The sequence below is a fragment of the Sabulicella rubraurantiaca genome (assembly GCF_017355885.1).
GTDB lineage: Bacteria > Pseudomonadota > Alphaproteobacteria > Acetobacterales > Acetobacteraceae > Roseococcus > Roseococcus rubraurantiacus.
Genome location: NZ_JAFEUU010000021.1, coordinates 1 through 56,064, shown reverse-complemented (window position 1 = coordinate 56,064; position 56,064 = coordinate 1). Strand labels below are relative to the sequence as shown.

Sequence of the window (56,064 nt, the reverse complement as noted above, 5' to 3'; positions counted from 1 at the left end):
CCAGCACCTCGCGCCGGATCGGCAGCCCCTTCTCGAACAGCGCGTCGTCCTCGCCTTGCATCGCTCTCTCCCTCTTTCCTGACCGCAGTGCCGCACGGTCGCCCGCACACATCATCGGGTCAAGGCAAGCAGAGGGGCAAAGCGTCCTAAGCCGCGTGCAGCTCCCGCAACTCCTCCTGCCTGAAGATGCGGCCCGCGACGCCGTTCCGTCCCGCCTTTTTGGCGATGTAAAGCTGCTCGTCGGCGGCCTTGACCCAGCTCATGGGATCGGCGCCGTTGAAGCAGGTTGCCGTCGCCACGCCGACGCTGACGGTCACATGCGGCGCGGCATCCGACTCGCTGTGCGGAATTCCGAGGGCCCGCACCCGCTCGCGGATGTTGCTCGCAATCTCCATGGCTTCGTCATGGCTCGTCTCGGGCAGAAGGCAGGCGAATTCCTCGCCGCCATAGCGGACCGCCAGATCGGCGGCCCGACGAACGGCGCGGGCCAGCGCGGCACCGACCATCGCGATGCAACGGTCGCCGGCCGTGTGGCCATAGCTGTCGTTGAAGCGCTTGAAGAAATCAATGTCGAGGATGAGGACCGACAGATTTGCCCCGGTGCGCGCCAGGCGCATGACCTCCTGGTTCAGGATGGTCTCCAGCTTGCGCCGGTTACCCAGCCCGGTGAGCGCATCGGTGACCGCGAGGGCCGCCAGCTGGTCGCGCATCTGCTTCATCTCGAGATGATTGCGGACCCGGGCCTGGACGATGACCGGTGAGATGGGCTTGGTGACGTAGTCGATCGCCCCGATCTCCAGCCCCCTTACCTCGGCGTCCTGGTCGCCCAGCGCCGTCGTGAAGATGACCGGAATGTCCGCCAGCAGCGGGTCGGACTTGATTCGCCGGCAGACCTCATAGCCGTCCATGTCGGGCATCATCACGTCGAGCAGCACCAGATCGGGGGAGATGCTGCGCGCGACCTCCAGCGCCTCCTGCCCCGACGTGGCGAAGCAGATCTCATGCTGCTCCTCCAGCGCCGCGCTCAGGATCTCGATGTTCGAGACCTCGTCGTCAACGATCAGTACCACCGCACGCTTGTTCATTGAGCGAGCTCCCCTTGGACCGTCGACACGGCCATCGTTTCATCCAGCAACATCGCAGCCCCGGCGAAATCGAGCGCGGCCACCGCCGCTTCCACCGGAATGAGCTGATGCGCCTCGGCCGTCTCGCCGAGCGCCGCCTTCAGCGCGGCCAGGGTGGCGCGCGCCCGCAGGCTGCGCCGCGTCAGCTGCTCCCGGAGCTCGGCGAGCTGCGGGCCCACGGAGGTATAGTCCAGCTGCTCCCGCTCCTTCTGGGACAGGGCCTTGCGGCTCCCCGCAGACTTCGCCGAGAGGGACCGCGCGGCGGCGACGGCAGGCGTCATCGCCGCTTCGACACGGCCAAGCAGCCTGTCCAGCTCCCCATGCTCCTGCCGGACGAGCGCATCCTCGAGCTGTCGCGCGGTCTCGAAGACCTCGCGCGCTTCCAGGGAGCCCGCCACGCCCTTGAGCGTGTGGGCGAGCCGCCGCGCATCCTCCGACGCGCCCTCGGAAAGCTGCCGGCGAAGCTCCGCGGCGACGTCGGCGAACTTCTCACCGAAATCGACGATAAGCTTGCGCAGCAGCTTGCGCTTCCCATTCACCCTGGCCAGCGCCCGATGAAGGTCGAAGGGCGGCAGGGTCTCGGGCAGTTCCTCCGCCGGAATGGCGATCTCCGCTGCAGCAGGCACTTCCCCTGATTTGAGCGGGTTGGCAGGCGGCTTCAGCCAGCGGTTCAGCGCTGCCACCAGCAGCCCGGGGTCGATCGGCTTGGCGAGATGGTCGTTCATGCCGGCTTCGAAGCAGCGCTGCCGCTCCTGCTCATAGGCATGGGCCGTCATGGCGAGGATGGGGAGGCGGTCGGCCGCCCAGAACTCCCGGATGCGGCGCGTCGCCTCAATGCCATCCATCTCGGGCATCTGCACGTCCATCAGGACGCCATCATAGGCGGCACCGGAATTGGCGAGCACCTTCTCGCACGCGATGCGGCCATTCTCCGCCACGTCGACGACGAGGCCCGCGTCGTGAAGGATTTCCAGCGCGACCTCGCGGTTGATTTCGCTATCCTCGACGAGCAGCACGCGGGCACCGCGGAGCCTGGGCTCCACCATGGGCAGAGCGTCGGCGGACGCCTCCTTTGGCAGGGTGGGCTGGGCAAGCCCGCTGGCAAGGTTGGCGATCGTGTCGAGCAGCATGCCGGCATCCACCGGCTTGACGAGGAAGGCGGCAACACCCGAGGCATCCGCCTCCATCATCGCTTCCTCGCGGGCATAGGCGCTGACCATCAGCACGGTCGGCAGCTTCGCCAGCTTGGTGCTTTGCCGGATCTGGCGCGTGGCCTCCAATCCATCCAGGCCGGGCATCTTCCAGTCCATCAGCACGATGTCGTAAGGGGCGCCCTTGGCGGCGGCGTCATGCAGCGCGCTCAAGGCTTCCGCGGCCGATGCGGCGAGATCGGCATGCATGGACCAGGATGCGAAGATTTCCTGGAGGATCTCCCGCGAGGCGGCGTTGTCGTCCACCACCATCACCCGCAGGCGCTTCATTTCCTCCGAGGGAGTCCTCACCGGTGCGCCGCGGGCCTCGCCCACCCCCATCCGGACATTGAAGCGGAAGGTGCTGCCCTTCCCGGGCGCGCTCTCGACCTCGATCGCCCCGCCCATCAAGCCGACGAGCTGATGGCTGATGGCAAGCCCCAAGCCCGTTCCCCCGAAGCGGCGCGTCGTGGAGCTGTCGGCCTGGGAGAAGGAGCGGAACAGATTCGCCTGCTGCTCCTGCGACATGCCGATGCCGCTGTCCCGGACGGAGACCTGAAGTACCACCTCGCCCCCTTGCCGCTCCGCGAGGCGCAGATCGGCGACCACCTCGCCGCGCTCGGTGAACTTGACGGCATTGCTGACCAGGTTGAGCAGCACTTGGTTGAAGCGCATCGAGTCCCCGACCAGGACGCAGGGAAGCTCCGGGTCCACGTCCAGGCGGAGGTTGATTCCCTTTTCGAGCGCCTTCACGGCGACGATGCTCGACACGCCATCAAGAGATGCCCGCAGGTTGAAGGGCTCGTGCTCGAGGGTGAGCTTGCCGGCCTCGATCTTGGAGAAGTCGAGGATGTCGTTGATCAGGCCGAGCAGTGCACTGCTGGCGGACTTGATCTTGAGGACGTAGTCCCTCTGCTTGGGCGCCAGGTCGGTCCGGAGCGCGAGGTGGCTGAAGCCGAGAATAGCATTCATCGGCGTGCGGATCTCGTGGCTCATATTGGCCAGGAAGAGGCTCTTGGCCGCGTTCGCCGCCCTCGCCTCCTCGGTCCGCTCCTCCACACGGCGCTCGAGCGTCTCGTTGCTTTGCCGGATCACGTCGCCCATCGCCTCGATGCGCTGGAAGCTCGACACCAGGGTGTTGCAGAACCAGACCAGGACGGCGCTCTGCAGGATGACGATTACGGCGTGGAGGATGACGCGCTCCAGATCCGTGCCGTTCGGGAACACCGCCAGCGGGAAAGCGAAGTTCAGCGTCAGGTGATGCAGGGCGACGGAAGCCGCGCCGATCAGGATGGCACGCCAGTCGCACCAGCCGATCAACAGCGCCAGGCTGGCGAAGAAGTACATGTGCATGTCCATCTGCCAAGCATTCCCTGCCAGCAGGTAGACCAGCAGGGCCGGCTGAGCCATCAGCGCGACCGCCGAGAGGTAGCGCGTGACAGGCGCTGGCCCCCGCGCCCACCAGGAGAGGTGGAGGATGCCCGCGAGCGCGGCGACGAACACCACGGGTGGCACGGGGGACCGGCCCATCGCATGGGCCACTGCCCCCATCAGGGGGATATGCAGCCACAGGAACAGGACGAGGAAGCGGGCGAAGCGCGTCCGCAGGCTTTCAAGTTCGAGCACTAGACGTCGCCTCTCTCTCGGATGTTGGAGGGTCTCGCTGGCAGGCCAGAACAGCCGCGGGCGGAAGAAAGGTCGAGCACGAGCCAGGCCCCCGACCGATAAAGGGCACTCACAAAGGAGGGATCGTCAGACTGCACCGTCACGAAATTGGGAAGGTTGCCCGTGGCAACGACCAAGCCCCCGGCTGCGCCCACCCGTTCCGTCGACTGGAGGAGGTCCTGCCAGGGCGGGAAAACAGCGACGAAGCGGGTCTGCCCCGCCTGTGGGAGCGCGCCGACGAGAAGCGCACCCAAGAGGGTGAACAGCAGAAGGCCGCCTGCCGCCAGCAGGTCCTTCCCGGCACCGAGATCTCGTGGGTAACGTGCTGACATGGGCAAAGCCGTGTTGGGACCTTTTGGCTGACCGATCACGAGTTGGAATTGCGTGCCGCACGCCTGACGCCGCCGAATTGGCCAACTCAACGGGGTATAGACTACCTCCCCGCGAGTTCATGCGGTATCAGCGATTCAACGGATTGACCTTCTGGGACTTTTCACGTGGATGCTCCATGCGCAGCTGCATGAGAGCCGCCTGGGCACAGCCACCGCCCAGGCTTTCGAAACGAATACGCGCCCCCGTCCCAGATGTGCCGAGGTCGCGTCCCAGTGCGGCGGCCGTCACTCCACCCTGGCGCCGGATGCGCGAATGAGCGGCGCGAAGGCGGCCTCGTTCGCTGCCCGGAAGCGCGCGAATTCCTCCGGCGTCGTATACCAGGTCGAAGCCCCGTTCTCCTCGAAGCGGCGCTTCAGGTCGGGGCTTTCGAGCGACTGCTTGGTCAGGGCGTTGATCCGCTCGACCAACGCGGGCGCCATCCCGGCCGGACCCATCACGCCGCCCCAGGAGGTGATCTCGAAATCCGGCAGGAACTCCGCCATCGCCGGCAGGTCCGGGGCCTGCGGGCTGCGCTGGCGGCCCGTCACCGCCAGGGCGCGGACCTTGCCTTCCCGCGCCAAGGCCAGCCCCTGCGGGATGTTGTCGAAGATCATGTGCACGCGTCCCCCTTGGAGGTCCACATGCGCCGGGGCCCCGCCGCGATAGGGCACGTGCAGGATGTCCAGCCCCGCCATGGAACGGAACATCTCGCCGGACAGGTGCACCGTCGTGCCTGAGCCAGAGGAGGCATAGGCGTAGCGGCCCGGATTGGCGCGGAGCAGGGCGATCAACTCGGGCACGCTGCGCGCGGGCACGTCGTTGTTGATCACCAGCAGATTGGGCAGCTGCCAAAGCCCGGAGATCAGGCTGAAATCGCGCGCGGCGTTGAAGGGCAGGCGCCCGTAGAGCGTCGGCGAAATGGCGAGAGGCGCGACGCTGGCCAGGCCGATGGCGGTGCCATCCGCCGGGGCGTTGGCGATGACCTCGGTGCCGATATTGCCGCCGGAGCCGGAGCGGTTCTCGACCACGAATTGCTGCCCCGTGATCTCGCTCATCTTGATGCACCAGAGGCGGGACAGGATGTCGGTGCCACCGCCAGGCGGGAAGATGCCGATGAAGCGGACCGCTCCCGTGGGCCATTGAGTCTGGGCCGTGGCGATGGCCGGCAAGGCCAAGGTCGCCAGCCCTAGGCCCAAGGCCACGCGGCGCGTTCCGCCGATCGCGGCCCGATAGTCTTCCGTCATGTTTCCTCCCTGGCCCCGCGTTGCGGCGCAGCCAGGCGGAATGAACCGGTCCCGGTCCAGGGGCCGTCAAGGAAAATCGAACCCGTGCCGGGTCAGCGGGCCGTGTCCGCCCATTCCCCCGCGCGCATGAGCGGCTCGGCCCCGCCCTGCGCGTCGATCCCGTCCACGTCGATCTCCGCGGAGCCGATCATCCAGTCCACATGGATCAGGCTGCGATTGCCGCCGCGCTTGTCGAAATCCTCCTCGCTGAGCGTGTCGCCATCCACGAAGCACTTCTTGTAGGCCTGGCCGAGGGCGATATGGCTCGCCGCGTTCTCGTCGAAGAGGGTGTTCAGGAACAGCAGCCCGCTGCGCGAGATGGGCGAGGAAGCCGGAACCAGCGCCACCTCGCCCAGGCGCCGGGCGCCCTCGTCGGTGCTGATCATCCGCTCAAGGATCCCCTGGCCCGTGCTGGCCTTCGCCTCGACGATGACACCTCCCTCGAAGCGGACGCGGATGTCGCGGATCAGCGTGCCCTGGTAGGAGAGCGGCTTCGTCGCCACGACATACCCCTGCGTGCGGGCGGCATGCGGCGTCGTGAACACCTCCTCCGTCGGGATGTTGGGATTGCCGGTGACGCCGTTCTGCGCGACGGAGGTGCCGCCCATCCAGGCATGCCCATCCGCCAAGCCGACCGTCAGGTCTGTGCCGGGGCCGCGGAAGCGCAGCGCGGCATAGCGGCGCGCGGTCAGCATCCGGCGACGCGCCAGCAGAATGGCATTGTGACTGGCCCAGGCCGCGACGGGATCGGCGGCATCGGCGCGGGTCGCTGCGAAGATCGCGGACCAGAGCCGCGCCTCCGCTTCCTGCGGGGGCAGGTTAGGGAACATCGCCTGTGCCCAGGCGGGGGCGGCGTAGGGAACCAAGGTCCAGTTGATCGCCGAGGCGGTGATGAGGTCGAGCGCCGGGCGATAGGCCTTGGCCCGCGCGCGGTTCGCCCGCGCCACGCGCTCCGCGTCCTGCCCCACCAGGAGGCTCGGATCCTCGCCCACGATGGCAAGACGCGCCGCGCCGCGACGGAAGGCTTCCGCCATCCCCTCGAAGAGCCAAGCCGGCGCGTGGTCGAAGCTTTCCTCGGATCCGTGCTGGAAACGGGACAGGGTCTGCCGGTCGTCCGAAAGCAGCGTCGTCACCACCGTGGCCCCGGCCTGGTAGGCCGCGTCGGTAATCCGGCGCGCCAGGGGCAGCGCCTCCACCGATGCGGTCATCACGAGTTCCTGACCGGGCTGGAGGTTCAACCCGACGCGGACCGTGATGTCGGCGAGGCGGGCAAGCATGTCCTCATGGGACAGGGAGGCTGAGGCGATCTGGTCCATCGGGCGCTCGCGATGTGGAAGGATGTCGGCACGACACTAGGCCTTGTCGCCGCCCGAGCCAAACGCGTGCCCGGCATCACTGCGATGTGGGCTTCAAACTGTAGAGATAGGCCGCCATGTCGCGCGCATCCCGCTCTTCGACGCCAAGATCGGGCATGGCGGTTTGCGGGTCGACCGCACGCGGCTCCCGGATCCAGCGGATGAGTTGTGCGGGCTCGTTGGGAAGCCGCCCTGCCAAGTAGGTGCGGCCGGAAAGCCCGGCGAGGGAGGGCCCCACCCTGCCGCGCGCAGCGGCGACACCGGAAATGCGATGGCAGCCCCCGCAGCCAAAGCGGATCAGCGCGGCGTGGCCGGCCTCCGGGTTTCCGCCCGTCTCCTCGGTGGCAAAGCTTCGTTGCCGCTCCTGATGCTGCCACAACACGGTCCCGATCGCGGTGGCGGCGGCGAGCACCGACAGCCCGAGCAAGAGAAGGATCCATCTAAGACTGGCGGGCATGGGGCACGTCCAGGGAAAGCCGGAAGGCGCCCGCGAGAAGCGCGAGCGCCGCAGCGGCATGGAGCAATCCTCCAGGCACCCACATCAGCAACCCGGCGAGTTGCTGGTCCTCCGCGGGCGAGAGGCCGAGCGGCGTCAGGCCCAGCCGAGCGTAGCCGGCGTACCAGGGACTCTCCGAGATCGCCATCAAGGCGCCGAGCGCACCGGAGACCAGGGAGGTGGCGAAGAGGCACAAGGCCGCGAGACAGCGCCCGGCCAGGGTGCGCGGGCAGCGGTCGATCATCGCGACCCAGAAGGCGAGCGCACTCAGGAAAAAGGACATGTGCTGCGCGACATGCCAGGCCGGGATGTCGAGCGCCCGCTCGAAAAGCTGCGGCGCGTGCCACAGCCACAGCACCGCCGATTGCAGCAGAGTCGCGGCGACCGGATGGGTCAGGCCACGCCCGAGATGCACCAGGACCGGTGCGTGCAGCAGTCGCGCGAGGCCGGGCCGCGCCGCCTCGGGCAGGCCCCAGATCAAAAAGGCAAGCGGCCGCCCGAGCACGAGCAGCGGGGCCGACCACAGCATGAGGATCTCGTGCTGGAGCATGTGGGCGGAGAAGGAGAGATGCCCGGCTGCCGCCATCGGCGACACCAGGGCGAGGACGAGCCCCGCCCAGCCCAGCGCCAGCAGGCCCGCGCGGCGCCGGAGGGTAGCCGTGCCGTGAACAGTGCGCCGCGCGAGGCGCATCCAGCCGAGGCCCAGCAGCAAGCCCCCGACCACCAGCGGGACAGTCGTCCAGGCATCGAAGCTCCAGCCAAGTCCCTCGTCAGGAGCGGCGCCCGCATGAGCCGCTGCGGCGCCTGCCCAGAGCAGGATCGCGCCGCCGAGGAAGGAGGCTAGCGCCAGCATGGCGGCTCGATGAAGGTGGCCACGGCCTGGAGCAGGATCGCCAGCGCGAAGATGCCCGCCCCGCCTATGGCAAGCCAAGCCAGGAAGCGCGGCATCTCTCCCTTTCGACCTTCTGCCGCCACCGGCCAGCCGAGCCAGGCCGCGGCCGCGCAGAACAGCAGCGCGAGGAGGCCCGCAGCGGGGCCGACCGGTAGACCGCCGGTGGAGCAATCCAGCTGCTGCGTCAGGCCCATCCCCTGCTGGTAGAAGAACCAGGCCAGCGGCGGGAGGACGAGGGCGGTTCCGACCGCCTTGCGTGACCGGCCACCCATCACGAGCCCCCCCAGAACCGGGGCATCCAATAGACCAGCCCCCAGATCGGCAGCCAAGTGAGCACCACGAAATCCCAGTAGAGGCAGTTATCCGACGCGCCGCTGAATTGCTTGTCCTCGATCTCCTTGCGGAAGAGCCATTCGGTCTGCACCGCGGTATCGGCCACATCGGTGATGAGGTGGCTCGTGTGCAGCACCATCAGCAGCCAGATGGTCGAGCCATAGGCGTTATCGCTCCAGCGCACATTCAGGTGCATCAATTCGAGCGCGCGCACGCCGATCAGCACGACGCCGACTGCGGTGATCAGAACCATGCCGAGGCGCAAGCCGGCCAGGTCGTGCGCCCAGGCCTTGCGGTCCACCCACCGGTTCAACACTTCGCTGGCAAGGAGCAGGATCGTAAAGGCGATGCCGAATGATAGGTCCGGTGGGGCGGTGCCGGAAGGCGGCCATCCCTTGCCTTGGGAAGCCAGGTAGAGGGCAGCGGCGCCGCAAAGCGCGAAGCCCATCCCCTCGATCATCATGAAGGCGACCACGCCCCAGACGTTGAGGTTGGCGGCGCCGATCACGTTGTCCGGCAGGGAAGAAAGGCTGCCGACGACGCGGAGCGGCCGAAGCTTGCCGGAAGCCTGGTCATGCGGCTGGCTGCTCTCGCTCACCTCGGCTCCTCCTTGACAGGGCGCGGCCAGAACCAGCCGATCAGCGCCACAGCGACCGGGATGCTCCCCCAGACCAACGCCCAGGGCGTGAAGATGCTGCCCACGAACAAGATCCCGGTCGCGATGGCGGATAGCAGGGGCCAGATGGATGGGCCCGGGCTGTACTGCCGGTATTCCGGCACAGCCTCGCCCGGCGAGGTGATGAGGACCTCGCGCCGTTTCAGCGAAAGCCCGGTCATCACCGCCTGGGCATGCTCCTGCCGCCATAGCGGCGTGCGGCTTTCCACCACCGGGGTTGCCGGAAAATTATGCGGCGGCGGCGGCGAGGCGCAGTCCCATTCGAGGGTGGAGCCACCCCAGGGATCGGCACCGGCCCGGCGTCCACCCCGCAGGCTGAACAACGCATTGGCGACCAGGATGCTGGCACCCGCGGACGCGATGAGCACGCCGCCGGAGGCGACAAGGTTCAGCGTCCCCCAGCCGGTCCATTCCTCGTAGGTGTAGATGCGCCGGGGCATGCCCATCAGCCCCAGGATGTGCATTGGAAAGAAGCCGATGTTGAAGCCGGCGAAGATCAGCCAGAAGCTGACCTTTCCCCACCATTCCGAGAGCATTCGCCCGGTGGCCTTCGGGTACCAGTAGGTGAGCGCGGCGAAGAGCGGGAACATCGCGCCACCGACCAGCACGTAGTGCAGATGCGCCACGACGAAGTAGGTGTCGGTGAGCTGAAGGTCGAGCGGGGCCGAGGCGGTCATCACGCCCGACAGCCCGCCCAGCACGAAGGTCACGATGAAGCCGATGATCCAGAGCAGCGGCGTGTCGTAGCGGGGGCGGCCGCTGCCGATCGTGGCGATCCAGCAGAAGATCTGCAGCCCCACCGGCAGCGCGATCGCCATGCTGGCCGCCGTGTAGAAACTGGCGCCGAGGCGTGGAAGCCCGACCGCGAACATGTGGTGCACCCAGAGGCCGAAGGCGAGCAGGCCGATGGAGATCAGGGCGAGGACCTGCACGGTGTATCCGAAGAGCGGCCGCCGCGAGAAGGTCTCGACGATGGCGGAGATGAAGCCAACGGCCGGGATGAAGATGATGTAGACCTCGGGATGCCCGAAGAACCAGAACAGGTGCTGGAACAGCAGCACATCCCCGCCAGCATTCGGGCTGAAGAACTGCGTGCCGACGAGGCGGTCGGCGATCAGCAGGCTGGTCGCCAGCATCACCGCCGGCAGCGCCAGCATCGTCATCAGCGAGGTGACCAGCATGGCCCAAAGGAAAAGCGGCATGCGCGCGAGGGTCATGCCCGGTGGCCGCAACTTCAGGATCGTCGCCACGACATTCACCGAGGCAGCGAGCGCGGCGACCTCGGTGAAGGTGATCATCTGTGCCCAGATGTCGGCGCGATGCCCCGGCGAATAGGTTGGGCCCGACAAGGGCGGGTACTCGAACCAGCCGAGGTCCGGCGTAACGTCGAGCGCATGCGGCACCCACAGCATCAACACGCCGCCCAGGTAGAGCCAGTAGCTGTAGGCGGCGAGCCTGGGATACGCCATGTTGCGCTGGCCCAGCATCAGCGGCACGAGCCAGAGAGCCATTGCCTCCATGACTGGCACCGAAACCAGGAAGAGCATGGTCGAGCCATGCAGGGAGAAGGCCTCGTTGTAGCGCTGCGGCCCCATCCGCTCCATGCCGGGCTGCGAAAGCTGCAACCGCATGTCCAACGCCAGGATGCCCGCGACGATGAGCAGCGCGAGCGTCGTCACGATGTAGCGGGCGGCGATACGCTTGTGGTCCACGGTGGTGAGGAAGCCCCACAAGCCTGGCTTGTCGCGCCAGATCGCTGCCACGCGCGCTTCCTCGCTGGCGAGTTCAGCCTGCTGCATGTCGGGCGCTTCTACTTGAGCCATTCGAGGTAGCGCGCCAGCGCATCGGCCTCTTGGGATGGAAGGACAACCGCGGGCATCAGCGTTCCGGGCTTGAGCGCCTCTGGATTAAGGAACCAGCCCTGGAGATTGCCGCGGTTCATGGGCAACGCACCGCCCGCGATGGACCGGCGCGTCCCGACATGGGTGAGGTCAGGCCCGGACCGCCCGTCGGCCGGCGTTCCCCGGACGACGTGGCAGGCGGCACAGGTGCCGTTGACGAAGAGATCCTGCCCACGCGCCAGCACCGGGTCGCTGGGCTGGGACGCAGACGCAGCCTGCGCCGCGAGCCAAGCCGAGAACTCCTCCGGCGGCGCCACGCGGACATCGAGCGCCATGAGCGTGTGCTGCAGACCGCAAAATTCTGCGCAGTTCCCGCGATACCAGCCGACGCGACGCGGCGTGATGTCGAGCAGGTTGGTGCGGCCCGGAATGACGTCCAGCTTGCCGCTCAGATTCGGGACCCAGAAGCTGTGGATGACATCCTCGGCGACGAGTTCCAGCCGGGCTGTCCGTCCAGCCGGGAGGTACAGCTCGTTCGCCGTTTCGATCCACTCGCCCGAGGCGGGGTCGCGATAGGCGACGCGCCACCACCATTGATGCGCGGTGATTCGGATGGAGAGCGCTTCATGCTCGCGGGCCGCGGCGAGCGAGCGATCCACCAGGAAGCTCGCCGTGGACAGGAGGATGAGGCCGGCAACAACCAGTCCGGCCCATGCGCCCAGGCCGATCCGTAAGGGACGCTGGCTCTCGTCCGGGCCCGGGGGAGCGGCGTCCCGCCGTCGGATCGTCCGCCACAGGGCCCAGGCCAGGAAGCCGAGGACGAGCGCGTACATGATGCCGCAGACCCAGAGCATCAGGTTGAGCAGGCCATGGAGATGCGCCGCCTGATCCCCAGCCGGGTCGAGCACGGAATGCGGGCCGTCGCACGCGCCGGGCAGGAGGATGGCAGCCAGAAGCGCCATGCATCGAAGAGGCCTCACTGGTTCCTCCGCTTCTCGTTCTGGAGGTCCAGACTTTGGCGATTGCGCATCGCTGGCGAGTTCTTTTCCAGATCCCGCACATAGGCGGTGAGCTGCCAGAGCGGCTCGACCGGCACGCGACGGGCGTAGTCCTCCGTGCCGGGTGGGTGGCGGCTGGTGATGGAGGCATAGACCTCATGAAACTCCCCGCCGCGCCGCCAGCGACCATCGGCGAGGTTGAGCGCTTCATCGGGATTCGTGTCCGAATGGCAGGAGCCGCAGCCATACCAGTTGAAGTATCGTCCGCCGCGCGCGACCTGAAACTTGTTGTCCTGGTAGTAGCTGATCCGCTCGTCATCAGCGCCCGTCGGCGGGGTGCGCGGCCGCTCGCGTTCGAGCGCACGATCCTCGTTGCCGCAGCCGCCGAGACATGCCGCGACCATCAGGACCGCACTGGCCAGCCTCAGGCCCTTGCCCACGCGTTCCCCCTTTCCTTCCAGCAACCGCGTCTCTGAATGTTGCCAACTCGGTTCGGTTTCGCAGGAATGCACAAACCCGATACGGCGCGAGGTGACCGAGGCTGTGCTCGTCAGGCGGACGGTGCCGCATCCTCCCTGCCTTGCCCTGAGTGCCGTTGACCCTTGCCGCTCCGCCTGGATATGGCGGGTTGTTTGAATGGAGCGAAACGTCAGTGCCTCGCCTTTTCCCTCTCAGCCTTGTTGTTGCCTTGGTCTCAGCCGTGCCGGCCGGCGCGCAGCAGCCGTCGCCGCCTGCCATGCCGACGCGCGATGTCGCGGTCCGCTACCAGGTGCCGAACGCGCCACCCACGACGGACAGCGTCGCTTGGCTCGTTTCTGAGGGGCGGGTCCGCACGGAGGGGCGCGCCCTTACCCAGCGCGTGGTGCACGTGATCGACACGCGGAGCGGCAACGTGACGGCGGTGCTCGATGCCGACCGCACCTATCATGACCTGGGGCGCATGGCCTCCACGATGATGCAGGATCACTCCTTCGCGCGTCCAGGCATCCGCCTCACCCGAGAGGGTTCGGACCGGGTCGCAGGCCATGCCTGCACGGTGTGGCGCGTTCAGGCCCAGGGCAGCGATCCGGGCGAGGTGCGTCGGGCCTGCATCACCGAGGATGGCGTGCCGCTGCGGCTGGTGGAGGGAACCGGCTCGGATGCCGAGACCCTGTATGAGGCGACTCAGGTCACCTACGGGCCTCAGGATCCGGCGCGCTTTCGCGTCCCGCAAGGATATCAGCCCCTCAACACCGGGGCGCCTGCACGTCGCCGCTGAAGCAGGCGCGGAGGGACGGCCCGCACCTCGCCTGCGTCCTCCCTGGTGGCGGACCGGGCGAGGCCTGGACCGGCGGCTGCCGATGTCTGTCCAAAGTCGTCCATTGATCGCCCGGCTCAGGCCAGTGATCGCGACGCCTCTTCGTTTGCCTGCTCCATCGCCGCGAAGTCCGCAGCCAGGGCAGCGTCCTTCGCCCGGTAGGCCGCGCCCTGCCGTTCCGGTGGCACTGGCGCCATCAGCGCCGGCTGCCGCGCATCCGCCAAGGGTGCCCGGCGCACGAACTCGGCGAAGCGCTCTGCGGCAGCGTCGAGTTGACCCGTGCGGTGGAGCGCAACCGCCAGCAGCCCATGTCCAAAAGCCCAGCCCGGGTGGCATTCGACCAGGGCGCGCAGAACTGGCACCGCCTCGGCCGCGCGCCCGGCATGCAACAGGGCGCGCCCCAAGCCCTGGAGCCAGGTCCAGCGCCCGGGATCCTGCGGCCCGCTGAGCTCGGCCAGGCGGAACCATTCCAGCGACGCTTCCGCCTCGCCGAGATAGAGGTGGCTGAGGCCGATCTCGCGGCAGGTGGGCGGGTCGCCGGGACAGCGTTCCAGCACCGCCTTGGCGGCGACGATCGCGTCGGCGAAGCGACCCTGGATGCGCAGCACCACCGCGCGGACCTGCAAGGCGCCGAGATGCCCCGGATGCGCGGCGAGCGCCTTGTTGGCCAGGACCTCTGCCCGCGCCACCCGCGCGGCGCGCTCCGCCGACGAGGTGTATCCGTTGGTGACCGCGGAAGCCTCGACCGTCGCCAGCCCCGCCAGCGCCTGGACGTTGCCGGGGTCGATGGTCAATGCCCGTTCATAGAGTTCGCGCGCGGCGGCCACTCCCTCGGCCGACATCCGGCTGGAGATCGCCATTCCCTGCGCCCGCAGCGACAGGGCCGTCGGGTCGGCCTGCGTGCCGGCGCCGATCCGCTGCGCCTCCGCCAGAACGGCCTGCAGCGCGACGAGGCGGGTGAGCCGCGCGACGATCACGTCCTGCGCGACCAGCAGGTTCGCGTCGCGCGGCTGGTCGAAGCGCTCGGCCCAGACGTGGAGGTCGGCGCGGGCGTCGATCAGCTGGGCATTGACTCGAATGCGGCTGTCATCCAGCGCGACGCTGCCTTCCAGCACGTAGCGCACCTGCAGCTCCTCGCCGATCTGCCGCGTGCTGGCGGCGCGGCCGCGATAGGCGCTGGCGCTGGTCCGTGACACGACGAGGCCGCCATATAATGCGCGGGACAGGTCGGTGGTCAGGCTGTCGGTCACGCCCTCGGCCAACGCCTCGGCCGCAGGGTCCACGCCGATGCTGAGGAAGCTCAGCACCGCCAGCGACAGGCGGACCGGCGCGGGCGCGGCCTGGACATCGCGCAGGGGCAGCCCGAAGCGGTAGCCGCGGCCGGGCACGTTGATCACCGCGTCGCGCGCATCGCCCAGGGCCCGCCGCACCGCGCCGATCTGCACGTGAAGATTGTTCTCCTCGACCGCGAGGCCGGGCCAGGCGAGCGACATCAGCTCGTCCTTGCTCAGCAGCCGGCCATTGCTGAGTGCCAGCGCCGCGAGGAGGTCGAAGGCGCGCGCGCCGATCTCGATCGGCACTCCGTCCGCGTGCAGGCTGCGCTGCCGCGGACACAGCACGAACCGACCGAAGACCAGTTCCTCGCTCACCGGTACAGGCCCTCCCTGCCGCCATGCTCGTCCCGGATGGGTCCAGCCTCAGCCCTGACCCTATTCGATGCATAGGATTTTAGTTTGTTTCAGACCAGCACCAAAGACTCCTTAGCCGGGAATGCGGCATCAGCGCCGCCTTGCCGGCCGCGAAGCCGGGTAGGAGACGGAAATGCCAACGAAAAACGGACTGGTTCAATGCTACCTGCTCGCCGCCGTGCTGGCCGGAAGCTGCGGGATGATGCTCGGAATCGGCATGGGAATCGCCCAGAACTTCCTGCTGACCCCGGTGCATGTCCACCTCAACCTCCTGGGCTGGGTGACCTTCGCCATCTATGGCCTGACCTACCACGCGCTGCCCGAAGCGGCGAAGCTTGGCTTGGCGCGGGTGCAGTTCTTGCTCGCGGTGCCTGGGCTGGTAGCGTTCTGCGGCGGGCTGACGGCCCTGCGCCTGGATTACCCGGTGGGCTTCCCCCTCACGGTGCTCGGTTCCTTCATGACGCTCGGCGGCATGCTGTGCTTCGGCGGGGTGCTGCTGCGCAGCTTCGCCCGGCCGCGCGCCGCCTCCCCGCAGGCTCTGCCGGCCGGGAGCGTCGCATGAGCCCCGCGACCGACTGCCCCTCCGCTCCCTGGCTGACCTGGTGCCGGCGCACCCTCGCCAGCCTGCGCAACCCGCAGCGCGAGCCGGAACCCGAGGCCGAGCCGCGCCGGCTGCCCTGGTATGGCCAGGTGGACCTACCGACCACGCACGGTTGACGAGGCGTGGCGTTGAGCCGGGCGGTGCTGCCCCCCCTGCACCGCTCGGCGAGCGCTGGATGCGCGGCTGCCATGACCGGCCGCGCAAGCCAGAACGGGGCGCGCCCTCCCCCCGAGCGCGCCCCGGCGCTTTCACGGAAGATGGCCGCCCACAATGCAGAGGGCCTGTTGCCGGACCAGCGCCAAAGTCGGGACCGCGACCACCTCCCACGCAGTGGCGGCATGCGTACTGAGCGCCGAGCGGCTGTTCTCCTGCTCCTTTCCCTCGGTTAGCAGACGGGCATGGACAACAGCACCTCCACCAAGCCCCGCAGCAAGCTGAAAGGCGACCCCTACCGGGCCTTCGAGGATCTGCCGGTCGAGGTGCGCCGGGCCCTGCAGGAAGCCCTGGTGGACTGGTGTCCCCTGCGCGCCCGGGAATGGCACCTCCACCTGCTATGCCAGGAGAGGCTGCGCCCGGCGCAGGCAGCGTCCTTCCTTGTCCAGACCATCCGCAGGCTGGATCACGCGGAAGTCGCAGCCTTCGCCAGGGCTTGGCCGAAAGGTGCCCAGGCCTATCCGCATCTTGCGGCCGGCGCGAGCCTCCAGCGCTATTCGGGGACGGAGGGCATCCCCGCAGCCCAGCCTGTTCACTTGGCCCCGGTGCAAGGGCGGACGAAGGCGAAGGCACGGACCAAGCCCAAGCGCGCAGCGGGCCGCCGCTCCCGGCGCTGAGGCGGAGCGGCGGCGAGCCCGGCTTGATCACCTTCTCTCTTTGGCGGCAGTGCTGGGGACGCCTTCCCGTTTCCTGCTACCGGAGCGAACTCACCCGGACCGGCCAACTGGTAGCCCGACCAGCATGAGAAGTAGAGCGCTAGCTTTCCACAACCAGAAAAGCTGGCATATTCACATAATGCAATCTTGGGTTTAAGATGAGATACCGCTACATCCATCTTTAGGCCGTGAGCATGAGCATTGAGGGCAGCCAGACCACCCAGCTCTCGATGCAGGGTCAGACCCACCGGATCAGCTTGCTGTCGCTCGCCGCGGTCATTGGTGCAGCCACCATATTCGGGCTGACCTACAGCCTCACCGCCCCGCTGGTCGCGCTCAACCTCGCGGAACGCGGGATGGGAGAGACGCTCATCGGCCTGAACGCCGCCATGCATGCGGTGGGCGTGCTGATGATCGCGCCTGCCCTGCCATGGCTGGCCGGCCGTCTCGGGGCGCAGCCGCTGATCCTCGCGGCACTGCTCATGACCGCCGCCCTGCTGCTGCTCTTTCCCGCGATCCCGATCGTCTGGATGTGGTTCCTCTTGCGGGTCGGATTGGGCGTCGGCGCGGAGATCCTGTTCGTACTGACGGAAAGCTGGGCGAACGACCTCAGCGACGATGCGACGCGCGGCAGGATCATGGCGACCTACACCGCCATGCTGTCGCTGGGCTTTGCCGGCGGGCCGCTGATCCTCTCGGTTACCGGGACGGAGGGCGTGCTCCCCTTCGCCGTGGGTGCGGGCGCAGCGCTGCTGGCCCTGCTGTTGGTCTCGGCTCCCGGCATCATCAAGCCGCCCATGCAGGCGCATGGCCAGGGCAGCCTGCTGCGCTTCATGCGCCTGGCACCCGTGGCGATGTCGACGACGGCACTGAACGCCGCCGTGGAGACGGCCGGGCTGTCCTTCATGGCGCTCTATGCCGTCCGCCTCGGCTGGGAGGAGCAGGCCGGCACGCAACTCATCACCACGCTGATGGTGGGGGCGATCCTGCTGCAGCTGCCGATCGGCTGGCTCTGCGACAAGATGGACCGCCGGAAGCTGATGATCTGGCTGGGTGTCCTGTGCACGCTCGGTGCCGTCGCCTGGCCCTTCATGCTGCGCACGCCCTGGGTGGCCTACCCTGCCCTCTTCCTCTGGGGTGGGCTGTTCGTCGGGATCTACACGACGATGCTGGCCATCGTCGGGTCGCGCTTCCGCGGCACGGAACTCGTCGGCGTCTATGCGGCGATGGGGCTTTTGTGGGGCGGCGGCGCGCTCATCGGCCCTAGCCTTACCGGCCTGGCCCTCGATGTGGCGCAACATGGCCTGCCGATCTTCGTTGCCCTGGCTTGCGGCAGCTTCACCCTGGCCCTGCTCCTCTCCCGAAGCCTCTCCAGCCGGCAGGAAGCGGCCGCATGATCCGCATCATGCTCCTGCTCCTGGGTCACGAGGTGATCCAGCGCCGCTGGGCCGTTCTGCTGGCGGCGGGTCTCGCTTGGCTCGGCCTGGGTGCCTTCATCCTCGTCGATGCCATCGATGGCTGGACCTTCATTCCACCCTATGCCTTCGGCTATTTCATCCTGCCCGAAGCGGCGCTCAGCCTACTGGCGGCGGCCGGCAGCAAGGGCGCGGCCCGGCGCCTCAGGCTCACAAAGGGCATTGCCCTGCTGGCCGCCGGGGCGCTGATCCTCAGCTCCTCGCCGCGCGCGAGCTTCATCCTGGCCCTGCTCCTCGCCCTAGGCTTTCTGGTGGATGGCGCGCTCCGCATCGCCAGCGCCCTCATCGTCCGCTTCCCCGGCTGGAAGGGCGCCCTTGGCGGGGGCATTCTCGAGATTGTCGTGGCCATCGCGACGCTCCAGCCATGGCCGACCTGGTATGCCGGCACTGTCGGCTTCAATGTCGGGCTGGTCATGGCGCTGAGCGGGATCGGCATCATCCACATCGCCTGGCGGATCCGCCGCATGCCGTCCGGCACGCCCGTCTCCGTCCTGCTCTCGCAGAATCCGCTGTCGCATGTCCTGCTGCCCCCGATTCAGCCCGATGCGGCCAGCAGGAGGGGCAGCCTGATCGTCCATGTTTGGACGCCCACCGGCACCGCCAGCGCCCCGCTGCATCAGCGCGCGGTCAGCCGCTACATCGCGGCGGTGGACAGCAACGGCACGATCTCGACCGGCCACGCCGCACTCGAACTGGCCCCGGACCTCTACATCAGCCACTACCCGGCGGTGGAAATCGACCGGTCGCGCAGCGATTTCGCAGCCCTGCTGCGCGCGACGAGCGACAACGATGTCCCGGGGCGTTTCCTGCCGAACCATGCGGAGGAGGTCACCGGATGGTGCCCTTCGACCGTGCAGGTGGCCTTCCAGGATTTCAACGCGGAACGCCTGCGCGCCTTCTGGGAGGTCTACCGGAAGGACCAGACCTACAACCTCACCAACCGCAACTGCTCCAGCGCCGTGGCGGGCGCGCTCGATGCAGCGCTCGAAGGCGTCTTCGTCTCGAAGCGCTGGCCGGTCATGTCGGTGCTCGGCGCCATCACCAATCCCGAACTCTGGGCGGCCGGGCTCATCCGTCAGCGCGCGGAAACCATGGCCTGGACGCCTGGTCTGGTGCTCGACTACGCCCGCGCCATGAGCGCGGTGATCCACCCGCCTGCCACGCTGTGGCGCCGCATCCTGCGCCAGAGAAGGACGGAGGCGTGTGGCGCCTGACGGCCGTTCCGAGGGTGTGTCTCGCTGCACCGCGACGGCCGCCTTCACTCCAGGAAGGCGATCCAGCGGCCCGCCAACAAGGCGGAAACCCAGACCAGCAGGGACAAAGTGGCAGCAAGGCGCACTGTCATCCCGATGCCCTCTCCCGTCAGGGCTCGTCCCCAGCCCGGGTTCAGGTGCAGCGCCAGCACGTTCAGCAGCCCGGCAAGGACCAGGCCCAGCTTCGTGAGGAAGGCCGGGTTCGCGGCGTAGTCCGCCGGCCGCACGCTGAACAGCAGGGAGCCGGTCGCCAGCGCCAGGCCGAGGCCCGCCGCGGCCACCCGCACCAAAGGCGGACCCAGCGCCGACAAAGGCGCGTGGTGGAACACCCCAAGCACCCGGAGGTCCAGCGTCGCAATCGCGCCGATCAGCAGCCCGATTCCGAGGATATGCGCCGCATTGACGAGCAGGTAGAGCACCTCCGACCGTCGCAGCGCCGCCGCGACCGGCCATGCCTCCAGCGTCTGGAGGAGCGGCTCCACCTACGTCAGCCGCCTCCGATGCGCTCCGGATAGATGTCGAAGCGGCGGTCTCCCACCGTGATCCGGACCGCCTTCATTCTCCGCTCGCCGCGGTTCCGCGAGCGATTGCCAAGCGCGACGACGCGGTCGCCCGGGTTGGCCACGCCTTCGACGAAACCGGACCGACGCGTCAGGCTTGGGTTGCCCAGCTCCACGGTCCAGACGCCGTCATTCGGTGTCTCCACCTGCAGCGTCGGATGGGGTGGTGCGATGGTGACCTGACGGATCGTGCCGGTGAGCTCCATCTGCTCGCCCTCGGCCCAGTTCCAGCCATGGTGCGCGGTCGCGCTCGTGGCGATCGCCGCCAGCGCCGTTCCTCCGAGGAATGCCCTTCTCTGCATCATTGCCTCCCATCCAGCAAAAGCACCTCTGACCTGACCCGGACCTGCCGCCCCGCAGTGTCCTCGTCCCTCCCGAGCCTCCTTCTCCCGTCCCGTCCTCACTGCGCCACGAACTGCAAAAGCAGAGCCCCAAGATAGGCTGCACCACCGTGGCTGAGCCAGCTTGGCTGCGGATGCACCCCCAGCAGGCCCGAGCTGACGGTTGCAGCGCGCGAGCTACGGGCGCGTCGGAACACGCACCACAGCCGCAACAAAATCGCGTTGCGCGCGGCAAAGAATGCATGCCATCGTCTAAAGCACGGGGCGGACTTCAGACGCGCGCTGGGGTAGAGAGCAAACGGCAGATGCCGCCATCGCGCCTGCGCCGTTTGGTTCGTCCGAATTCGAGTGGGCGGATCGCCGCTGCGCGGCCTGCCCGGCGACGCGGATGCGGGAGGACGGCAGCATGGGCAAGCGCATTTCTCTGGCCACCGCGGCCGCGCTCGTGCTCACAGGGCTCGGCTGTGCCACCTACCTGCCCGAACGGGAGATGCCGGACAGCGTCGCCCAGGCAGCCGGGCAGAACTGGACGGACGAGCAGCGCAGCTGGTTCCACCACACGTCGCAGGGCACGAAGCTGATGCCCTATGCGTGGTTCCTGGCGCTGGAGCAGCCCTTCCTGAGCTGGCCCGCCGCCGCGCCACCCTTCGCCTCCCCCGCCTACATGGCGCGCTTCGGCTTCCTGCCCTCGCCCCGCTCCGCCATCAATCCGGACGGGCTGCCCGTCGGCTTCGCGCGCGACGAGTTCGGCGTGCAGGAAGGATCGGAGGAGCCGGAGGTGGTGGTCGGCCTGACCTGCGCCGCCTGCCACACGGGTCAGATCGAGTATGGCCGCCGCGCCGTCCGGATCGAGGGCGGGCCCTCCATGGCCGATATCGGCGCCTTTCAGGACCAGATCGGCGTCGCGCTGTTCCTGACCTATGGGTCCGGCCCGCGCTTCGCGCGCTTCGCCCAGAATGTCCTCGCGCGCAGCGGCCAGCCGGACACGGAAGAGACGCGCGCGGCGCTGCATCGCCGCCTCGGCCTCGCGCTCGACCGCGGGCGCACGGAGGCGGGGCTGGCAGAGCGGCGGCGACTCTACCCCGTGACCGAGGGCTTCGGGCGGCTCGACGCGCTGGGGCGCGGCGCCAACTTCGTCTTCGCCACGCTGCCCAACATGCCGAGCAACCTAGCGGTCGCCGATGCGCCGGTCAGCTACCCCGGCCTTTGGGATGCGCCCTGGTTCGACTGGGTGCAGTACAACGGCGCCATCCGCCAACCCATGGGCCGCAATGTCGCGGAGGCGATGGGCGTCCGCGCCCTCGTCAAGGTGACCGGCGCGCCCGAGCTGATCCATCGCAGCTCCGTCCGCGTGCAGAACATCTACGACATGGAGACAGTGCTGGCCGGCCCCGCGCCCGGAGGTGGCCTGCGCGCGCCCGCTTGGCCCGAGGATCTGCTCGGGCCCATCGACCGGGCGGCAGCAGAGCGCGGCCGCGTCCAGTTCGCACAGCTCTGCGCGGGCTGCCATCAGCCCTGGAATCCAGCCACGGCGGGCGCGGCGACGCCACGGATCACGATGGTGCCGCTGGAGCGCATCGGCACGGATCCGCGCGCGGCGATGAACTTCATCAACCGCACCGCCACGCTGCCGAATGGCCGCCGCGTCTCCGCGGCCCAGGGGCTGCAGGAGGCGACGACGGACGTCATCAATGCCTTCTACAACGCCAACCGCGTGCCGGAGCGCGGAAGCTGGACCGATGCGGCGGGCAATGTCCGCCCCGGCCGTCTGGAGATGAATGGCAACCGCCCCAATGAATGGCGTGCGCCGGCTGCCTACCGCGCCCGGCCACTCAATGGCATCTGGGCGACGGCGCCCTACCTGCACAACGGCGCGGTGCCGAACCTCTACCAGATGCTGCTGCCCTCTGAGCAACGCGACGCCGTCTTCCATGTCGGCAGCCGGCAATTCGACCCGCGCGATGTCGGCTTCGTCACCACCCCGACCCCGGGCACATTCCGCTTCGACACCGCCCTGCCCGGCAATTCCAACCGCGGCCATGAGTTCCGCAACGGCCCGCTCGGCAACGGCACGATCGGGCCGGAGCTGAGCGACCAGCAGCGCCGCGACCTCATCGAGTATCTGAAGACGCTCTGAGCAGCAGGAGCGAGTAAGGGACACCACGCGCGCTGGCGGCTGACCCCGTAAACCGTCGACGCCAGACGCGCCTGCCGGACAGCCGGCAGTGCCGGATCAGGTGGTGATCCCGAGCTCCCTCGCCTTGATCTGCAGCGCGAGCACCTTCGAGAAGATGCGACACTGCGCCAGCCCTCCGGCATGGAACCAGAGACCCGGCTGGCCGGTGGGGCGCCACATCCCGTTCAGCTCCCCCTCCTCGTCGAAACCCCAGACGGGGCCGATCCGGTCGCCCACGGCATCGCCCAGGATCCGGCGCGCCGCTTCCGCCTGCCCCTCGTAGCCGGTGGCCAGCACGATCAGGTCGGCGGGCCGCACCGACCCGTCCTTCATGATCGGCCCGTCTGGGCCGAACCTCTCGATATCCGCGTATTGGATCAGCCCGACACGGCCATCGACGACCATCTGGGAACATCCGGCGTCGAAGTAGTAACCGCCGCCGCGGCTCAGATACATGATCTGCCAACCGGTGCCGTCCTCCCCGGACGTCAGGCGGAAACCTTGGCGTTCCAGCCCCTCCAGCAGCTCCCGATCCGCCTCGTGGTTCCTCGTCGTCATGAGCTGATGCGCGCGGCGATAGACCGGGAACGGGAAGGAGGTGGCGAGCAGGTCCTTGTCCTCGAAGGGGATCTCCTCGTCGTAGAGCGCGTAGGGCGCCTGCGCCTCCTTCAGGCTGACAACGAGGGTGGGGCTGCGCTGGACCAGCGTCACCTCCGATGCCCCCGAGACGCAGAGATCCTGCGCCACATCGTGACCGGAAGTGCCGGTGCCCACCACCAGCGCGCGCTTTCCCTTCCAGTCCATGCCGCTGCCGTAGCGGCCCGAATGCCGCACTGCGCCGCGGAACTCCTTGAGGCCTGGGAGCTCCGGCATCACCGGCGTGGTGCTCACGCCATTGGCGAAGACGATATGCCGCGGCCGCATGCGACGCTCGCTCCCGTCCTGGTGCCGAAGCAGCACCTCCCAGCAGCCAGCGGCCTCGTCCCAGGTGCCGCTGACAAGCTCGGTCCCGGTCCAGACATTGAGTTCCATCGCCTCGGCGTAGATCTCGAACCAGTTCGCCAGCATGTCCTTCGGGATGAAAACCGGCCAGGAGCGTGGGAAGGGCATGTAAGGCAGGTGGTTGACGCGCGTCTCATTGTGCAGCGTCAGTGCGTGGTAGCGGCGGCGCCAGCTGTCGCCGGCCCGCGCCTCCCGTTCCACCACCAGCGTGTCCACGCCAAGCTGGGTCAGCCGCGCCGCGACGGACAGCCCAGCCTGCGCCGCGCCGACCACCAGCACTGCCGGATCGCGGTCGGCATAGGCGCGCGCCTTGTTGCGCCGGTCGAGCCAGTTCTCTCCGCCGAAATTGCGCTTCCAGTCCACATCCTGCCAGCGCTGGCCATTGGCCGGGTCCTCGTGGCCGCGGATCTCGCGCAGCGAGGTCATCAGGGTCCAGGCGCGCGGCCGCCCGCCTTCATGGACCAGGCGCACCACGCCATCACAGGGGCCGACCGAGGTCTCGAAGGAAAAGATCGCCTCGATCGCCTCCATGCCGGCGCGGCCCACTCGCCGCGGCGGCGTGCGGCCGCCCGCGAGGCCCGGCCCCCGTGGTGCCATACGTTGCAGCGTCGGCACCATCCCTTCCGCGATGGCCGAAGCACCCGAAATCGTGCGCAGGTTCCAGGTGAAGGCCAGGATGTCGCGCCAGTGGCATTCCTCGGCGAAGAGCGCCACGAGGCGCGTCGCTTCGCCGGAAGCCAGCGCCGCCTCGAAATCGCCGAGCCAGGTCGTGGCTGTTGCCCTCGCCGAAGCGTCGGTCAGGATTCCGTCCATGGCGTCGTTCCCCTTTACCGAGTCATCGCCGGCCTGTGTGGGTCCCGTCAAGGCGCGGCGCCTACCGGTCAAGCCCGAGGAGGCACCTGCCCTACCGTGGAGCAGCTCGGCGAGCGGCCTCAGGCGGGTCGGACTCCCCAGAACTTGCTGAACCCTGGCTGCAGGTCCCGCAGCCCACGGAAGGCGGTCTGCTGCTTGTACTGACCGAGCGGATAGTAAGGCACCTCCTCCATGCAGGCGCGCTGGATGTGCTGGCAGACTGCCTGCTGCGCGGCGAGGTCAGGGGCCTCGAACCAGGCATTGTAAAGCTCCTCGAGACGGGCGCTCTCGTTCCAACCCGCATAGCCGGAGGCGCCCACGCCGCGGATGGAGATATGGGTGGCGGGGTTGATCCAGTCCGTGCCGGTCCAGCTCGTGACGAAGAGGCTCCAGCCGCCACTTTCCACCGGGCCGCGGTTGTTGCGGCGTTGGAGCATCGTGCCCCAATCCGTGGCGAGGTAGTCCAGGTTCACCCCGACTCGGCGCAGCATGTCCGCGGCCACGTCGCCCATGGCCCTCATGGTGACGTAGTCGGTCGGCACCAGCAGCACCACCTTCTCGCCCTTGTAGCCGGCCGCCACCAGGTCCCGCTTCACCGCCTCGAAATCGGGCGGATTGCGAAGCGGCTCCAGCGCCACTTCGCTTGCCATCGGCGTGCCGGGGCAGAAGAAGCCGGTGGGCACGTGGTAGAAGGAGCGGTCATCGCCCACGATGGCCTGCATGTAGGCCGCCTGGTCGATTGCGCGCATGAGCACGCGCCGGATCTCGGGATTGTTGAACGGCGCCTGGGTGTGGTTCGGCCGCAGCATACCGATGGTGCCGGTTTCCTCCTGCACCTGCAGACGCACGCCACGCGAACGGGCCAGCACCGGCCTTAGATCGTGCGCCACCTGCTCATACCAATCCTGCTCGCCTGCCATCACCGCGCCGGCGGCGGTCGAAGCGTCGGGAATGGTGGTCCAGACCACGCGTTCGAAATGCGCCACCTTGGGGCCGGCCGTGCCGAGCGCCGGGCCGCCCTCGCGCGGGCGGTACCGGTCGAAACGTGCATAGACGTTGCGGGAACCCTGTAGCCGCTCGCCTTGGATGTAGCGGTAGGGGCCACTGCCGATCACCTCGGAGATCTGCGTGCCGGGATCGGTGCGTGCGATGCGCTCCGGCATGATGGCGGCCATCATCGCCGTGGACTTGCCCAACGCGTCCGGCAGCAGGGGGAAGGGCTTCTTCAGGCGGAAGACGATCGTGCGGTCGTCGGGCGCGGAAAGCTCGTCCGTGGCGCGCATCAGGGCACCGCCAAAGGCGTCGCGCGCGGCCCAGCGGCGGAGGCTCGCCACGCAATCCTTCGCCAGGACGGGCTCGCCATCATGGAAGACCAATCCCTCGCGCAGGTGGATGGTCCAGCGCTTGCCGTCATCCTCGATGGTGTGGCCCTCGGCCATTTGCGGCTGGGCGACGAAGTTCTGGTCATGCCCGTAGAGCGTGTCGAACACCATGAAGCCGTGGTTGCGGGTGACGTTTGCCGTGGTCCAGTGCGGGTCGAGGAAGGCGAGGTCGATCTGTGGGATGAAGCGCAGCGTGCGGGCCTGTCCAAACGCGACGCCGGGCGCGGCAAGTGCGGCCCCAAAGGCGGCGGTGCCCTTCATTAGTGAGCGGCGATACATCCGTTCATCCCTCCGGCAAAGGTTGCGCCGCGAAGCCTATCTCCCCTCGAAGCAATGGCGCCATGGGTTTCGGGGGACGCTAAGGCCCGAGCTCATCGCGCCGCGATCATCGCCGCGGCCTTCTCGGCGATCATGATGGTCGCGGCATTGGTGTTGCCGTTGATATGGGCGGGCATGATGGAGGCGTCCGCCACGCGCAACCCGTCCACCCCGCGCAGGCGGAGTTCGGGATCGACCACGGAGTCTTGGTCCCCGCCCATGCGGCAGGTTCCGACGAAATGATGCGTGGTGTTCGAGACGGCGCGGATGCTCTCGATCAGCCCGACATCCTCGTCTCCCTCCGGCCCCGGCACCAACTCGCGCTCGATATAGGGGGCCAGGACCGGCCCCAGCAGCACATGGCGGATGCGGCGGATGCCGCGAACCAGCACGGGAAGGTCGGCAGGGTTGCTGAGGTAGCGCGGGGCGATGACGGGAGCGGCGCTGGGGTCAGGCGAGCGGAGGCGGACGGTGCCATGGCTGCTCGGGCGGCCCTGCCGGACGGTGACGGTGAAGCCTTCCCGCTCGGGCAGCCGGCCGCGCGCCGGCATGAGGCCGATGGCCATGCCCAGTTGCATGTCGGGAACCTCAAGGTCGTCGCTGGAGCGGAAGAACCCGCCGGTGGAAAAGGGCGTGTTGGCGATGATGCCGCGTCCCGTCAGGGCGTAGTCCAGCAGCGCCTTCGCGCCACGCAGCGGCCTCGTATGGGCATAGGCGGTCACCGGCCCACGACAGGCGTAGTGCATGCGGTAGGAAAGGTGGTCCAGCAGGTTGCCACCCACGGCGGCTCGGTCCAACAGCACGCGAATGCCATGCTCCATCAGGTGCTCCGCCGGGCCGATGCCGGAGAGCATGAGGAGCTTGGGCGAGTTGAAGACGCCAGCGGCCAGCACCGTCTCCCTGGACACCTCGATCCGCATGGGCACGCCGTCCCGCAGGATCTCGGCGCCGGTGACGCGACCATTCTGCAGGATTAGCCGCAGCACCTCGGCACGGGTCAGCACCGTGAGGTTGGTCCGGCTCAAGGCCGGGCGCAGATAGGCGCTGGCGGTGCTCCAGCGGCGGCCACGGCGGGTGGTCAGGTCGTAATGCCCGAAGCCTTCCTGGCTGACCCCGTTGAAATCCACATGCACCGGATAGCCCTCGGCCGCCGCAGCGGCGAGGAAGGCCTCGCAGATCGGGGGGACAGGGCGGCCCAGGCTGACATGGAGCGGGCCTTGATCGCCGTGGAACTCGTCCGCGCCGCGCTCGCTACGTTCCGCGTTGCGGAAGAAGGGCAGGACTTCGTCGTAGGACCAGCCGGTGCAGCCGCGCTGCCGCCAGTCGTCGAAATCGCGGGGATGGCCACGGATGTAGATCATGCCGTTGATGGAGCTGGAACCGCCCAGCACCTTTCCGCGGGCGCAGAAGACGCGCCGGCCGTTCAGTTCCGGCTCCGGCTCGCTCTCGTAGTTCCAGTTGTGCTGCGGGGCTTCCACGTTGCGGCCGACGGCTGCGGGGATGCGAAGCAGCGGGTCGCTGTCCCTGCCGCCCGCCTCGAGCAGGACCACGCGATGGTCGGGGTTCTCCGAAAGCCGACTGGCCAGCACGCACCCGGCTGACCCGGCCCCGATCACCAGGAAGTCACACCCAAGGACGCCATTCATGCAGTCGAGCCTCCGAGCGGCCCCGCGATCCGGCGGCAGGGCCTCGCCGTCGAAGGATCACTCCATCCGGCACCGTTTGGCCATATCCCGGCCGTACTTGGCGCACACCAGGGCGCTTGCGCCCCGGCCGGAAATCCGCGTGCTAATGCGGCTCGGCGACGCGCTTGGCACGGAGCGGGGCGATGGCATCGAGGGGCAATTGCACCTCGCACAAAAGGCCTTGGGGTTCCCAGCGACGCTGCACCTTTCCGCCCAACTGGTCCGCCAGCGTTGCCTCGATCACCCGCGTTCCAAACCCGGCGCGCGCGGGCGGCTTCACGGGAGTGGGTGCGCCCCTCTCTTCCCATGTCAGGCACAGCAGGTCCGCGGCCTCATCCACGCACCAGCGCAGCAGCACCTGCCCACATGGGCCAGACAGCGCGCCGTACTTCGTAGCGTTGGTGGCCAGTTCATGCAGGGCCATCGCAAGGGCCTGGGTCGCCGAGGGATCGAGCTGCAGGTCAGGCCCCTCGAGCAGTACACGGGAGGCCGTGCTGCCCTGCGATGAGTCGTGAGGTGAGAAGGCGTGAAGCTCCGCCTCGGCGAGAGCTCGCAGATTCGCCCCGGCCCAGCGCCCCTCGGCCAGCACCGTATGGGCCCTGGCGAGCGCCTCCACCCGCCCTTCGATCGAAGCCGCGAAGGCGGCCGGGTCTGCCTTGGAGGTCAAGCGTACGGCGGCCAGGACGACCGCGAGCGCATTCTTGGCGCGGTGGTCTAGTTCGCGTGCGAGGAGGCGCTGCTTCTCCTCCGCCTCCCTGCGCTCCGTGAGGTCCAGCGCGACGCCCAGCACACGCAGCGGTACACCCGTCTCCGGGTCGCGCAGGATGCTGCCGCGGCCGCCGATCCAGCGAAGCGACTGGTCGGACCAGCGGCGGTAGCGGCACTCGATGGACCAGCCCCTGCTTCCGTCCTCAAGTGCCTGCTGCAGCGCCGCCTGCACGCCTTCCTGGTCGTCGGGATGAATGCCCGTGCTCCAGGTCCCGAAGGTGACCGGGGAGGATGGATCGGTGCCGTGCATCCGGTGGCAGCTTTCCGACCAGTGGAGCTGGTCGGTCACCACATCCCAATCCCAGGAGCCGACCCCTCCGGCCTCCTGCGCGAGGCGCAGGCGCCGTTCGCTCTCGCGCAGAGCCTCTTCGGCCGCTTTCCGGTCCGTCACGTCGATGCACACGCCCGTCACGCGCAAGGCGATCTTCGACAGGGGATCGCGGGCGATCTCGCCACGGGCGAGGACCCATCGGTCACCCTCGCCGCTGCGTGGCACGCGGAACTCGTCGCTATAGGAACGGACCGCCGGGTCATGGAGCGCCTGGAAGAGCCGCGCGAGAACTCGGTCCCGGTCATCCGGGTGAATGGAAGCCGAGAACAGCTCGAGGCTGGGTTCCGTCAGTTCGGGCGGAACGTTCCAGATCCGGCGATAGACGTCGGACCAGAAGACCTTTCCTGTCCGGAGATCCCAATCCCAAAGTCCGACATCCCCCGCCTCCTGCGCGAGGCGCAGGCGCTCCTCGCTTTCCCGGAGGGCCGTGACCGCCAGGCGCTCATTCGTGCGGTCGCGAAAGGCGACCCCGACGCCGCGTGCCGTGGGAAAGACCGTCACCTCCAGCCAGCGTTCGGGGTGCACGACACCGGCCATCTCTACGCGGACCGGACGACCCGATGCCATTGCGGAGCGCAGGAGCGCCTCGAGCGTGCTTTCCCGCGCGCCCGGGAGCACATCGAAGATCGAGCCGCCCAGGGCCTGCTCGGCCGGGATGCCGTAGTAGCTCTCGCAGTTCGAATTGAAGGAGAGGAAGCGGAAATCCCGGTCCAGCTCGTAGGCATTGTCCCCAACCGCCTGGAAGAGCGCCTCGCTGGACAGGCCCTCCCCCTGGCCGGGGCGGGATGATGCTCGGGTCCAGAGATCCTGACGAGGCGCACGGGGGATTCCGGGTGTCCTCGTCTCCCTGTCCATGGAACCGACGCTCCTTCCGTTGCCGAGCAGTATGGATTGTTTCGTTCGAGTTTACATGGGCCGCCAGGATATCAACGCTGGGTGCGACGCCCCGACACGGCCGAGGGACGGGCCATATCGCTCGGCGTCGGGTCTTTCCTAGGATGCCAACGGTCGTGCGCAACACGAAGCTCGGGCCGTGGGCTGGGGAGATGCCGCTCTCCTCCGAGGACGTTCGCGCATTGGCGTGCTGAGCGAACTCAATCGAGTCTAAGGATGCCACGAGGGCCCGGCGAAGACGTGGCTCGCCCTTGCTGACGGGCCTCGCCGCCCGGAAGCCGTCCCGTCCGTCTCCCCGATGCAGGCTGTGGGAACGACAAAATCGGCGGCCACCATTACAGCGGCCGCCGGGAAAAAGAACTTCGTCCTCGCGCTTCAGCCCTTGGTGGCCTTGCGCTTGGCCTTCTTGAGCCCCGCCAGGGCGTCCGTCTTGAGCGAGACCGAGGGGCGGAACTTGATCGCCGCGCCGGCCTTGATCTTGATCTTCTCCTGGGTGCGCGGGTTGAAGCCCGAGCGTGCCGCCCGCTCGCGCACGGTCAGGGAGCCGATCTCGGGCAGGGCCAGGCGCCCCTCCTTCACCAACTCCTCGCGCAGCGCGCCCAGGATCTCGCCGGCCAGCCGCGTGGCGGCCACCCCACTAATCTCGACGTTTGCCTTGATCGTCTCGACAATCAGCGCCTTCGACATGAATCGATCCCTTTCAAGAAAACTCGCTGGGCGAGTGCCTCTGGTTGAAGCCTAACCCGCAGCGCTTGGGAATGCCTCATTGCGTGCGGGATGCAAATGAGGGCGCGGAAGCACTGCTCCAGGAATCAAGTCAAGACGGGATCGAGGGTCCGACCAAGCGCGCTGCCGCCTGGCCGGACCTTCAGCGTCGCTGGGCGCAACGGTGATGCATCTCGCTCGCCACCCCCAAATGCCGATGGCCTGATAGGGGTGACGCGGACCTCACGGACCCGACCTTTCCATGCCATGGCTTTTAATTACGCTGCATCCGCATGGAGAAGGGACCTGACTTTCTCCCACCGTGCCGCCTCCTCCGCCGTCATCAGGGAGGAGGTGAGACAGCCGAAGCGGGCGGCATCGGCCAGGGTGCGTGAAGCTGCGTCATTGCGCCGGTCCGGACCTGACAGCCGGAACGAGACCGGAGAAAGCGGGCCGAAGAGCAGAGCCCGGCGAAGCTCCGGCCAAAGATCCGGGTCCGGCTCGACGCCGGCATTCCGGGCGAAGAGCAGAGCCATGGCATGCATCGGCACGGTCTGCGGGCCGCCTCGCCGTGCGCGGCAGGAAGCAAGCCCCTCGCGCATGGACGCGGTCCCCGGCGGCGCCACGACGCCGGACCAGACATAGGCCAGCCAGCGAGCCTGCAACTCCAGCACCGGGAAATAGGGGCCAGCCTGGTCGAAAAGACCGAGGAAGGCGAGGCCCTCCAGCTCCGGGTGAAAGGTATGGTCGTGCAGGTCGATGTGCTGCTCGTCCAGGTCCAGGGCTTCCCTGATTTCTGACGCCAAGAAGGGGAGCGAGAGGCGGTAGCCGGTACCGAAGATGAGCGCGTCCGTGGCGGGTTCCGCACTGCCATCGGCAAAGCTCACCTGCTGCCCGGCGACGCCAGAGATCCAGGGCCGGACGCGGATCCGCCCTTCGGCGACGAGGGTCAGGTAATGCTGCGACAAAGTCAGACCCGCCGTGAAGATGTCCGCGTCCGGCTGCGGCGCCCCTGCCTGCTCCGGGCTGCCGGCGCTCGATACCACGAAATGCCGAAGCGCCTCGGCCACTGCGGCGGGGGGAAGGGCTTCCCCGGCCAGTGCGGCGAAGCGCGTGAAGGCGACATGATCCGTCGGGACGCCGCCCGTCAGCTTCTGCAGAACGTAGCGCTGCCGGCGCAGCGTCACGGTCACGCGACGCGCCCCTGCCAGCGCCAGATCCGAGGCAATCTCCAGCGCGCTGATGGAACAGCCGGCGACGACGACCGAGCGGTCGCGGTACCTGGCCGGGCCGGCATAGTCGAAGCCGTGGCTGACACCGCCCCCGCCGGAGAAGCTGTCGAGGCCCGGGACCTCCGGGAAGGAGGGGGAATTGTAGCGCCCCGTGGCCACGATGACGCGCGTGAACTGTTCGACATGCAGCTTCCCGCGCGCCCGCGAGTGCAGCAACCACCCTTGCCTGGCTTCGGCCCGGCCAAGATGCTCGACCCGGGTCCCGAGCCGAAGCCGCGGCAGCAGGCCAGCCTGGGCTGCATAGCGAAGCAGGTAGTGCAGCATCTCCTCCTGGGTCGGAAACGCGGCCGTTCCCGGCGCATGGTCCAGATCGGCAAAGGCGGTCATGACCCGGCTCGTGTTGGTCCGCATGCCGGGCCATGTGCCGCTCATCGGCGAGGAGGCGTTCCACTGGCCACCGGGTTCGTCGGCAGCCTCGAACAGGACAGGCTCGAAGCCCTGAGCCGCCAGCCAGGCGCCAGCAGCCAGACCGGCCGGGCCGGCACCGATGATGGCGACCGCGCGCTGCGGCATCAGGATGGGAGTTTCGGTGCTCATGCCAGGGGCTCCTCCGCCGTGATATCGGCCCAGGCCTTAGACCCGGCCACCGCGCGGCCGCTTCCTAAATCTTCCTTAAGCAGTTCACTCGCTTCTTAAGATTTTCCTATTCGACTAGCCTTTGCTGCATGCGATCTGCCGAGACCTGCCTGATCGATGCGGAACTCGCCGCCTTTCTCGAGTCCCCGGTCATGATCATTGTCGGGACCGGGATCGGGGGAGTGCCGGAAATCGGGCGCGGTCTGGGCGCTTCCGTCGAGGCGGGAGGCGGCGCCCTGCACCTCATCGTCTCAGCCTGGCAGTGGCCGCAGACGGTATCGCAGGCGCGTGCGAACGGGGCCATTGCCGTGACCTTTGCCCGGCCCACGGACTACGTGACGTATCAGGTGAAAGGGCAGGTGGACCGCGTCGCGCCCCTGACACCCGCACTTCAGGACCGTGCGGCGCGCTACGCCGCCGAGATTGTCGAGGTGCTGGCAGGGCTCGGCATGCCGCCCGCAATCACGGCGCCTTGGCGGTCCCGGCGTGATCTGGTGGCGTTGCGCATCAGGCCCCGGCAGGTTTTCGTCCAGACGCCGGGCCCGCGGGCAGGCCAGGTCCTGTCCAGCCACACCGCATGACGATTCCGCTCTCGGCCCTCGATCCCTGCTTCGACGGCGTGGTGCCCTCCATCCTCTGCACCCTGGCCTCGGACGGCACGCCGAATATCTCCTATCTTTCCCATGTCGCGCGGCTTGGCGATTCCCAGGTTGCTCTCTCGAACCAGTTCTTTTCCAAGACTTCGACCAACCTGCGCGGAAACCCGCGCGCCGCCCTGCTGGTGGTGGACCCACGGAGCGGCACGCAGCACCGGCTCGACATCCTCTACCGCGAGAGCGTGCATACCGGCCCGGCCTTCGATCGCATGGCAGCAGACCTGCGCGCGACGAGCGAACAGCTCGGCATGGCGGATGTGATGAAGCTGCGCGCCATCGACATCTTCGATGTGCTCGACGTGCGGCGGGTGCAGAGCGAGCAGGAAGCGACGCCACAGGACCGGCCTTCCAGCCAGGGTCTCGGGCGCGCCCTTGCCGTGACCGAGGCGCTGATGCGTGCGACGGATCTGGGTGGCATGGTGGATGCCGTGCTCGATGCGCTGGCCTCCGCCTTCGGTCACGAGGCGGCGCTTCTGCTGCTGCATGAACCAGCTCGTGGTTGCCTCGTCGCCCTGGGCAGCCGCGGCTACGGAGCAAGCGGGATCGGGGCCGAGGTACCGCTCGGCGAGGGGCTGATCGGCTTGGCCGCGCAGGACCGGCGTCCCATGCGCGTGGGCGATGCAAGCCGCCTGCGCCGCTATGGCGCCGCCATCGTCGCCAGTTCCGAGCAGGAGGCGCGCACGCGCTCGGTCGCCCTGCCACGCCTGCCTGATGCAATGAGCCAGATCGCGGTGCCGATGGAGGCGCAGGGACGCTTGCAGGGCATGCTCTTCCTGGAAAGCACCCGGCGCCTAGCCTTCGACGCCGAGGATGGTGTCGTGCTCTCCCTGGTGGCCCGCCAGTTGGGCCTCGCAATTGCGCTGGCCGAAGCCGAGACGGGAGAAGCCGCCCCCCTCCTCCCGCCGCGCGGAGCGGAGGCCGCCAAGGGTCGTGCCGTGCAGGTGGTGCACCACGCCCAGGACGACAGCGTGTTCATCGACCACGAATACCTGGTCAAGGGCGTCCCTGGCCGGCTTTTGATGTGGATGCTCGACGCCTATTCGACCTCCGGCCGGATCGACTTCACGAACCGTGAGATCCGTGCCGATGCCGGAATGCGCCTGCCGGAGCTGAAGGACAATCTGGAAACGCGGCTCCTCCTCCTTCAGCGGAGACTTGAGGACAAGCAGGCGCCAATTCGCCTGCACCGCCCGGGGCGCGGCCGCATCCGCCTCGAGGTGGAAGACCAGCTCCACATCTTCAGCGACCGCAACCAGGGCTAACGACGCGGCCGGCCCGACATGGCGGGCGCGAGGATGACGCACCCTGCCCCACTTCACTTTCCCGCCCGAGGCGACGACCATTGTCGAAACCGACCTTCCCCAGCGCTCGCTGAGACGGAAGGGCTGCAATTCCGCGCGGCAAGAGAATGGGAGAAGCGCCAATGAATAAACGGAGCACCAGCAGGGTCGCCCTGCCTCGTCGCACGGCGCTTGCCGTCCTGGGGGGCGGTGCCGCCAGCGCTGCATTCATGGCCCAAGCCTCCGACTATCCGACAAGGCCGATCAGGATCATCGTGCCCTACACGCCCGGCGGCTTCACCGATCTTTCCACCCGCTTGGTCGCGGAGCCGCTTTCGCGCGCATTGCGGCAGCCAGTGGTGGTGGAGAACCGTCCAGGGGCGAACAGCATCCTCGGAGTGGGCGTCGCGGCTTCCAGCCCTCCCGATGGCCATACGTTTGTCATGGTGCTTCCCGCCCATGCGGCGAATGCGACGCTCCAGGCGGGGAAAATGCCTTTCGACCCGGTTACCAGCTTCGCGCCGGTCTCGCTCGTCGCCACCTCGCCCCTGGTTCTCGCCGGCGGAAGGAGCTTGCCGGCCCGCACCCTGCGGGAGTTCATCGAACACGCCAGGGGCCGGCCCGATGCGATCACCTATGGGTCAAGCGGCATCGGCTCGACCGCGCACCTGGCCATGGAACTGCTGAAGATGCGCACCGGGATCCGCATGGTCCATGCGCCGTATCGCGGGACCCAGCCTGCGTTGCAGGATCTCATGGCCGGCAATATCGGCGCGATGTTCGACGTCAACTCCGCGCTGCACCCTCAGTTCGAGGCCGGCACCATCCGCGCGCTGGGCATTGCGAGCAGCGAGCGCGCGGCCTTTGCCCCCAACATCCCCACCATCGAGGAGCAGGGCATCCCCGACTTTGCCGTCAGCACGTGGTCGATGCTGCTCGCGCCCGCGGGAACGCCGCCCGCCATCGTGGAGCGGGTTTCCTCGGAAGTGGCGCGCATCGTCCGCGAACCTGCGATGACCGCGCGGCTGCGCGAGATCGGGCTTCTGGCGGAGGGGCGCAATCCCGCCCAGACGGGTGAGTTGCTGCGGTCGGAGGTCACGCGCTGGGGCGAGGTCATCCGCACGGCCAATGTGACCGTGGATTGAGGGTGGAAAGCCCTGGCCGTGGGGGAGACGGTGGCGTGAGTGACGGGGAGTGGAGCGCCACGGAGCTGGACCGCGTGGGCCGTGCGCTGCTCGGCCCGGCCTCCGACGCCATCGTCGTGGCCGACCGAGACGGCCTCATCCGCTTCTGGAACCCAGGCGCCGAGCGCATCTTCGGCTTCCCCGCCGCCGAGGCGCTGGGCCAGTCGCTCGACATCATCATCCCCGAGCCGCAGCGGGCGCGTCACTGGGCCGGGTTCCAGCGCGTCATGGAAACGGGCGAGAGCCGCTACGGCGCGGGCGAGCTGCTCGCGGTGCCGGGGCTGCGGGGGGATGGCGACCGCATCTCGCTCGAGTTCACCATCGTGCCGCTCCACGCGCCCGACGGGCAGATGGAAGGCATGGCCGCCATCCTGCGGGACGTGACCCGCCGCTTCGAGGAGGTGCGAGCCCTGCGGCGCGAGCTCGCCGAGATCCGAAAAAGGACAGACCCACCCGGATAGTCCTGCGGTCATTCCCAGCTTCGCTCATCGGCGCCGAAGGTGACCGCCCGGTTCCGGTCTAGCTGGGCTCCGCCGGTGCCCGCGCCGGCTGAGGGATAGGCGCGGGGGCAGGTGCCTGCGAACGGGCGGGACGGCACTCTGCATTGCCGAAGCGGTTCAGGCAGGCCGAAATCCGGCAGGCGTCGATTGCAGCCTGACGCTGCGGGCGGTTCAGGTCTTCCTGCACCCATTCGGTATAGGGGACGCTTTCCATGCGCGTGACCGGCGTGCAGCTCGTGTTCGTCTGGTTGCCGGATCCCGTGGTCCTGCAGTTCATTCCACCGGTCGGGACCGAGACCATCCGGGTCCGGGTCACGGGGCGCGTGTGGAAATCGGGCGGGATTTCCCGAAGATAGATGGCGGTGCAGGCATCGTTTTCCTGATGCCATTCCGCGCTTGCACAAGCTCCAAGCGCCAAGGCGGCTGCCACGATCAAATAACGCTGAATGCGCAATTTCTCATCCCCCAGCATAGGCCATTCGGACCCAGGCTGAGTGGCAATCGCACCCGGCGATGGCGTCCGTGAAGAGGGGAATTACGGATCATCCAGGCGATGAAGAGGCGCTGCGCCGCAGCTTCGGAGCAGTTGCGGAAGACACGCCATTCGGCACCGCTTGGACCTGCGAGACGTCAGCCGCCCCTTCTCCCCTGTACCGCGCCGCGAGCGCGTCCGGCCTCAGGCAACGCTAGCTTCCGCAGGGGCATCGGATTCCTGAAGAGGCATGGGTCTTGCCCGACCCCTCCGCGCGAACCACATCGCGCAGGAGAAAGAATGCAGAACATCCACCGCCCCACCGACCGGCTGCTCCAGCCCCGGACCCTGATGGCCCTTTGCCTGGCCGTGCTGCCCCTGGGCTTCGCCGCCGGGTACGCCTTGCGCGAATGGCCGCTCGCGATCCGGGAAGCGCCTGCTTCCGCGCCACGGCCCGAAGTGGCCGCCGCCACCCCGCAGCACGCCCCCCCTCCCTACCCTGCCGCCCCAGCGGCCCGCCCGAGCCCTCGCGGGGGCAGCGCGCTGGCCGAGATCGAGGGTGCCGTCCAGGTAGCGGCGGCCCAGACCGGCATCGACCGCAGCATCATCCTTGCCTTCGCCGCCAGCGAGAGCAGCCTGCGTGCCTCGGCCCGCAACGGCCGCTCCTCCGCAGCGGGGCTCATGCAGTTCACCGAGCAGTCCTGGCTCCTCGCCATGCGCCGCTTCGGTCATGCCCACGGGCTGGGTGAGCTCGCCAGTCGGATCACCCATCGCCAGGGCCGGTTCAGCATGGCGTCGAAGGAGGAGTTGTCGCTGGTCCTGGACATGCGCGACGACGCGCTCCTCGCCGCCTCCTTGGCGGCCGAAACCGCCCGCTTCAACGCCGCGCGCTTCCGTGGCCGCTTTGGCAGCGAAGCCACGCCCGACGCACTCTATGCGATGCATGTGCTGGGCACGCAGGGCGGCCTGCGCCTCCTCGACGCAGCGCGCAGGGAGCCGACGCGGCCGGCAAGCGAAGTGATCGCCGCCCCCGCGATCGCTGCCAATTCGCGCATCTTCCGTCCACAGGACCGCGACCTGACCGCCGCCGAGGCGATGGCGCAGTTGCGCCTGCGCTACCGGGCCGGCATGGACATCGCGACGCGGCGTGAGGTCTTCGCGCTGTGGGACTAGGCTGTAAGGCTAAGTAGGGGCCTCGCGGAGTTCCGGCAGGATCATTGCGGCCTCTCAAGAAGCGGCGGCAATTCGGCCAGGGTGCGGATCTCGCGCCAGGGCACACCCGGCAGCCTGTCCCTCCGCTGCCCATAGCGGTTGCACCAGATGACCCGCATGCCGAAGGCCGCGGCGGCGTGGGCGTCCCAGGCATTGGACGACAGGAAACAAATGGCGTCTGCGGATACGCCGAGGCGGTCCACGGCCAGCTGGTAGACGCGACGATCCGGCTTGAAGGTCTTCACCTCGTCCACGGACAGGACAGCGTCGAAGGCCCCGGAAAGCCCTGCCCCCTCCACGGCGCTCGACAGCATGTCGGACGACCCGTTGGAAAGGATGGCCGTCACCAACCCTGCCCGCCGCAAGGCCTCCAGCACCGACGGTACCTCCGGGAAGCAGCCGAGCGTCCTGTACAGATCGAGGAGCCGCTCCCGAAGACCATCATCCCCTGCGAGGCCGAGGGTCTCCAGCGCATGATCCAGTGCGTCGCCCGTCACCTGCCAGAAGGGGACATAGGCACCCTGCAGGGCGCGAAGCCAGGAGTACTGAAGCTGCTTGTCACGCCAGAGGTTCGTGAGGGCCGCCCTCCGGTCCTCCGGAATCTCCGCGCAGCCGGCCGCGGCCGTGGCGAAGTCGAAAAGCGTGCCATAGGCGTCGAAGACGCAGGCGCGGATCCCGGTCAGAGCGGCTGCTGGGCCGGATGTGCCCTGGCTCATGATGCTGTTCCCAGCTTCACGCGCCGAAGCAGGGCGCATTGCGCGCCATGCCTCCGTACAGGTCGAGCATCCTCTCGCGCCACGCGTAGACTGTATCCTCCGCTTCCAGGATCCGCAGGGGGCTCACGCTTCGCGCCCACATGAAGGACCCGAACACCACGTAGTCGGCATAATCGGGCGTCGAGCCCCCAAGGAAGGATGCGGATTTCAGCGCCACGCGGAGTGGCAGCAAGGACGCGCGGAACTCCGGCAGCCTTTCCTCCCGTCCGGCGGTCACTTCGTGGAGTGGGCGGCCGAACCGCTTCTCACGGCTCTCGATGAAGTAGGCGCGCTCCGCGTCACCCAGTAGCGACGGGATGTCCGACACGATGAGACGTGCGAGCCCCGCCTGCACGATGCTGTCATTCCAGGCCACCACGAAGCGGTAGGTGTCGGGGTCGCCCCGGAACAGCGCGGCTGCCTGCGGGTAGGTCTCCTCGAGATGCAGGGCGATGGCCCAGGAATCGGCCACCACCCGCTCGCCATCCACCAGCACCGGGACCAGCGAGTGATTCGCGAAGGCAAGGCGCTCCGTTTCGGTGAAGCGCCAGGGAATGCTTTCGAATTCCAGTCCCTTGTGGGCGAGCGCCATTCGAATGCGCCAGCAATAAGGGCTGAACACCCGTGCCGGATCCGTCCCACAAAGCTCGTAAAGCTGTCTTGCCATGCGTCCGATTGCCTCCACGTGGGGACGCTGCCCCGCGTGGCTCTCCGGCGCAAGCCATCGGGCAGACTCCGCTACGGGGACGCCCAGCCGTCAGCCGTATGGCAGCCCCTGCGTGTTCACGTAGAGGCTGTAGAGCGATCGGCTCGCCGTCATGAACAAGCGGTTGCGGTGCCGTCCGCCGAAGGCGACGTTCGCGCAGCGCTCGGGCAGACGGATGTGCCCGATCGGTGCGCCATCCTTGTTGAGGATGCGGACGCCATCCAGCTCGGGGGTGCCCATGCCCCAGCCGCACCAGAGATTGCCATCCACGTCCACGCGGAAGCCATCCGGCGTCTCGCCGTCGCGGCACTGGAAGAAGACGCGGTTGTTGGACAGCCGCCCATCCTCCCCGACGTCGAAGGCACGGATCACGCGCGGATTGGCGGCTGCCTCCACGACGTAGAGCGTGCGCTCATCCGGCGAGAAGGCGAGGCCGTTGGGGCGGTTGACGTCACCGGTCGCCACGGTCACGCGACCGCTGGCGGCGTCCACACGGTAGATGTTGGTCGGCAGTTCCGGCTGGGCGGTCTCACCTTCGTAGAAGCCAAGGATGCCGAAGGGCGGATCGGTGAACCAGATGGAGCCGTCGCTCCGCACCACCACGTCGTTGGGGCTGTTGAGCGGCTTGCCCTCGAAGCGGTCGGCGATGACGGTGATGCGGCCATCAAGCTCGGTGCGCGTGACGCGGCGCGTCAGGTGCTCGCAGGTGATCAGCCGGCCCTGGCGGTCGCGGGTGTTGCCGTTGCTGTTGTTGGCCGGGTCGCGGAACACGTCCACGCGGCCGGTGGTCTCGTGCCACCGCATCAGGCGATTGTTCGGGATATCGGACCAGATCAGGCAGCGTTGGTCGCCGAACCAAGCCGGCCCCTCGCTCCACCGGAAACCTGTGGCCAAGCGCTCAACAGCAGCGAGGGCCAGACGATAGCGCCCGAAGGAGGGGTCCAGGATCTCGACGGACGGGTCGGGGTAGCGGCCTGTCGGGGCCTCGCGCTGGGCCAAGGCCGGGGCTGCAAGAAGAAGCGCGGCGCCCTGGGCAGCCGCGCCGCGCAACAGGAAACGGCGGCTCGGTGACATGGACGGTCTCTCCCTGATTTCTTGAGTCTCAGTGGACCGTGGAAACCTGACACGCCTTGGCCATGTGATGCCACCCGTTTTGCCCCTCCCCTTTCAGCCTCTCCAGACTGCCTGCGTCGCCAGCGCTACGCCGCCCTGCAAGCCTGCGGCTCCTCTTCTGTTGCATTGCATCCAAAGCTGCATGCGGCCCACGCGCCGGCCCAAGTTGAAGCCGGTGCGCTCCAGATCGGCGCAGGGTACCGACGCTGGCCTTCGCGCAGATCCGTTGGAACGATGGAAAGAGGCGCTTCAGCATGCCTGGCGTGGTGCCGCGCAGGCCCGCCCTCAGCGCTGGGCCGGCGGCTGTCCTTGAGGGGGCCCCGGAGGTGGGATCACAGGCGTGGTGCGCGGGTTCGGCTCGGGGACGGTGGACTGCCGGATTTCCGGGTCGACGCCAGCCGGTGGCTGGATCACGCCAGAGCGGGGGATCTCCTGCAGCTGCGGCGTGATGGTCTGGGCCTGCGGCAACGCAGGACTTCCCGCGTCGCCGGTTGCGCCGCGGCGTTCCGCGGGCGCGCCCGACGGTGCCTGCGCCAAGGCTGCCCCCGAGGCTAGGAGGGCAAGTGCAACAGCAGCGAGCCAATGGCCGTTCGAGGCGCGGCGAGTGCCAAGATGGGAGCCAGCGAGCATGATGGCGACCTTCTTCTCCGTCTCCGCTCAACGCCAAACAACGGGTGGAGATACGCCCCACCGAAGCCGCATTCGCTCCCAGGCGCGGTGGCGAAAAAGCCATTCTCCGCGTGCCGTTCTGGCCTCACAGGGCGTACGGCCCCTCTACGTACCCGCAGGCGGCGCTCGAGCAGGTGCAGCCGACCGCGGTGCGCGGCCCACCCTCACCTCCCGCCGGGCTTCAATGGCGTGAGGAGGTAAAGGGTCACTGCGGTGAAAAGGCAGAGCGCAACGGCCACGTGGTAGCTGCCGAGCGCCACAGCCGCCCCCATGGCCCCCGTGGCCCAGATGCTGGCCGCCGTCGCGGTGCCGCGCACCTCGTCGCCGCCCTTCATGATGGCTCCTGCCCCGATGAAGCCGATGCCCGTTATGATACCTTCGACGACGCGCGCCATGGCCTCGGGACTGGCGCCCAGCGCCGTCTCCGTCGCCTGCACGAAGCCGCAGCTTGCGATGGCGACGAGCGGAAAAGTCCGCAGCCCGGCGCTCCGCTCCTCGCGCTCGCGGTTCCATCCGATGATGAGGGCCAGCGCATAGGCGATGGAAAGGTCCCGCAGATGCGGCAGGTAGGCGCGGGCGTGCTCGGAGACCCATTCACCGACCGACGATAAATCCAAACCGCACCTCCCTCTGGTTTTGCCTCACCTTCGGTGCGGAATGCTTTTGCGGCAAGCAAGGCTGCGGACGGCGCGTCACGCGCCCCGCGTAGCCCACCGCCCGGGGCTCTTCGCTGGCGATCGTACTGCATCCTGGAAGGCCGGGCCCAACCCGCCGCCGCGGCGGGCGTTCGCAACGAATTCCCAAGCGAGCAGCTTATCCATGATTACCCCAAGCTGCGCTGCCATCGGTGCCCCGCACGTCCCGCCGGCGTGGCCACCGCCGCTCGCCTTGCCGCCTACCATAGCTCCGGCCCAGCCTGTGGTCCTCGGCATCGCTTGTCCGGACGGGGATTTCGCCACCCATGACGACGCTGTGGCGGTCTTGCGTTGGGCGGGCCTCCATCCTGGCCGGAGTTGAGGTTGCACCATGACGAAGACCGCTGAGATCCTCCTCGATACGCTGGAAGCCTGGGGGGTGGACACGATCTTCGGCCTGGCCGGCGACGGTATCAACGGCATCATGGAGGCGCTGCGCACCCGCCAGGACCGCATCCGCTTCATCCACGTGATGCATGAGGAGAGCGCCGCCTTCATGGCCACCGCCTGGGCCAAGTGGACCGGGCGGATCGGCTGCTGCCTTGCCACCTCCGGCCCCGGAGGCATCCACCTGCTCAACGGGCTCTACGACGCCAAGCTGGACAAGGCGCCCGTGCTGGCTATCACCGGGATGCAGTACCACGACCTTCTGGGCACCATGACGCAGCAGGACGTGGACATGGACAAGCTGTTCCAGGACGTCACCGTGTTCAACGCCCGCGTGATGGGTGCGGCGCATGTGGAAAACGTCGCCTCGCTTGCCTGCCGTGCGGCGCTGGCCCGCCGCGGGGTGGCGCATCTCTCGCTGCCGGTGGACGTGCAGGAGGAACCACTCTCCGAGGAGCATCCCTCGCCCCGCAACAAGCCGCACCCTGTCTCCACGGCCATGGGCGGCGCGCTGATCGTGCCGCGCCCGGAGGAGCTGGACCGCGCGGCGGAGATCCTGAACGGCGCCTCGCGCGTTGCCATCCTCGCCGGACGCGGGGCGGCCTCCGCCCGGGCAGAGCTCGAGCGGACCGCGGAGCTTCTGGCCGCGCCGGTGGCCAAGGCGCTGCTGGGCAAGGCCGTACTGCCGGACGACCACCCCTTCAGCACCGGCGGCATCGGGCTCTACGGCACCTTCGGCACCGAGAAGGCGATGCAGGGCTGCGACGCGCTGCTGATCGTGGGCAGCACCTTCCCCTACATCGAGTACTACCCGAAGCCGGGCCAGGCACGCTGCATACAGGTGGATTTCGACCCGCTGCACATCTCGCTGCGCCATCCGGCGGAGGTGGGGCTGGTGGGCGACGCGCAGGCGGTGCTCGAGGCCCTGAACACCCGGCTCGGTCGCAAGGAGGACCGCTCCTTCCTGGCTGCGGCGCAGGAGGAGACGGCGCGCTGGCGCGACGCGCTGCATGCGGGGGCGACTTCCATGCGGCGCCCCATGCATCCTGGTGCGCCGGTCGCCGCGCTTTCTGCACGCCTGCCGGACAACGCCGTGGTCGCGACGGATAGCGGGCACAACACTGGTCTCACAGCGCGCTACCTCTCGCTGCGGGATGGCCAGGCCTTCGGTGTGTCGGGCCTGCTCGCCTCCATGGCCTGCGGGCTGCCCTATGCCATCGCCGCGGGGCTGGCCTTCCCGGGGAGACCGGTCTTCGCCGTGGTGGGGGATGGCGGCTTCGCGATGCAGATGGGCGAGTTCGCCACCGCCGTGCGGCACCGGCTCGACCTCAAAGTGCTCGTGATCAAGAACGGCACGCTCGGCCAGATCAAGTGGGAGCAGATCCTGTTCCTGGGCAACCCGGAATTCGCCTGCGACCTGCCCGACATCTCCTTCGCCCACGCTGCGGAGGCGATGGGCGGGCGCGGCTTCCATCTGGACGATCCGGCGCAGCTCGATGCGGTGATGGACGCAGCCCTCGCCACGCCTGGGCCCGTCGTGATCGAGGCGGTGGTGGACCCGAACGAGCCGCTGCTGCCGGCCGTCATGCCCGACAGCTACCGCAAGAATTTGGAGAAGGCGCTGGAGGCCGGGACGGCCGGCGCCGAGGAGTTGCGTGCCGCCCTCTTGCGTGCCCCGGCGCAGGAGATGATGGCGCGGCGCAAGCCATCGTGAGCGTGAAGGAGGAGGCCATGCCAGACCGGACCAAGCTGCACGGGCGCGTGGTGGTGATCACCGGCGCCTCCAGCGGCATCGGACGCGCCGCGGCGCAACTCTTCGCACGCGAAGGCTGCCGTGTCGTCCTCGCCGCACGGCGCGGCGACGTGCTGGAGGAGGTGGCGGCCGAGTGCCGCCGCCTCGGCGCCGATGCGGTTGCCATCCCGACGGACGTGACCGATCCCGAGGCGGTGCGCTTGCTGGCAGAGGGCGCACTCGGCGCCTTCGGGCGCATCGACGTCTGGATCAACAATGCCGGCACGGGTGCCTTCGGACCCTTCACGGAAACGCCGCTTGAGATCCACAGCAAGACGATCGAGGTGGACCTGCTGGCGGCGCTCTATGGCGCACACATCGCACTGGCGCAGTTTCTTCGGCAGGGCGAGGGCACTCTGATCAACAACGTGTCATTGGGCGGCTGGGCGCCCACCCCCTACGCCGCGGCTTACACGGCGGCGAAGTTCGGGCTGCGCGGGCTTTCGGCCAGTCTGCGGCAGGAGATGCAAGCCCACCCACGCATCCATGTCTGCGCGGTCTTTCCTTCCATGATCGATACGCCGGGGCTGGAGCACGGCGCGAATTTCTCCGGTCTGCGGATTGATCCCGGGCCACACCTCTACACACCTGAGGACGTGGCGAAGGCCTTCGTGCGCCTTGCCCGTGCGCCACGCGACGAAACCGCCGTGGGATGGCCAGCCCGTGCGGCCCAGTTCAGCTACACCCTGGCGCGCGGCCCGACCGAGCGCCTGATGGGCGCCGCCATCCGTTTCGCCCTGCGGCGCGCCCTGCCGGCACCGCGTGGCGAGGGGGCGGTGCTGCATCCGACTCCCGTTGGCACCGGCGTCAGCGGCGGGTGGCTGGCCCGCAAGGGCATTCCCCCGGCACGGACGCTGGACCTGGCCACGCTCGGGGGGCTCGCTGCCGTCGGCGCAGTGGCCGCTCTGCTCGCTGCCCGGCGACGGGCGTGAGCCAGGCATAGCCCTGGGCGCTTTACCTACGTGGCCTCGAAGCTCAACCCAAGCCAACTATCCCGCGGGTTTGCGACGCCGTTCCTTCGCTGCGGCCACGACACCGCTCTCGGGTCTTTCCACGGCGATGATCTTTTCCGCCAACTCGATCCAGGCATCGAGAACAGCCTCGTTCACGTCGTCGCTTCGGTTGAAGCTCGCGTGGATGGCCATGCCGCGAAGGAGGCAGAGCGTCATGTACTGGAACTGCTCCTCCTTCTGCACATCGGGAAAGCGCAGCAGCTGACGCCAGCGAAGATTTCGCTGGCTCGCCGGTGAGTCGAGCGCCCGGCGCAGCCTGTCGCCAAGCTCCTTGTCCACCCGCGCGGCCAGCATCAGCTCCAGCGCCGCGACGTAGCTCGGCTTGCTGAAGATCTCCCGCCAGACGAAGCGGAGATAGTCTTCGAAGGGCACCTCACCGAGGTTTCGGCCGCCAAAGGCCGCATGGCGTGCCTCGTCCCAGCCATGGAGCAGATGCTCGAAGGCACCCACCAACATGTCGGTCTTGGTGGCGAAGTGATGCGTCTGCGCCCCACGGGAGACGCCCGCGCGCGCCGCGATCATGGGAGTCGTGAGGGACTCGTAGCCGACCTCGCACAGCACATCCAAGGCAGCTTCGCACAAGCGCCGCCGCATCGTGGCGGAACGGCGAGCCTGCTTGCCGGCACCGGCCTCCGGCTGCGCTTCCGGTGTCGTGCCGGGCGCTTCGTCCGCCAAGGTCCTGTCCATCCGTCGCGCTCCCTGAGCCACGCCTGTGCGCGTCCGACCATGGTGCATCGCGTCGGCGAAGTTGATCTTGATCCCTTTTTACAAACAGTCCAGTCTGTTTTTTGTTGACAGCCTAGTCGGCCCCGGAAGGGTCCCGATGATCAGCACAAGGACGCAGCATCATGGACAGGCGTGAATTCGGCCGGACCTTTGCCGGAGCCGCCGCGACGGCGGCCTTCGGCGCCAGCCGCGCCTCCTTCGCCCAGTCCGCCACAGGCTTCCCGGCCCAGCCAATCCGGCTGGTTGTGCCGCTCGCCGCCGGAACCCTGACGGACACCGTCGCCCGCCTGATCGCCGAGCCGATGGCGCGTGACCTCGGGCAACCGGTCGTCATCGAGAATCGGGGCGGGGCGAATGGCAATGTCGCAGCCTCCTACCTGAAGCAGCAGCGCCCGGACGGACACGCGGTCCTGCTCTCCGGCGTATCGATGTTCGCCTTCAATCCCTTCCTCTACCCGAGCCTCGCCTACGACCCTGCACGGGACTTCACCTATATCGCGCCCGTCGTGGACACACCCTTCATGCTGGTGGCCAGCAAGCAGAGCGGCATCACCTCCGTGGCGCAATTCCTCCAGCGGGCCAGGGCCCGGCCGGGCGAGTTGACCTTCGCCAGCGCTGGCAACGGCAACTCCACCCATCTCGCCATGGAGATGGTGGCGGCGGCTGCGGATATCCGGCTGACCCACGTCCCCTACAGCGCGGTCTCGCCCCTCAACAGCCTGCTTTCTGGTGAGACGGACACCATGCTCAGCGTGATGGGCAGCCTGCTGCCCCATGTTCGCCAGGGCGCTGTCATTCCCCTCGCCGTGCTGCTCGAGAGGCGTGCGCCGGATCTGCCCGACGTGCCCACGCTCCGTGAAGCCGGGCTGCAGGCACCAAGGATGCCGGGCTGGTACGCGCTCGTCGGCCCGGCCGGGATGCCGGAGGAGCCAGTGCAGCGCCTGAACGCCGCGCTGCAAAAGGCGCTCCACGACGCAACCGTCCGCCAGCGCTTCCGGGACCTCTATCTTGATCCGATCGCGGGCAGCCCTGCTACCATCCGCGAGAGCTTCGAGCGCGACAGCGAGGTCTGGGGCGGTTTCATCCGCAGCCGCGGCCTGCGTCTCGGCTGACCACATCAAACCCCACTGGAGCACGCCACATGGCCATCCTCAGCACCGCCATCCGTGACTATCGCCTCGGGCTTATGCACGCCCTGATGGATCGCGAGGGCTACGATGCCCTCGCCTTCACCCAAGCGGATTTCTTTCAGTTCGCGACCAATTTTGCGACCGACGTGCAGACCTGGGAGCGCCCCATCCTCTGCATCGTGCCGCGCAACGGCGAGCCCTTCGCCATCCTGAACGAGCTTTCGACCAATCACTGGCGCTTCGGCATCGAGGCGGGGAAGCTGTGGGTCACGGATGTGGAGTTCTACGCGGAGCATCCGCGCCTGAGCCGCCGCGTGCCGCTGGCGCCGCAATGGCCTGAGATGGTGGCCGACCGCCTGCGTCGCGCCGGCCTCTCCCGCGCTCGCATCGGCGCCGATGCGGCGGGCGGCATGCTCGCCCGCGCGACGGCGCTGCTGCCGCATCTCAAGCTGGAAGGCGCCACGGCCGGCTGTCAGAGCCTGCGCTGGGTGAAGCACCCCGAGGAGATCCAGCTCCTGCGCGAGATCGCGGAACTCACCGACTGGGTGCAGGACCGCTACCGGGAGGCGATCCGCCCCGGCCGGCTGGTGCAGGAGATGGACATGGCCATGGCCGCGGCCCTGGCGGAAGAATCCGCGCGCCGCTTCCCGGGCGAGCATCTGGAGATCATGCGCTGCTGGACGCTGTCCGGCCCGGCGAGCTGCGCCCCCCACGGGGATGGCCGCTCCTCGGGGCAGCGGATCGAGAAGGGGCACGGCCTCGTCAACATCGTCATCCCGCGCGTGAACGGGCTGGTGGTGGAGAATGAGCGCACGTGGTTCTGCGGCAAGCCGGACAATCGCCAGGCCTTCCTCTTCGAGACGGCGCGCGCCGCGAACGAGGCCGCGTGCGAGGCCGCCGTCACCGGGCGCCCCGTCTGCGACATCGACGCTGCGGCCCAGGCGGTGATCGAGCGGGCTGGCTGCGCGGACCTCATGCTCCACCGCACCGGTCACGGCATGGGCACGCTCGGTCACGAATTCCCGGCAGACATGGCCTTCAACACCCGTCCGCTGCTGGAGAACGAGGTCTATTCGGCGGAGCCGGGCATCTATGAATGGGGCCTGGGCGGCTTCCGCCACGACGACACGGTCGTGGTGGGCACACGGCCCGAGGTTCTGACGCGCGCCCCGAAGGACCTCGCCTCGCAGACGGTGGGCTGAGCATGGAGGCGGAACTGCGACTGGTCGCCGCCGCGCTCGCGACGCCAGGCCAGCCGCAGTCTGGCCTGGCGGCGCTGGACAAGGCGATGGCCGCCAGTGTCGGCCATCGCCTCTTCACCGTGCTGGTGCTGGATGAGGCGCGCGGCGTCAGCCGCCGCTTCCACAGCAGCCGGCCCGACGCCTACCCCGTCTCGGGCGAGAAGCCGATCCGGCGGGATTCCGAGTTCTACAAGCGGCTCGTCGAGCAGGGCCTGCCGCGCATCTGCCGGGACCGGGACGACATCATCCGCGCCTTCCCGGATCACGAGCTGATCCTCTCGCTCGGCTGTGATGGGGCGGTGAACGTGCCGGTGCGTTGGGACGGGCGCACCCTCGGCGCCCTGAACCTGCTGCACCGCGCAGGCCACTACACGGAAGAGCAGCTTCCTGCTCTTTCCGTCTTTGCGGCGCTGGCCTTGGCGCCCATGCTGCGCATCCTGGAAGGACGAAGCCTATGACTTCACCAATGACGCGCCGCAGCGCCGGCGCGCTGATCGCTGCCCTGGCGACTCCGGCCCTGGCTCAGGAAAGCTCGCCGGTGCGGGTCATCATCCCGCAGCCGCCCGGCGGTGCGACCGACATCCTGGCTCGCCTGATTGCCGAGCCGCTCTCGCGCGAGCTGGGACGGCCGGTCATCGTCGAGAACCGGCCGGGCGCCAACGGCATCGTCTCGATCAACGCGTTGAAGGGTTCGCGGCCGGATGGTGGTGCGATGCTGCTGGGCGGCGTCTCCATCTTCAGCTTCAACCCGAACCTCTACCCCAACCTGCCCTATGATCCCTGGCGCGACTTCACCTGGATTGCGCCCGTGGCCGACACGCCCTTCGTGATGGTCGCCGGCCGTCGCACCGGCATCACCACCTTGCCCCAGTTCATCGAGCGCGCCCGCGCCGAGCCGGAGCGCCTGACCTTCGGCAGCGCCGGCATCGGGAACTCGACGCATCTGGCGATGGAGATGATCGCCGAGCGTGCGCAGATCCGCCTCACCCATGTGCCCTTCGCCGGCTCCGCCGCGGCGATCACCAGCATCATCGCGGGCGACACCGATTCGATGGTGAACCCGCTCGGCAGCACCCTCCCCATGATCCAGGGCGGCGGCGTCGTGCCGCTCGCCACCCTCGGCAGGGAACGCTCGCCGGCGCTTCCCGACGTCCCCACGCTGCGGGAGGCAGGGTTGGCGGATGTGACCATGCCGGGCTGGTATGCCTTTGTCGGCCCGGCCGGCATGCCGGCGCAGGTGGTGGAACGGCTGAACGGCGCCATCCGCGCCGTGGTGGACAACCCCGCCGTGACGCAGCGCCTGCGCGATGCGGTGCTGGAGCCGGTGTCCGGTTCGGCCGCCGACATCCAGCAGCGGGCCCGGTCGGAGAGCGAGATGATCGGCGCCTTCATCCGCCGCCGCGGCATCAAGGTGGAATAGTCCTATGGCTCGACCCGAACGGCGAATGCCTGAACCGCGCGCGATGATTGTCGCGCCGCAGCCCGAGGCGGTGGAGGCGGGAATCACCACCCTCCAGGCCGGCGGCAATTCGTTGGATGCCGTCCTCGCTTGCGCCCTCACCCAGGGCGTGGTGGACCCGATGATGTGCGGAATCGGCGGCCTCGGCGTGCTGCAGATCCTCGATCCTGCGACAGGCGATCACCTGGTGCTGAACGGCCTCTCCACCTGCCCCGCCGCCTGCACCGAAGAGATGTGGGAATCCATCTTCCAGGGCGAGTGCCCGGATGGCTACGGCTACATCCTGCGCGGCCACGTCAACGAACTCGGACATGCTGCCGTGACCACCCCCGGCATCCTGCGTGTCTTCGCCGAGGCGCATCGGCGCTGGGGCCGCCTCGGCTGGGCGGGCCTCTTCGAGCCGGCCATCACCACGGCCACCGAAGGCTGGCTGGTGCGTCCGCACGTCGCGTCGATGTTCGCGCTCGACGAGCGTGCCTACGGGCGGCTGAGCTATCGCGAGAAGCTCGCCTTCACGGAAGACGGCACGCGGCTCTACCTGCGCCCGGACGGTTCGCCCAAACGTCTGGGCGAGACCGTTCGGAATCCGGACCTCGCTGCGACGCTCGCCACCCTCGCGAAGGAGGGCGCGGAGGATTTCTACACAGGAGGGATCGCCCGCCGGATCCTTGCCGACATGGAGCGCCACGGCGGACTGCTGTCGGCAGCTGACCTCGCTGGCTTCCAGCCGGAGGCGGAGCCGCCCCTCAAAGTGGACTACCGCGGCCGCGTCATCGCCGTGCCGCCGCCGCCTGCGGGTGGCATCATGGTGGCGCAGATGCTCCGCATCCTGGAGCAGTTCGACCTCACGGCGCTTGGCCACAACAGCCCCGAATACATGCGGGTGGTCGCCGAAGCCATGAAGGTCGCGGGGCGCGACAAGGACCGCCATATCGGCGACCCGCGCTTTGTCCCTCCCCCGCTGGAGCGCATGCTCTCCGACGCCTATGCGCAGGAGCGTGCCGCGGCGATCCGGGCGGGCGAGAAGGTTCAGTTGCCGCGGGTCGGCGCGGATTCCCAGCACACCACCACCGTCTCCTGCGTGGATGCGGATGGGATGGTGGTTTCGCTGACCCACACGTTGGGCCTGCCCTCCGGCGTGATCCCGCCTGGAACGGGCTTCATGATGAACGGAGCCATGAACTGGTACGACCCGCGCCCGGGCCGCGCAGGATCCATCGCGCCGGGCAAGCGGCGCTTCTCCTCCATGTCGCCCAGCATCGTGCTGGAGCAAGGCAAGCCGGTCGCCACGCTGGGTGCACCCGGTGGCGCATGGATTCCCATCGCCATCCTGCAGGCCCTGGTGAACCTGCTCGATTTCGGCATGACGATGCAGGAGTCGGTGCAGGCCCCTCGCTTCAGCGCCACCAGCGACGCATTGGACATCGGCAACCGCATCCCCCGCGCCACGCAGCAGGCGCTGGAGGCGATGGGCTACGAGGTGCGCCGCTCGCCCGCCAGCTATCCCTTCGCCGCCGTGCACGGCATCGCCATGTGGGAGGGGCGCCTCGAAGGCGGCGCCGATCCGCAGCGCGATGGCTTGGCCGCCGGTATTCCCTGAGGAACGACAAGCCATGAGGATCCCCCGCCGCGGCCTTGGCCTCGCCGCGCTCTCCAACCTCGCGGCACCGACGCTGGTCCGGGCGCAATCCGCGCCGGCCTGGCCGCGGGCACAGCCGATCCGCTTCATCGTCCCCTTCGCACCGGGCGGCACCACCGACATCATCGCACGCATCCTGATGGCCGAGGTTTCGCGCCGGATCGGCCAGACAGTGGTGGTGGAGAATCGCCCGGGCGCGGGGGCGACGCTCGGGACCGGCCAGGTCGCGCGCGCGGCGCCCGACGGCTACACCCTCGTGCTCTCCGTGATCAGCGCGATGGTGGTGGGGAAGGTGCTCTATGGCGAAAGGGTGACCTGGGACCCTGACCAGGACTTCGCACACGTCGCCATGGTGATGAGCACGCCCTACCTGATCCTGGTTCGCCCCGACCTGCCGATCCGCACGCTGGCGGATCTTGTGGCAGAGGCGCGGCGCCGGCCGGATGCCTTGAGTTATGGCAGCGCCGGCGTCGGCTCCATGCCGCATCTCGTCATGGTGCGATTCTTGCAGGCCGCCGGCATCTCGATGACCCATGTCCCCTATCGCGGTGCCGCGCAGATCGCGACGGATGTCGCGGGCGGAGTTCTGCCGATGATGGTGGATAGCCTGACGGCAGCCAGCGCCAACATCCGCAGCGGCATGCTGCGCCCGCTGGCGCATAGCTGGCCCGAGCGCATCCCTGCCTTTCCGGATATTCCGACCTTCCGCGAACTGGGATTTGGCGATCTGGTGGTGGATGGGTGGTCCGGCATCGCCGCGCCCGCGCGCACGCCGCGCCCGATTCTGGAGCAGCTCGCCACGGCGACCCGTGAGGCGCTGGAAGCGCCAGAGGTCGCGCGCCGCTATGCCGAAACCGCGACTGCGCCAGGGCGTCACTTCCTCGAGGATGCCCAGCGCTTCGTGCGTGAGGAGCTCGCAGCCTGGACTCCCATCATCCGCGCATCCGGCGCCACGGTAGACTGAGGAGCGCCGCTTTGCCTCGAGGGCTTGCGCGCTTCACTCGAAGGCGCGCACGCTTACGCCCACTGCATCCTGCTCGCCAAAGCACCGGATGCGCCTAGGGGAGGCTTGCAGCATGCAACGACGCACCTTGATGAAGAGTGTGGGCGCCGGACTTGCGGCCTCGGCCGCCGGTCCCGCTCTGGTCCGGGCGCAATCCGCCAGCACTCTGCGCTTCACGCCGCAGCAGGATTTGGTGACGCTCGATCCGGTCACCACCACGGCCTATATCAGCCGCAACCACGGCTACATGGTGTTCGACACGCTCTACGGCATGGATGGCTCCTTCCAGGCCACGCCGCAGATGGTGGATGGCCACCGCATCGAGGATGACGGCAAGCGCTGGGACCTGACGCTGCGCGAAGGCCTGCGCTGGCACGATGGCGAAAGGGTGGCGGCACGCGACTGCGTGGCCAGCATCCGGCGCTGGGCTCGGCGCGATCCCTTCGGCGGGTCGCTGATGGAGGCGGCGGATGAACTCTCCGCGCCGGATGACCGCACCATCCGCTTCCGTCTGAAGCGCCCTTTCCCGCTGCTTCCGATCGCGCTGGGCAAGGCCTCCGTGCCGGTCTGCGCCATGATGCCGGAGCGGCTGGCGAACACTGACCCCTTCGCCCAGGTGCCGGAGCTGATCGGCAGCGGGCCGTTCCGCTTCAAGGCGGATGAGCGCGTTCCGGGTTCGCTCAACGTCTACACGAAGTTCGAGGGCTACGTTCCACGCAGGGACGGGGCGCTTTCCTGGACCTCCGGCCCGAAGATCGTGCATTTCGACCGCGTCGAATGGCGCAGCATGCCCGATGCCTCCACCGCCACCTCTGCCCTGCTGGCGGGCGAGCAGGACTGGCAGGAATACGCCTATCACGACCAGCTGCCGCTGTTGCGCCGCGCGCGCAACGTGCAGGTGCGCGTGCTCGACCCCACCGGCTTCGTGGCGATGATGCGCGTGAACCACCTGCAGCCGCCCTTCAACAATCCGGAGATCCGCCGCGCGCTCTGGGGCGCCGTGAACCAGACGGACTACATGCACGCGCTGGTCGGGCCGAACGAGACTTCGCTCTATCACGTCCCGCTCGGCTTCTTTTCCCCCGGCACGCCCATGGCCTCCGAGGCCGGGCTCGACCCGCTGCGTGGCCCACGCCATTACGACAGGGTGCGGGAGGCGCTGCGGAGAGCGGGCTATCGTGGCGAGACGGTGCTGTTGATGGTGCCGTCCAACTCCACGGCGCTGATGGCGCAGGGCGCAGTGGCCGAGGACATGCTGAAGCGCGTCGGCATGAACGTCGAGGTCTATGCCGTCGAGTTCAACGCCATGCTGCAGAGGCGCAACCGCAAGGGTCCGGTATCGGAGGGCGGCTGGAGTGCCTTCATCACCAACTGGTCAGGCACCGACTGGCTGAACCCCGCCGGCCACATCGCGCTGCGCGGCAATGGAGAGGCGGGCTATGCCGGCTGGGCCACCATGCCGCGCATCGAGGAGCTGCGCGAGGCCTGGTTCCGCGCCCCGGACGAGGCGGCGCAGAAGCAGATCTGCCAGGACATCCAGCTCGAGGCGATGCGGGAGGTGCCCTTCTACCCGCTCGGCCAGTACATGCAGCCCACGGCCTACCGCTCCAGCCTGACTGGCGTGCTGGATGGCTTCGCCACCTTCTGGAGTGTCCGCCGCGCATGACCGGAACCAAGATGATGCAGCAGAACGACGCCGTCCGCGCCCATGCGCTGGAGTGGATCACCGCCAATCAGGGCCGCCTCTCCGCCTTCAATGCGCGGATCTGGTCCCATGCGGAGCCCGCTTGGCGCGAGTACCGCTCCGCACGCGACTATGTGGAGCTGCTGCGCGCCGAGGGCTTTGAGGTGGAGGAAGGCTCAGGCGGCATGCCGACCGCCTTCGTCGCGACATGGGGCAAGGGCGGGCCGGTGCTGGCCGGTTTCTCCGAGTATGACGCGGTGCCCGGCAACTCCCAGCAGGTGGTGCCGCGCCAGGCGCCGCGGGAGGGCGTGCATCCCTATGCCGCAGGGCATACCGACCCGCATTCCGTCCTCGGCACCGCGTCTCTCGCCGCCATGCTGGGGACCAAGGCGGCGATGGAGGCCCATGGCGTCGCGGGCACGCTGAAGCTGTTCGGCGAGCCTGCGGAGAAGGTCTGCGGCTCCAAGCCGATCCACGCCGCCAAGGGATATTATGACGGGCTGGACGCGGCGGTGGTATGGCACCCTTGGGCCTCCAACACCGTGACTTCGGAGACGCATTTCGGCGCCTATTGGAGCGCCGTCATCACCTTCGAGGCCGATGCGCCGGAGCAGTGGATCGATCCCTCGCTGATGCCGATCGAGGGCGCGCATGCCGCCGCGCGCTGCCCGGGCGCGCTGGACGCGCTCTGCCTCATGTACACCACGACCAAGTACACCAAGGAAGCGATGTTTCCCTCCGCCGGCTCCTGGACGCTGAACGAGCACGTCCTCGGCGACGCTGGCGCGACCTCGGACAACCTCACGCCGCGTTTCTCGCAGATCCAGTATTCCTGGCGGTCCTCGTCGCTCGGCATCCAGGAACAGATCTGGCGCGTGCTGGCGAATAATGCGCGCCATGTCGCGGGCATCACGGGCTGCCGCGCCTTCGTGCGCTGGGTGACGAAGACGCGGGTCGGGGTGCCGAACACGGTGCTGACCGATCTCACGTGGAAGAACCTCCAGGCCGTCGGCGCGCCGCGCTATGGCGAGGAGGCGCTGGAGTTCGGCCGACAGATGCAGCGCGAGCTCGGGCTCGAACCGATGGAAGATCCCTTCCTCGCCGATGTGTCCCGCCTCACGCCGCCCGAGGCGTTCGAGGCGCGGCTGCGCGCTGGCCTGCCCTCCTGGCAGAAGCATCTCAGCGCGGACGACTATGTGGAGTTCTGCTGGCACGCGCCGACCGTCCGGCTGCTGGCGGCGCGGCCCCGGCTTCGCCCGCCCTCGCCCGGCTATGCCTACCCGGCCTGGGCCTACAATGCGCTGGGTGGCCTGTCGGCCGCCGTGGACCCTGGAATGTTCGTCGCCGCGAAGACCATGGCGCTGACGCTGGTGGATCTGGCGACCCTGCCGGAGTCACTGGCCGCCGCCCAGGCCGAGTTCCGGGAGCGCACAAGCGGCATCGGCGGCTCGCGCTGGGTTGGCCCGCTGCTGCCGCCCGATTTCGATCCGCCGGTGGACCTCCGCTGGCCGGAATACGTCAGCACGGCGCGCGGCGAAGGATGGACTTTCCCCACTCCGCATTCTGGCACCGGCGCAGGGGAACCGCTCTGACCGGGCGGGCCGGCCGCCGCGACTTCATGGGGCCTTGAAGGATGCTGGCGCTGATCGCACCTCGGCCCCTTCCTTGCGGAAGGGACCTGGCGCTTCGGCCTGCGGCCGTCACGAGTGTTCAGTACCGCGACAATCCCTCTCTGTAGGAGGGAGCCGCGGCACCGGCGCATCCGGATCGCTGCGGGATCAGTCGCGGTAGTCAAAGCCCGGCATGGCCCGCACCTCGTCGCGGGTCATGGGCAGTTCCACGCGGCGGTTCTCACCCATACGAATGCGGTCGAAGGGGATCATCACGTGGCGGTCGCTGCGCAGGAGGCCACGGTCAACCTCCACGACAACACCCACCACGCGTCCCTGCGCATCAAGGATCATGTCCTCCACCTCGCCGACATTGTGTCCGTCGGAGCTTCGCACATCGCGGTCGATGATCGCCTTGGCCCGGAACTGACCCTGGGCCATGGCCGCGGGAGCCGTTGTCGTGCTGGGGGCGCTGGTTTGCGCCAGGGCGGCGGGCGCGGCCAAGCTGAGCGCGAGGGCGGCGGTGAGGGCGGCCTTGAGCATGGTTGTTCCTCCTATAAGGGCATTGGCGCAACGCTGCTGCCCGCGCCTCGTTGCCGCACCTGGACCACGGCCTCTAAGCTAAGGCGCGACCGACAGGCCCCTCCGTCCCGCACGACGGTGTAGGCCCAGCCGAGACGCAGAGAATCACGGATAGAGGTCATGCGCTTAACTTGAGACCGCTAGAGCAAATTCTGTTCGAGCTGATTCGCGAAAGCGCTTCCCCGACGCGGGGGTGATCTGATTCACCCTTTCTGCTGAGCGGAGGCAGAAGGCATGGCGAAGACCTTGTCGGAGGATCTGCGGGT

At 68.4% G+C, this 56,064-nt stretch carries 50 protein-coding genes; 22 read left to right on the top strand and 28 right to left on the bottom strand.

What is annotated here, in order from left to right; all coding sequences use genetic code 11:
- Positions 1 to 146: 146 nt before the first annotated feature.
- The 12 genes from JTJ31_RS22015 to JTJ31_RS21960 all read right to left on the bottom strand — a co-directional run bounded on the left by JTJ31_RS22015 (position 147) and on the right by JTJ31_RS21960 (position 12,665).
- The gene (locus tag JTJ31_RS22015) at positions 147 to 1,085 is read right to left on the bottom strand and encodes a diguanylate cyclase (protein WP_207540902.1); all 939 of its coding nucleotides are present in this window, start codon (positions 1,083 to 1,085) and stop codon (positions 147 to 149) included.
- The gene (locus JTJ31_RS22010) at positions 1,082 to 3,940 is read right to left on the bottom strand and encodes a response regulator (RefSeq protein ID WP_207540901.1); all 2,859 of its coding nucleotides are present in this window, start codon (positions 3,938 to 3,940) and stop codon (positions 1,082 to 1,084) included. Before JTJ31_RS22010 ends, JTJ31_RS22015 begins: the two co-directional genes overlap by 4 nt.
- Positions 3,940 to 4,311, bottom strand: coding sequence for a hypothetical protein (locus JTJ31_RS22005; RefSeq protein WP_207540900.1), 372 nt, complete (start codon positions 4,309 to 4,311; stop codon positions 3,940 to 3,942). The genes JTJ31_RS22010 and JTJ31_RS22005 overlap by 1 nt, the downstream gene beginning before the upstream one ends.
- A 285-nt stretch (positions 4,312 to 4,596) precedes the next feature.
- Positions 4,597 to 5,595 (bottom strand): Bug family tripartite tricarboxylate transporter substrate binding protein, encoded by a 999-nt coding sequence (locus tag JTJ31_RS22000; RefSeq protein WP_207540899.1) that lies wholly within the window; start codon positions 5,593 to 5,595, stop codon positions 4,597 to 4,599.
- 92 nt (positions 5,596 to 5,687) lie between these two features.
- Positions 5,688 to 6,950 carry an aminopeptidase gene (locus JTJ31_RS21995; RefSeq protein WP_207540898.1) on the bottom strand — a complete coding sequence of 421 codons (1,263 nt, stop codon included), beginning with the start codon at positions 6,948 to 6,950 and terminating at the stop codon, positions 5,688 to 5,690.
- A 76-nt stretch (positions 6,951 to 7,026) separates the two neighbouring features.
- Positions 7,027 to 7,416: a c-type cytochrome gene (locus JTJ31_RS21990; protein WP_236020529.1), complete on the bottom strand. Its 390-nt coding sequence runs from the start codon at positions 7,414 to 7,416 to the stop codon at positions 7,027 to 7,029.
- 13 nt (positions 7,417 to 7,429) lie between these two features.
- The gene (locus JTJ31_RS21985; RefSeq protein ID WP_207540897.1) at positions 7,430 to 8,338 is read right to left on the bottom strand and encodes a cytochrome c oxidase assembly protein; all 909 of its coding nucleotides are present in this window, start codon (positions 8,336 to 8,338) and stop codon (positions 7,430 to 7,432) included.
- Positions 8,326 to 8,649, bottom strand: a complete 324-nt coding sequence (locus JTJ31_RS21980; protein WP_207540896.1) for a hypothetical protein — start codon at positions 8,647 to 8,649, stop codon at positions 8,326 to 8,328. Before JTJ31_RS21980 ends, JTJ31_RS21985 begins: the two co-directional genes overlap by 13 nt.
- Complete coding sequence (locus tag JTJ31_RS21975) at positions 8,649 to 9,308, bottom strand: cytochrome c oxidase subunit 3 (RefSeq protein ID WP_207540895.1); 660 nt, start codon at positions 9,306 to 9,308, stop codon at positions 8,649 to 8,651. Before JTJ31_RS21975 ends, JTJ31_RS21980 begins: the two co-directional genes overlap by 1 nt.
- Positions 9,305 to 11,209 (bottom strand): cbb3-type cytochrome c oxidase subunit I, encoded by a 1,905-nt coding sequence (locus JTJ31_RS21970; protein WP_207540894.1) that lies wholly within the window; start codon positions 11,207 to 11,209, stop codon positions 9,305 to 9,307. Before JTJ31_RS21970 ends, JTJ31_RS21975 begins: the two co-directional genes overlap by 4 nt.
- A complete protein-coding gene (gene coxB / locus JTJ31_RS21965) occupies positions 11,197 to 12,189 on the bottom strand; it encodes a cytochrome c oxidase subunit II (protein ID WP_207540893.1) in 993 nt (330 codons plus the stop codon). The genes JTJ31_RS21970 and coxB overlap by 13 nt, the downstream gene beginning before the upstream one ends.
- Before the next feature lie 14 nt (positions 12,190 to 12,203).
- Complete coding sequence (locus tag JTJ31_RS21960; protein WP_207540892.1) at positions 12,204 to 12,665, bottom strand: hypothetical protein; 462 nt, start codon at positions 12,663 to 12,665, stop codon at positions 12,204 to 12,206.
- 296 nt (positions 12,666 to 12,961) lie between these two features.
- Between JTJ31_RS21960 and JTJ31_RS21955 the strand changes: the two genes are divergently transcribed.
- Positions 12,962 to 13,483 (top strand): hypothetical protein, encoded by a 522-nt coding sequence (locus tag JTJ31_RS21955; RefSeq protein ID WP_207540891.1) that lies wholly within the window; start codon positions 12,962 to 12,964, stop codon positions 13,481 to 13,483.
- Positions 13,484 to 13,599: 116 nt separating this feature from the next.
- On the opposite strand, the gene JTJ31_RS21950 is transcribed toward JTJ31_RS21955, so the two are convergent.
- Positions 13,600 to 15,171, bottom strand: coding sequence for a winged helix-turn-helix domain-containing protein (locus JTJ31_RS21950; RefSeq protein ID WP_207540890.1), 1,572 nt, complete (start codon positions 15,169 to 15,171; stop codon positions 13,600 to 13,602).
- A 172-nt stretch (positions 15,172 to 15,343) separates the two neighbouring features.
- On the opposite strand from JTJ31_RS21950, the gene JTJ31_RS21945 reads away from it, so the two are divergent.
- From JTJ31_RS21945 to JTJ31_RS21925, 5 genes are all read left to right on the top strand, one after another.
- The gene (locus JTJ31_RS21945; RefSeq protein ID WP_207540889.1) at positions 15,344 to 15,772 is read left to right on the top strand and encodes a hypothetical protein; all 429 of its coding nucleotides are present in this window, start codon (positions 15,344 to 15,346) and stop codon (positions 15,770 to 15,772) included.
- Complete coding sequence (locus JTJ31_RS21940; RefSeq protein WP_207540888.1) at positions 15,769 to 15,927, top strand: hypothetical protein; 159 nt, start codon at positions 15,769 to 15,771, stop codon at positions 15,925 to 15,927. Before JTJ31_RS21945 ends, JTJ31_RS21940 begins: the two co-directional genes overlap by 4 nt.
- Before the next feature lie 282 nt (positions 15,928 to 16,209).
- Positions 16,210 to 16,641 carry a DUF6525 family protein gene (locus JTJ31_RS21935; RefSeq protein ID WP_207540887.1) on the top strand — a complete coding sequence of 144 codons (432 nt, stop codon included), beginning with the start codon at positions 16,210 to 16,212 and terminating at the stop codon, positions 16,639 to 16,641.
- A gap of 233 nt (positions 16,642 to 16,874) precedes the next feature.
- The gene (locus JTJ31_RS21930; RefSeq protein WP_207540886.1) at positions 16,875 to 18,077 is read left to right on the top strand and encodes an MFS transporter; all 1,203 of its coding nucleotides are present in this window, start codon (positions 16,875 to 16,877) and stop codon (positions 18,075 to 18,077) included.
- Positions 18,074 to 19,369: a protease gene (locus JTJ31_RS21925; RefSeq protein ID WP_207540885.1), complete on the top strand. Its 1,296-nt coding sequence runs from the start codon at positions 18,074 to 18,076 to the stop codon at positions 19,367 to 19,369. The genes JTJ31_RS21930 and JTJ31_RS21925 overlap by 4 nt, the downstream gene beginning before the upstream one ends.
- Before the next feature lie 44 nt (positions 19,370 to 19,413).
- Here the strand turns inward: JTJ31_RS21925 and JTJ31_RS21920 are convergent, their stop codons facing one another.
- Together JTJ31_RS21920 and JTJ31_RS21915 are read right to left on the bottom strand one after the other, a co-directional pair.
- Complete coding sequence (locus tag JTJ31_RS21920) at positions 19,414 to 19,890, bottom strand: DUF6644 family protein (RefSeq protein ID WP_207540884.1); 477 nt, start codon at positions 19,888 to 19,890, stop codon at positions 19,414 to 19,416.
- A gap of 5 nt (positions 19,891 to 19,895) precedes the next feature.
- Entirely contained in the window at positions 19,896 to 20,270 is a 375-nt protein-coding gene (locus tag JTJ31_RS21915) for a DUF6152 family protein (RefSeq protein WP_236020528.1), read from the bottom strand.
- Positions 20,271 to 20,715: 445 nt separating this feature from the next.
- Here JTJ31_RS21915 and JTJ31_RS21910 point away from each other — a divergent pair, with 445 nt between their 5' ends.
- On the top strand, positions 20,716 to 22,446 hold the full coding sequence (locus JTJ31_RS21910) for a di-heme-cytochrome C peroxidase (protein ID WP_207540882.1): 1,731 nt from the start codon (positions 20,716 to 20,718) through the stop codon (positions 22,444 to 22,446).
- Positions 22,447 to 22,542: 96 nt separating this feature from the next.
- Here the strand turns inward: JTJ31_RS21910 and JTJ31_RS21905 are convergent, their stop codons facing one another.
- The 6 genes from JTJ31_RS21905 to JTJ31_RS21880 all read right to left on the bottom strand — a co-directional run bounded on the left by JTJ31_RS21905 (position 22,543) and on the right by JTJ31_RS21880 (position 32,251).
- Entirely contained in the window at positions 22,543 to 24,300 is a 1,758-nt protein-coding gene (locus JTJ31_RS21905) for a flavin-containing monooxygenase (protein WP_207540881.1), read from the bottom strand.
- Between the two features lie 119 nt (positions 24,301 to 24,419).
- On the bottom strand, positions 24,420 to 26,000 hold the full coding sequence (locus JTJ31_RS21900; protein WP_207540880.1) for an ABC transporter substrate-binding protein: 1,581 nt from the start codon (positions 25,998 to 26,000) through the stop codon (positions 24,420 to 24,422).
- Positions 26,001 to 26,092: 92 nt separating this feature from the next.
- Positions 26,093 to 27,685 (bottom strand): GMC family oxidoreductase, encoded by a 1,593-nt coding sequence (locus JTJ31_RS21895; RefSeq protein WP_207540879.1) that lies wholly within the window; start codon positions 27,683 to 27,685, stop codon positions 26,093 to 26,095.
- A 142-nt stretch (positions 27,686 to 27,827) separates the two neighbouring features.
- A complete protein-coding gene (locus JTJ31_RS21890; protein ID WP_207540878.1) occupies positions 27,828 to 29,678 on the bottom strand; it encodes a sensor histidine kinase in 1,851 nt (616 codons plus the stop codon).
- A 414-nt stretch (positions 29,679 to 30,092) separates the two neighbouring features.
- Entirely contained in the window at positions 30,093 to 30,404 is a 312-nt protein-coding gene (locus tag JTJ31_RS21885; protein WP_207540877.1) for an HU family DNA-binding protein, read from the bottom strand.
- Between the two features lie 296 nt (positions 30,405 to 30,700).
- Complete coding sequence (locus JTJ31_RS21880) at positions 30,701 to 32,251, bottom strand: flavin-containing monooxygenase (RefSeq protein ID WP_207540876.1); 1,551 nt, start codon at positions 32,249 to 32,251, stop codon at positions 30,701 to 30,703.
- Between the two features lie 128 nt (positions 32,252 to 32,379).
- On the opposite strand from JTJ31_RS21880, the gene JTJ31_RS21875 reads away from it, so the two are divergent.
- The 4 genes from JTJ31_RS21875 to JTJ31_RS21860 all read left to right on the top strand — a co-directional run bounded on the left by JTJ31_RS21875 (position 32,380) and on the right by JTJ31_RS21860 (position 35,871).
- On the top strand, positions 32,380 to 32,871 hold the full coding sequence (locus JTJ31_RS21875; RefSeq protein WP_207540875.1) for a hypothetical protein: 492 nt from the start codon (positions 32,380 to 32,382) through the stop codon (positions 32,869 to 32,871).
- On the top strand, positions 32,868 to 34,208 hold the full coding sequence (locus tag JTJ31_RS21870) for a GAF domain-containing protein (RefSeq protein WP_207540874.1): 1,341 nt from the start codon (positions 32,868 to 32,870) through the stop codon (positions 34,206 to 34,208). Before JTJ31_RS21875 ends, JTJ31_RS21870 begins: the two co-directional genes overlap by 4 nt.
- Positions 34,209 to 34,369: 161 nt before the next feature.
- Entirely contained in the window at positions 34,370 to 35,371 is a 1,002-nt protein-coding gene (locus JTJ31_RS21865) for a Bug family tripartite tricarboxylate transporter substrate binding protein (RefSeq protein ID WP_207540873.1), read from the top strand.
- 35 nt (positions 35,372 to 35,406) lie between these two features.
- Positions 35,407 to 35,871 carry a PAS domain S-box protein gene (locus JTJ31_RS21860; protein ID WP_207540872.1) on the top strand — a complete coding sequence of 155 codons (465 nt, stop codon included), beginning with the start codon at positions 35,407 to 35,409 and terminating at the stop codon, positions 35,869 to 35,871.
- A 58-nt stretch (positions 35,872 to 35,929) separates the two neighbouring features.
- Here the strand turns inward: JTJ31_RS21860 and JTJ31_RS21855 are convergent, their stop codons facing one another.
- On the bottom strand, positions 35,930 to 36,382 hold the full coding sequence (locus tag JTJ31_RS21855; protein WP_207540871.1) for a hypothetical protein: 453 nt from the start codon (positions 36,380 to 36,382) through the stop codon (positions 35,930 to 35,932).
- 300 nt (positions 36,383 to 36,682) lie between these two features.
- Here JTJ31_RS21855 and JTJ31_RS21850 point away from each other — a divergent pair, with 300 nt between their 5' ends.
- On the top strand, positions 36,683 to 37,555 hold the full coding sequence (locus JTJ31_RS21850; RefSeq protein ID WP_207540870.1) for a transglycosylase SLT domain-containing protein: 873 nt from the start codon (positions 36,683 to 36,685) through the stop codon (positions 37,553 to 37,555).
- A gap of 41 nt (positions 37,556 to 37,596) precedes the next feature.
- Here JTJ31_RS21850 and JTJ31_RS21845 read toward each other — a convergent pair whose 3' ends face one another.
- The 4 genes from JTJ31_RS21845 to JTJ31_RS21830 form a co-directional block, all read right to left on the bottom strand.
- The gene (locus JTJ31_RS21845; RefSeq protein WP_207540869.1) at positions 37,597 to 38,310 is read right to left on the bottom strand and encodes a haloacid dehalogenase type II; all 714 of its coding nucleotides are present in this window, start codon (positions 38,308 to 38,310) and stop codon (positions 37,597 to 37,599) included.
- 16 nt (positions 38,311 to 38,326) lie between these two features.
- Positions 38,327 to 39,016, bottom strand: a complete 690-nt coding sequence (locus JTJ31_RS21840; protein WP_207540868.1) for a glutathione S-transferase family protein — start codon at positions 39,014 to 39,016, stop codon at positions 38,327 to 38,329.
- A gap of 90 nt (positions 39,017 to 39,106) precedes the next feature.
- Positions 39,107 to 40,129: an SMP-30/gluconolactonase/LRE family protein gene (locus JTJ31_RS21835; protein ID WP_207540867.1), complete on the bottom strand. Its 1,023-nt coding sequence runs from the start codon at positions 40,127 to 40,129 to the stop codon at positions 39,107 to 39,109.
- Between the two features lie 872 nt (positions 40,130 to 41,001).
- Positions 41,002 to 41,454 (bottom strand): MgtC/SapB family protein, encoded by a 453-nt coding sequence (locus JTJ31_RS21830; RefSeq protein ID WP_207540866.1) that lies wholly within the window; start codon positions 41,452 to 41,454, stop codon positions 41,002 to 41,004.
- 409 nt (positions 41,455 to 41,863) lie between these two features.
- On the opposite strand from JTJ31_RS21830, the gene JTJ31_RS21825 reads away from it, so the two are divergent.
- Both JTJ31_RS21825 and JTJ31_RS21820 read left to right on the top strand, forming a co-directional pair.
- Positions 41,864 to 43,633 (top strand): thiamine pyrophosphate-dependent enzyme, encoded by a 1,770-nt coding sequence (locus JTJ31_RS21825; protein ID WP_207540865.1) that lies wholly within the window; start codon positions 41,864 to 41,866, stop codon positions 43,631 to 43,633.
- A 17-nt stretch (positions 43,634 to 43,650) separates the two neighbouring features.
- Positions 43,651 to 44,643 (top strand): SDR family oxidoreductase, encoded by a 993-nt coding sequence (locus JTJ31_RS21820; RefSeq protein ID WP_207540864.1) that lies wholly within the window; start codon positions 43,651 to 43,653, stop codon positions 44,641 to 44,643.
- A gap of 57 nt (positions 44,644 to 44,700) precedes the next feature.
- Here the strand turns inward: JTJ31_RS21820 and JTJ31_RS21815 are convergent, their stop codons facing one another.
- Positions 44,701 to 45,411, bottom strand: coding sequence for a TetR/AcrR family transcriptional regulator (locus JTJ31_RS21815; RefSeq protein ID WP_207540863.1), 711 nt, complete (start codon positions 45,409 to 45,411; stop codon positions 44,701 to 44,703).
- Positions 45,412 to 45,572: 161 nt separating this feature from the next.
- On the opposite strand from JTJ31_RS21815, the gene JTJ31_RS21810 reads away from it, so the two are divergent.
- The 8 genes from JTJ31_RS21810 to JTJ31_RS21775 all read left to right on the top strand — a co-directional run bounded on the left by JTJ31_RS21810 (position 45,573) and on the right by JTJ31_RS21775 (position 55,198).
- A complete protein-coding gene (locus tag JTJ31_RS21810; RefSeq protein WP_207540862.1) occupies positions 45,573 to 46,562 on the top strand; it encodes a Bug family tripartite tricarboxylate transporter substrate binding protein in 990 nt (329 codons plus the stop codon).
- Between the two features lie 29 nt (positions 46,563 to 46,591).
- Positions 46,592 to 47,782 (top strand): M24 family metallopeptidase, encoded by a 1,191-nt coding sequence (locus JTJ31_RS21805; protein ID WP_207540861.1) that lies wholly within the window; start codon positions 46,592 to 46,594, stop codon positions 47,780 to 47,782.
- A 2-nt stretch (positions 47,783 to 47,784) separates the two neighbouring features.
- Positions 47,785 to 48,279 carry a GAF domain-containing protein gene (locus tag JTJ31_RS21800; protein WP_207540860.1) on the top strand — a complete coding sequence of 165 codons (495 nt, stop codon included), beginning with the start codon at positions 47,785 to 47,787 and terminating at the stop codon, positions 48,277 to 48,279.
- Positions 48,280 to 48,287: 8 nt separating this feature from the next.
- Positions 48,288 to 49,241, top strand: a complete 954-nt coding sequence (locus JTJ31_RS21795) for a Bug family tripartite tricarboxylate transporter substrate binding protein (RefSeq protein WP_207540859.1) — start codon at positions 48,288 to 48,290, stop codon at positions 49,239 to 49,241.
- Between the two features lie 25 nt (positions 49,242 to 49,266).
- Positions 49,267 to 50,880, top strand: coding sequence for a gamma-glutamyltransferase (gene ggt / locus JTJ31_RS21790; RefSeq protein WP_236020527.1), 1,614 nt, complete (start codon positions 49,267 to 49,269; stop codon positions 50,878 to 50,880).
- A gap of 13 nt (positions 50,881 to 50,893) precedes the next feature.
- Positions 50,894 to 51,883: a Bug family tripartite tricarboxylate transporter substrate binding protein gene (locus JTJ31_RS21785; protein WP_207540858.1), complete on the top strand. Its 990-nt coding sequence runs from the start codon at positions 50,894 to 50,896 to the stop codon at positions 51,881 to 51,883.
- Between the two features lie 112 nt (positions 51,884 to 51,995).
- Positions 51,996 to 53,588, top strand: a complete 1,593-nt coding sequence (locus tag JTJ31_RS21780; RefSeq protein ID WP_207540857.1) for an ABC transporter substrate-binding protein — start codon at positions 51,996 to 51,998, stop codon at positions 53,586 to 53,588.
- Positions 53,585 to 55,198: a zinc-binding metallopeptidase family protein gene (locus JTJ31_RS21775; RefSeq protein ID WP_236020526.1), complete on the top strand. Its 1,614-nt coding sequence runs from the start codon at positions 53,585 to 53,587 to the stop codon at positions 55,196 to 55,198. The genes JTJ31_RS21780 and JTJ31_RS21775 overlap by 4 nt, the downstream gene beginning before the upstream one ends.
- Before the next feature lie 186 nt (positions 55,199 to 55,384).
- Here JTJ31_RS21775 and JTJ31_RS21770 read toward each other — a convergent pair whose 3' ends face one another.
- A complete protein-coding gene (locus tag JTJ31_RS21770) occupies positions 55,385 to 55,759 on the bottom strand; it encodes a PRC-barrel domain-containing protein (protein ID WP_207540856.1) in 375 nt (124 codons plus the stop codon).
- Positions 55,760 to 56,064 lie beyond the last annotated feature (305 nt).

Bases quoted from the DNA above. Each gene is read 5' to 3' on its own strand.
- JTJ31_RS21825 (WP_207540865.1), top strand. From the start codon at position 41,864: ATGACGAAGACCGCTGAGATCCTCCTCGATACGCTGGAAGCCTGGGGG.
- JTJ31_RS21855 (WP_207540871.1), bottom strand. From the start codon at position 36,382: ATGCTGGGGGATGAGAAATTGCGCATTCAGCGTTATTTGATCGTGGCA.
- JTJ31_RS21840 (WP_207540868.1), bottom strand. From the start codon at position 39,016: ATGGCAAGACAGCTTTACGAGCTTTGTGGGACGGATCCGGCACGGGTG.
- JTJ31_RS21780 (WP_207540857.1), top strand. From the start codon at position 51,996: ATGCAACGACGCACCTTGATGAAGAGTGTGGGCGCCGGACTTGCGGCC.
- JTJ31_RS21810 (WP_207540862.1), top strand. From the start codon at position 45,573: ATGGACAGGCGTGAATTCGGCCGGACCTTTGCCGGAGCCGCCGCGACG.
- JTJ31_RS22000 (WP_207540899.1), bottom strand. From the start codon at position 5,595: ATGACGGAAGACTATCGGGCCGCGATCGGCGGAACGCGCCGCGTGGCC.
- JTJ31_RS21785 (WP_207540858.1), top strand. From the start codon at position 50,894: ATGAGGATCCCCCGCCGCGGCCTTGGCCTCGCCGCGCTCTCCAACCTC.
- JTJ31_RS21805 (WP_207540861.1), top strand. From the start codon at position 46,592: ATGGCCATCCTCAGCACCGCCATCCGTGACTATCGCCTCGGGCTTATG.
- JTJ31_RS21800 (WP_207540860.1), top strand. From the start codon at position 47,785: ATGGAGGCGGAACTGCGACTGGTCGCCGCCGCGCTCGCGACGCCAGGC.
- JTJ31_RS21945 (WP_207540889.1), top strand. From the start codon at position 15,344: ATGCCAACGAAAAACGGACTGGTTCAATGCTACCTGCTCGCCGCCGTG.
- JTJ31_RS21865 (WP_207540873.1), top strand. From the start codon at position 34,370: ATGAATAAACGGAGCACCAGCAGGGTCGCCCTGCCTCGTCGCACGGCG.
- JTJ31_RS21895 (WP_207540879.1), bottom strand. From the start codon at position 27,685: ATGAATGGCGTCCTTGGGTGTGACTTCCTGGTGATCGGGGCCGGGTCA.
- ggt (WP_236020527.1), top strand. From the start codon at position 49,267: ATGCCTGAACCGCGCGCGATGATTGTCGCGCCGCAGCCCGAGGCGGTG.
- JTJ31_RS21845 (WP_207540869.1), bottom strand. From the start codon at position 38,310: ATGAGCCAGGGCACATCCGGCCCAGCAGCCGCTCTGACCGGGATCCGC.
- JTJ31_RS22015 (WP_207540902.1), bottom strand. From the start codon at position 1,085: ATGAACAAGCGTGCGGTGGTACTGATCGTTGACGACGAGGTCTCGAAC.
- JTJ31_RS21775 (WP_236020526.1), top strand. From the start codon at position 53,585: ATGACCGGAACCAAGATGATGCAGCAGAACGACGCCGTCCGCGCCCAT.
- JTJ31_RS21935 (WP_207540887.1), top strand. From the start codon at position 16,210: ATGGACAACAGCACCTCCACCAAGCCCCGCAGCAAGCTGAAAGGCGAC.
- JTJ31_RS21795 (WP_207540859.1), top strand. From the start codon at position 48,288: ATGACGCGCCGCAGCGCCGGCGCGCTGATCGCTGCCCTGGCGACTCCG.
- JTJ31_RS21995 (WP_207540898.1), bottom strand. From the start codon at position 6,950: ATGGACCAGATCGCCTCAGCCTCCCTGTCCCATGAGGACATGCTTGCC.
- JTJ31_RS21835 (WP_207540867.1), bottom strand. From the start codon at position 40,129: ATGTCACCGAGCCGCCGTTTCCTGTTGCGCGGCGCGGCTGCCCAGGGC.
- JTJ31_RS21820 (WP_207540864.1), top strand. From the start codon at position 43,651: ATGCCAGACCGGACCAAGCTGCACGGGCGCGTGGTGGTGATCACCGGC.
- JTJ31_RS21870 (WP_207540874.1), top strand. From the start codon at position 32,868: ATGACGATTCCGCTCTCGGCCCTCGATCCCTGCTTCGACGGCGTGGTG.
- JTJ31_RS21875 (WP_207540875.1), top strand. From the start codon at position 32,380: ATGCGATCTGCCGAGACCTGCCTGATCGATGCGGAACTCGCCGCCTTT.
- JTJ31_RS21900 (WP_207540880.1), bottom strand. From the start codon at position 26,000: ATGTATCGCCGCTCACTAATGAAGGGCACCGCCGCCTTTGGGGCCGCA.
- JTJ31_RS21910 (WP_207540882.1), top strand. From the start codon at position 20,716: ATGGGCAAGCGCATTTCTCTGGCCACCGCGGCCGCGCTCGTGCTCACA.
- JTJ31_RS21955 (WP_207540891.1), top strand. From the start codon at position 12,962: ATGCCGACGCGCGATGTCGCGGTCCGCTACCAGGTGCCGAACGCGCCA.
- coxB (WP_207540893.1), bottom strand. From the start codon at position 12,189: ATGGCGCTTCTGGCTGCCATCCTCCTGCCCGGCGCGTGCGACGGCCCG.
- JTJ31_RS21850 (WP_207540870.1), top strand. From the start codon at position 36,683: ATGCAGAACATCCACCGCCCCACCGACCGGCTGCTCCAGCCCCGGACC.
- JTJ31_RS21890 (WP_207540878.1), bottom strand. From the start codon at position 29,678: ATGGACAGGGAGACGAGGACACCCGGAATCCCCCGTGCGCCTCGTCAG.
- JTJ31_RS21930 (WP_207540886.1), top strand. From the start codon at position 16,875: ATGAGCATTGAGGGCAGCCAGACCACCCAGCTCTCGATGCAGGGTCAG.
- JTJ31_RS22005 (WP_207540900.1), bottom strand. From the start codon at position 4,311: ATGTCAGCACGTTACCCACGAGATCTCGGTGCCGGGAAGGACCTGCTG.
- JTJ31_RS21970 (WP_207540894.1), bottom strand. From the start codon at position 11,209: ATGGCTCAAGTAGAAGCGCCCGACATGCAGCAGGCTGAACTCGCCAGC.
- JTJ31_RS21815 (WP_207540863.1), bottom strand. From the start codon at position 45,411: ATGGACAGGACCTTGGCGGACGAAGCGCCCGGCACGACACCGGAAGCG.
- JTJ31_RS21885 (WP_207540877.1), bottom strand. From the start codon at position 30,404: ATGTCGAAGGCGCTGATTGTCGAGACGATCAAGGCAAACGTCGAGATT.
- JTJ31_RS21925 (WP_207540885.1), top strand. From the start codon at position 18,074: ATGATCCGCATCATGCTCCTGCTCCTGGGTCACGAGGTGATCCAGCGC.
- JTJ31_RS21940 (WP_207540888.1), top strand. From the start codon at position 15,769: ATGAGCCCCGCGACCGACTGCCCCTCCGCTCCCTGGCTGACCTGGTGC.
- JTJ31_RS21980 (WP_207540896.1), bottom strand. From the start codon at position 8,649: ATGGGTGGCCGGTCACGCAAGGCGGTCGGAACCGCCCTCGTCCTCCCG.
- JTJ31_RS21880 (WP_207540876.1), bottom strand. From the start codon at position 32,251: ATGAGCACCGAAACTCCCATCCTGATGCCGCAGCGCGCGGTCGCCATC.
- JTJ31_RS21905 (WP_207540881.1), bottom strand. From the start codon at position 24,300: ATGGACGGAATCCTGACCGACGCTTCGGCGAGGGCAACAGCCACGACC.
- JTJ31_RS21985 (WP_207540897.1), bottom strand. From the start codon at position 8,338: ATGCTGGCGCTAGCCTCCTTCCTCGGCGGCGCGATCCTGCTCTGGGCA.
- JTJ31_RS21915 (WP_236020528.1), bottom strand. From the start codon at position 20,270: ATGCAGAGAAGGGCATTCCTCGGAGGAACGGCGCTGGCGGCGATCGCC.
- JTJ31_RS21770 (WP_207540856.1), bottom strand. From the start codon at position 55,759: ATGCTCAAGGCCGCCCTCACCGCCGCCCTCGCGCTCAGCTTGGCCGCG.